The organism is Luteibacter sp. NPDC104163, from assembly GCF_055584245.1.
This window is the reverse complement of sequence record NZ_JBVJMK010000001.1, coordinates 275,351-330,378: the sequence shown is the minus strand read 5'-3', so window position 1 is coordinate 330,378 and position 55,028 is coordinate 275,351. Positions and strand designations below refer to the sequence as shown.

Sequence of the window (55,028 nt, the reverse complement as noted above, 5' to 3'; positions counted from 1 at the left end):
GCCCGCGCTGGCATGTCAGCGTGGCTTACAGGGAGAGGGCCAAAGAAAAAAGCCCGCTCGAAGAGCGGGCTTTGAATAATGGTGGCTCGGGACGGAATCGAACCGCCGACACGGGGATTTTCAATCCCCTGCTCTACCAACTGAGCTACCGAGCCACGAGTGCCTGCAATATCCGTTGCGGCGTGTGGAGCCGCGTATTAAATCGGCTACCGTGGCTGGCGTCAAGCCTTTTCGTCCGGCGGGACATAACCCGAGGGCTGTGCGACGTCGCCACCGAAGAAATACTTCTCCATTTCGCCCGATAGGAAACTGCGGGTTTTCGGGTCGAGCGGGGAAAGGCGCATCTCATTGATCAGCATGGTCTGGTGCGACAGCCACTGCGCCCAGGCTTCCTTGGAAACATGATCATAGATCCGCTTGCCCAGCTCGCCGGGCCAGGGCGCGAAGTCGAGCCCTTCGGCCTCGCGGCCGAGTTTTACGCATTGGACCAGGTGGGTCATGGGGTGATCTCCGGAAGGTTGTCGAGCAGCGTTCGTACGGGCGCCGGCAGGCCAAGCGCCGCGAGGTCGCCGGGGGCGCACCAGCGCCGCTCCGCGCCATCGGACGCCCGCTTGAGTGGGGTCGCATGGTCGAACAGGATGGGGGAAACGTCCAGCTTGTAATGGCTGAACACGTGGACGAAGGCGGGCAGGGGATCGGCGGCGTGCACTCGCGCGAGGGCAGCGGCCGCACCGGGGGCGCTGTCCGCATCCGCCGCTTCCGGCAGGCTCCACAGCCCGGACCACACGCCGACCGGCCCGCGCCGTTCCAGCAACACCCGGCCCTTCGCGTCACGTAGCAACAGCATGGCAACCGAGCGTGTCGGGATCTTCTTGCCGGGCTTCACCGTAGGCAATACCGCGGTGAGTCCATCACGATGCGCCACGCAGGTCGCGGCTTGCGGGCAGAGCAGGCACGCCGGCCGGCTTCGCACGCATACCGTCGCACCGAGATCCATGATTGCCTGCGTGTAATCGGCGGTCCTCACGGCAGGCGTGTGCTCATCGGCGTGCTGCCAAAGGCGCTTCTCGATCGCACTTTCGCCGGGGAAACCCGCGATGCCGTGATATCGGGTGAGCACGCGCTTGACGTTACCGTCGAGGATCGGGAAACGCAGGCCATGCGCCTGCGCCAGGATCGCGCCTGCGGTGGAGCGGCCAATGCCGGGCAGTGCCATCAGCGCATCGAGATCGCGCGGCAGTTCGCCGCCATGCTGTTCAACGCAGAGCTGCGCGGCACGGTGCAGGAAGCGCGCCCGCCGGTAGTAGCCCAGGCCGGACCACAAGGCGAGCACGGTGTCTTCATCGGCCGCGGCAAGATCGCGCAGCGTCGGCAAGCGCTCCACGAAACGCTGGAAGTAACCGATGACGGTCACGACCTGGGTCTGCTGCAGCATGATCTCGGACAGCCACACGCGGTACGCATCGCGCGGGTGCTGCCATGGCAGGTCCTTGCGCCCGTGGTGATCGAACCAGCGCAACAGTTCTTCGGCGAAGCGGTTCACGGCCTGGTGCCGCTGGTGCCGGTCGTCGACGCGGAGACGGGTACGTTCGGAGTGGCTCGAATTCGGAGGCCTTTCACCTGTACGCCTGCCGCATCCACTGCCTGTACATCGGCGCTGCCGAGCATGGGCGGAAGAGCAGGCGGGCCACCGGCCTGCATGCCAGTCCACCAGTCGGCCAGTGCGATGGGCGGCACGCGCAGATCGGCATGCCCGCTCTCGCCATCGACTTTCAGCGCGACGTACAGCGGGTCTTCCTGGTTCGCAGGCGTGACGTTCAACGCGACGGTGTACGGCGCGCCTTGTCCGCGCACGAGCCTTCCGGCCAGCGACGCGCCCACGTCGGCACCACCGCGCCAGGTCGCGGAACCTTTCAGGTTCGTCTCGAAGTTATTCGGCGATGCGATGTCGAGGGTCACGTCATCCAGCGAAAGCACCCCCGCACGCAGGATCGGCAACGTCGCCAGGACCAGCTGGTATGGGTGTCCGTCCGCGGTATCCGCGGCGAGCGAGAGGCTGAAGCGGCGGCCGCTGGCAAGCCGGCCCGCATCGGCTTCCACATCGGACAGCAGGAGGCGATTGCCGCGGAGCAGCGTGCCGCGGCTGATCCGGAAGCCGGCGTCGATCGTCGGCAGCGTGGCGCCCGCCGTGCTGGGCCGTTCGGGCAGGGTATCGAGGTAGGCGGCGACCGCATCGATATCGATCCGCGCGCCTTCCACTTCCAGCCGCGAGATGCTGGTGTCGCGGCCCATGAGGGTGCGCCAGGGCAGCACGAGCTTTCCGCGCGAGGCCACGATCAATGGCGTGCCGCCGTTCGGGCCGCGCACCGTCACGCCATCCAGTTCCAGCGCCGGCTTGGGCCAGAGCGTGGGCGTGGCAGGGCTCGAAAGGGTCAGCGCGAGGCCTACCGCCTTCGCGCGGGCCTGGAGCAGCGAGGTGAAACGGTCGGGCTGGAGCACCACGTAGGTGGCGATGATCGCGGCGATGATCAGCGCGGCCAGGAAACCGCCGGCCGCCAGCAGGAAGGTGCGCAGTCGATTCATCGTGCCGGCGGCCCCGTGCCCTCAGCCGCCGAGGGAGGCTGGCAGCAGGCCGTCGACGAAGGCTTCGGCGTCGAACACGCGCAGGTCGGTCGCGGTTTCGCCCAGGCCCACGTAGCGGATGGGCAGGCCGAATTCGCGCGCCAGCGCGAACATGACGCCGCCCTTGGCCGTGCCATCCAGCTTCGTGACCACCAGGCCGGTGACGCCGGCGGTGTCGCGGAACTGGCGCACCTGGCTGATCGCGTTCTGGCCCGTGGTGCCGTCGATGACCATCAGCACCTCGTGCGGGGCGGTGGCATCGAGTTTCTTCATCACGCGGCCGATCTTGCCCAGCTCGTCCATCAGCCCGCCCTGGGTGTGCAGGCGGCCCGCGGTGTCGGCGATGAGCACCTTCGTGCCGCGCGAACGCGCCGCCTGGAGGGCATCGAAGATGACGCTTGCCGCATCGGCATCCTGCCCCTGCGAGACCACGGGCACCTTGTTCCGCTCGCCCCAGGTCATCAGCTGCTGCACGGCGGCGGCGCGGAAGGTGTCGCCGGCGGCGAGCATCACGGCACGCCCCTCATCGCTGAACCGGCGGGCCAGCTTGCCGATGGTGGTGGTCTTGCCCACGCCGTTGATGCCGACGGTGAGGATCACGAACGGGGCGTGCGTCGCGACATCGAGCGGCTTCTCGACCGGCTTCAGCAGCGCGACGAGTTCATCGCGCAGCGCCTTGAGCAGGGCGGACGCATCCGCGAACTCACGTTTGTGCATGCGCTTGCGCAGCGTCTCCACCAGCCGGGTGCTGGCCTCGACGCCCACGTCGGCGGTGATCAGTGCCGTTTCCAGCTCGTCCAGCAGGTCATCGTCGAGTCGGGCATGGCGGACGAAAAGGGAGGTGAGGCTCTTCGCAAAGCCACTGCCCGCCAGACGCTCGCGCCAGCTCCGCTTCGCGGCGGGCTGCCCGGCATCGCTCCCGGCCTCAGCCAGCGCCTGGCTTGCCTCGGCGGCGATCGCGGTGTCCTCGGCTTCGGCTTCGACTTCCGGCGCCGCCGGCTCGGGTGCCACGGTTTCGGCAAGCGCCTCGGCCGTCGCCGGCATGCTGTCGAAAGCGACCGGGTCGGCTGCCGGGGCAGCGCGCTCCTCGGCGGGCTGTGCCGCGGGCGTCGCAGCGGGTTCGGCGGGCTTCTTCTTCCAGAACTTGAGCATTGCGCGAAAGATTCAAAGACAATGGCGGAATGCTAACACCCCCGCCCCCTCTGGCCGCTGAGCGATGAGCGCGACCGGCCGTATCCGCATCATTGGCGGCACCCTGCGCAATTCGCGCCTGGACGTGCCGGACCTGCCGGGTCTGCGCCCCACCACGGACCGTGTGCGCGAGACCCTTTTCAACTGGCTGCAGCCCGTGATCGAGGGCGCACGGTGCCTCGACCTTTTTGCGGGTACGGGGGCGCTTGGCATCGAGGCGCTGTCCCGCGGCGCCTCCGTGGCCACGTTCGTCGAGCGCGACGCGCGCCTGGCGTCGGCGCTGAAGGCAAACCTGGCCCGCCTGAAGGTCCAGGCGGCGGTGGTCGGCGATGATGCCGGGCGCTGGCTGAAGGCTGGCGGGAAGCCCTTCGACATCGTGTTCATGGATCCGCCGTTCGCCGGGGACCTCTGGGACCAGGCCGCGGCCGCCCTCGAAGGGCACGGCTGGCTGGCGCCTTCCGCATGGATCTATGTCGAGGCACCCAAGGGCAGCCATGTAGCCGTCCCTGAAACCTGGCAGGTGCACCGCTCGGGCCTGGCGGGGGAGGTGGCCTACACCCTCTATCGCCGCACCCCGGTCGATCCGCTAAGCTAGCCCGCGATTTCCCCGATCCGTCCGTCCATGACTCCTACGCTGGTCAATCCGCGCCTCGCCGTTTACCCGGGTACGTTCGACCCGGTAACCAACGGCCATGCCGATCTCGTGTCGCGCGCGGCGCCCCTGTTCGACCGTATCGTGGTCGCGGTGGCGGAAAGCCGTAACAAGGGGCCGGGTTTCAGCCTGGGTGAACGCATCGCACTGGCCCGGCTTGCCCTGGCCGACCTGCCCAACGTGGAAGTGCGTGGCTTCGATTGCCTGCTGGCCGATTTCGTCACGGAAATCGGCGCCGGCGTTATCCTGCGTGGCCTGCGTGCCGTGTCGGATTTTGAGTACGAATTCCAGCTGGCCAGCATGAACCGCCATCTCATCCCCGGGGTTGAGACGCTGTTCCTGACGCCGGCGGAGCAGTACAGCTTTATCTCTTCGTCGCTCGTGCGTGAAATCGGTCGCCTGGGTGGCGATATTTCCGGCTTCGTGCATCCGGCGGTGCAACAGGCCATGCGCCAGCGCTGGCGCAACTCTTGAAAACAAAGGTGATCATCATGCGTAAGTTCGTCCTCGCCGCGTCCGTGGCCCTGACCGCCGTCCTGGCCCTCTCGGCCTGCAACAAGTCGGAAGATACTGACCAGGCTGCCACGCAGCAGGAAGCCGCCGTCGCGAAGCCGACCGACCCGACCGATACCAAGGCCTGGAGCCAGTACTTCGGCCAGATCGTGCGGAAGAACATGCAGGGCATGACCGCCGACCGTCCGTTCCCGTACTTCGTGCCGGCGGGCGATGACCAGGCCGGCCAGGACGGTCGCCAGCGCCAGCTCGAGAACGTGCAGGGCACGGTCGCTCGCGGCGTCACCCCGGGCAACATGCTCGTGTTCGGTGGCCCGGACTCGGCCAAGACCGCCGACCTGATGGTCGAGGCGTTCAAGGGTGCCAACGCCGGCTCGTTCAAGAACGTGATCGTGCTGTTCATCGGCGAACCGGCCGACCAGCAGCGCGTGGGCGACGCCCTGACCCCGACGGGCGCCACCTACCGCTTCGTCGCGATGTAATACCCGCCCTCCGGGCTGGTACAGGAAAGGGCGCCCCCGGGGGGCGCCCTTTTTCTTGCTAAAATGCCGACATGTCCCTCCTGATCCTCGATACCTGCGTCAACTGCGACGTCTGCGAACCCGTATGCCCCAACAAGGCTATTTCGCTGGGCGAGCAGTACTACGTCATCGATCCCGACCTCTGCACCGAATGCGTCGGCCACTTCGATAACCCGCAGTGCGTGGAGGTGTGCCCGGTGGAGTGCATCCCGCACGATCCGGACCATGTCGAGACGCACGACCAGCTCATGCGCAAGTATGAGCACCTCATGGCGAAGGCGGCTTCGTAAGACCTCGGCGTCCCGATGCGGTAATCTCGCTGGTCGAGATATTCCCCGCTAAGTGAGGCCCCCATGGTCCATGCCCCGTCGTGGCGCGTGCTTGCCGCGAGCCTGTTCCTTGCCGCCGGCTCCGGCGCCGCCGTCGCCGATCAGCACCCCAAAACCGCCGCTCCCGCGCCGGCCGTTCGCGGCCCCGGCCATGCCGCCATCGCGAGCGCGAACTACCTGGCGACGAATGCCGGCCTCGAGATCCTCGCGAAGGGTGGCAACGCGTTCGATGCAGCCATCGCCGTCTCGTCGACCCTGGCCGTGGTGGAGCAGCAGAGCTCGGGCCTGGGCGGCGGCTTCATGGCCATGCTGCACGTAGCGAAGGACAACCGCGACATCTTCATCGACGCACGCGAAACCGCGCCCAGGGCCGTCGATATGAAGGTGTACCTCGGCAAGGATGGCAAGCCGAACCGTGACGTTTCCACGCACGGTCCGCTCTCCGCCGGTATTCCTGGCGAACCGGCCGGCCTGGCCTGGCTGGCCTCGCACTACGGCAAGCTGCCGCTCGCCCAATCGCTGGCGCCCGCGATCCGCGTGGCTACCGAGGGTTACCAGCCGGACAAGCGTTTCATCAGCACGATCGCCGAGAACGAGGACGTGCTGTCGCGTTACCCCTCGTCGGCCGCGATCCTGCTCCCCGGTGGCAAGCCGCCGGCGCAGGGCTGGACCCTGAAGCAGCCTGACCTGGCGAAGACCCTGCGGAACATGGCCGAGAAGGGCGCCGACGGGTTCTACAAGGGCGAAACGGGCACGTTGCTGGTCGACGCGTCGCGCAAGGCGGGTGGCAACTGGACGCAGGCCGATCTGGACGCCTATACGGTCAAGGAGCGTGAGCCGCTTCGCGTCGACTACAAGGGCTACCGCATCGTCACGGCACCGCCCCCGTCATCCGGCGGCGTGGCGATCGCCGAAATCCTGAACATCCTCGCCGGCTACGACCTGCCGAAGCTGGATGCCGCGCACGCCACCCACCTGACCATCGAAGCGATGCGCAGGGCATTCCGCGACCACAACGAATACCTCGGCGATCCGGATTTCGTGAAGATGCCGCTGGACATGCTGCTGTCGCCTTATTACGCCGACGGCCTGCGCGCGACGATCTCGCCGGACAAGGCCACGCCCTCCGACCTGCTGCCGACCGCCATGGCCAGCGAACCGGGCATGCACACCACGCATTTCTCAGTGATCGATGCCGACGGCAACATGGTGGCATCCACGCTCACGGTGAACCTCGAATTCGGTTCGGGCTTCGTCGCCGAGGGCACCGGCGTGTTCCTCAACGACGAGATGGACGACTTCGCGCTCGTGCCGGGCCAGCCCAACGCGTTCGGGCTGCGTGGTGCGGAAGCGAACAAGCCGGAACCCGGCAAGCGCATGCTGTCCTCGATGTCGCCCAGCTTCGTGTTCGGCGCGAACCGCACCGCCGTCATCGGTTCACCGGGCGGCTCCACCATCATCACCCAGGTGCTCGAGGGCATTCTCGCCTTCATCGATGGCAAGGGCGCCAGCGACATCACCGCGCAGAAGCGCTTCCACCACCAGTACCTGCCCGATCGCGTCGACGTCGAGGATGGTGTGTTCGACGCCGCGACGACGAAGGCGCTCACCGACATGGGCCATGTGCTACACCCGCGTTCGCCCTGGGGCTTCATGAACGTCGTGACCTGGGACCACCGCACGAACAAGCTGGAAGCCGCCAGCGATCCGCGCCGGCCGTCGGGGCTGGGCAAGGTGCAGTAAGGTAGGCCCATGGAACTCTGGTCACTTATCGGCAACTCGCAAAAACTGGATGGCGGCGCCATGTTCGGTAACGCACCGCGCGCCATGTGGTCGCGCTGGATCGCACCGGATGAAGAGAATCGCATCCCGCTCGCGTGCCGCTGCCTGCTCGTCCGCGACCTCGATGGTCGCAACGTCCTGTTCGAGACCGGTATCGGGGCCTTCTTCGATCCCGCCATGCGCGAGCGCTACGGCGTGGTCGAAGACCGGCACGTGCTCCTGGACTCGCTGGCCGCGGTCGGACTCGCGCACGAGGACATCGATGCGGTCGTGCTTTCCCACCTGCATTTCGACCATGCCGGCGGCCTGCTCGCGCCATGGGAAGAAGGCAAGCCGGCACGCCTGCTGTTTCCCAACGCGCGCTTCCTCGTGGGGCGGGCGCATTTCGAGCGCGCCGAGGATCCGCATCCGCGCGACCGGGCCTCGTTCGTCCCCGACATCATCCGCCTGCTGAAGGAAAGCGGGCGGCTGGAGCTGGTCGACGAAGGCAAGCCGAGCTCGCTGGGCGACGCGGTGCGCTTCGAGTTCTCCGAGGGCCACACGCCGGGGCTCATGCTGGCGGAGGTCGGCGGCGTGGTGTTCTGCGCGGACCTCATCCCGGGCCGCGCCTGGGTGCACCTGCCGGTCACCATGGGTTACGACCGCTGGCCGGAGAAACTGATCGACGAGAAGAAGGCGTTCCTCGACGACAAACTGGCGCGCGGCGTGCGCCTGTTCTTCACTCACGACCACGACTGCGCGATGGCATCGGTGGCCGTGGACGATAAAGGACGTTACCAGGCAGCCGATATCCATCCGGTACTGGCCGGTTGGGCAGGCTGACGCGCGGGCAGGCGCGGATGACAGGGGGCTAGATGAGATCGAAGAAGACATTCAATGGCACGGGCCTGGCATTCGGCGCGCGCGCCGCGGGCGCCGTGGTGCTGCTCTGCGCACTGGGGCTGATCGCCTGGAACGAGCGCCGGGTCATGGACTATGCGGCGGCGCTGGCGCGGCACGGTTCGCCCGTGCTCGACCTGGGCAGCGGCGGCCGTCCGGCGGCTGGCCAGTACGGTTCGACTACCCGGGTCAGCGGCACGCCGCAGATCGTCGATGCGCCGAGGGATGGCGAGTTCAACGTGCGCAGCGAATCGCCCGTGCTGATCCGCCACGTGGAGATGTTCCAGTGGCGCGAGATCACGGTCGGCGGCAATACCCACTACGAGATGGACTGGGTCGACCATCCCATCGATGCGACCGGCTTTGCCAAGCCGGCGGGTCATGTGAACCCGGGGGCTTTCCCCGTCCAGGGGCGGCAGTTCGAAGCAGGCGAGGTGCGGCTTGGGCATTTCCGCCTGGACACCGAGATCGTGCGTGATTTCCCGGGGCGGGTCGATGTGCCCATCGATGAAAAAGCCTTGCCCGCCAACCTCGCCGCGACGTTCACGGCGCACGACGGTGTGCTGGTCACCAGCAGCAAGCCCGAGCGCCCGCGGTTGGGCGACCTGCGCGTGAGCTGGGAGGCCGTGCCGCTCCAGGCGATGACCGTGCTGGCGCAGATCGAGGGCGACACCCTCGTTCCCGCGAAGTCCCATCGGCCCGGTGAGGCGGGTTTCGATGTGCAGGTGGGCGACCGGACCCTGCTCGATGTGTTGCCCGCATTGCCGGAGCCGCCGGGTGCGGTGATCCCCGTGCGCGGCGCGGCGTATCTGCTCGCGATCGCGGGCGCGTTGCTGCTGGCCTCAGGCGGCCGCTTCCGACGCGACATGCTGTTCGCGGTGGGTGTCGGTGTCGTCGTGGTCTCAGCGGTGGCGGGCGCCATGTGGCTGGCTGGCGACGCCATGGCGGCGAGCGTATGGTTGCTCTTTGCCGTGCTGGGCGCGGGCCTCGCCATCTGGCGTGTCCAGCAGCGCGGCCACCGTCCGGCCCACTGAGAAAGGAGTCTTCATGCGCATCACCGGCCTCTACGCCGCCTTGCTCGCCTTGCTGATGCTCGCCATGGCGGTGCGGGTGATGTTGCTGCGGCGGGATACCAGCATCGGCCTGGGCGACGGCGGTAACCGGAAGCTGGCCTGCGCCGTGCGTGCACACGGCAATGCGATGGAATACATCCCCATCGGCCTGATCCTGCTACTGGTGCTCGAACTCAACCAGACGCTACCCATGCTGTTGCACGTGTTCGGCATCGTCCTGGTGGTCGGGCGCGTGGCCCACGCTCTGGGCCTTTCTTCCACCCCAGGCATGTCCGCCGGCCGCGCCATCGGCGCGGCCCTCACGTTGCTGGTACTGCTGGCGATGGCGCTGATGCTGATCTGGCAATACGTGGTCATCCACGTAGTAACCGCGTCTATCAGGTAGCTACGCACTGTGGGAGCGTGCTTGCACGCGATGGGTGCTAGCGGCACCCCCCATCGCGCGCAAGCGCGCTCCCACAGTAACGAATGGCTCAGGCCGCGGCGCTGCCGTCCGCGAAGGCGTACACGTGGTCGGCCCAGGTGGTCGCCTCGACGTAGAGCGAAGCCATCTGGTGCACGTGCTGGTCGCGCAGCGCCGTGTCGCTTTCCAGCTCGCCCTGTTCCCAGTGGCGCACCTGGTCGAGGATGGAGGCGAACGGGCCGGTCCCCTCGAGCAGCGCTTCACGGATCTCGATAGCCAGCGGCAGGTGCTCGAGCACGTACGCCATCGAGACATTCATCAGCGCATCGAGCAGCGAGAACAGGCCGGCGGTGAAGGCCATTTCCTGCAGCTCCGGCTTGATGGCGCGGGCAAGCTTTTCACACATGTGGGCGCGGATCAGCGCCTGGCGAAGCAGTTCCGGCGGCCGCTCGTCCATGCCCGACACGGCCATGGTGAAGATCCAGTTGCGCATGCGGTTCACGCCGAAGAACACCGCGGCCTGTTCCACCGACTTCAGCTGGCGGGGCAGGGCGAAATAGGCGGAGTTCACGCAACCCAGCAGCTTGTAGCTGAGGATGGCGTCGTCGCGCACGATCTTGCCGAGTTCGACCGGGCCGTTCTCCGGGTCCTGCAGGGCGCCCATCAAGCGCAGCACGCCAAGCTTGCTGGGCGTGAGGCGCGGCATGTCCACGCGCTCCGGCCGCAGCAGGTACTTGCCCTGGAAACCGTCCACGTCCTGGTCGACGTAATCCGCGAAGCTTTCGTGCGTATCGATGCCGGTGACGATCACCTTCACCCCGAACGCGTGGACATAGTCCATGTGCGCGCGGGCGGCGACCGGGTGGCGGTGGTTCACCGCCACCTTGGCGAACTGCACGATCCGCAGCAGCGCATCCACGCCGGCACGGTGGGCCGGGTCGGCGGGGAGGTTGAAATCTTCCAGCATGAGCAGGCAGCCGTGGCCCTTGAGCTCACGCAGCTTTTCCAGCAACTGGTCGTCGTTGCCCAGCTCGGCGCTGATGCTGGCGCCGAGGCGCGCGTTGTGGCGCAGGATATCGGCGTGTTCGAGCAGCAGGTCGCGCGACATGTGCAGGAAGGCGCGGTTGTCACGCACCAGGCGCTTGAGGCTGCCATCGGCGATCGCGCTCAGCGTGGCCTGGGTGTGGGCGGTGGCGGCGGTATCGACATCGACGCCCGCCGGGCGCGGGAAAAGCAACTCGTACGCGAACAGTGCCTGCTTGCGGTCGAGGATGGGAACACGAACGATCGGGAGGATACCGTCGTCGTTCACCGCTGCCGCCTGGGGGTTCACTGCCATTGCTGTTCTTCTTGAGCCAAACGGTGGGCGGGAGGGTGTTTCGTCGGCGCTCAGGCCTGCGCGAGTATCCCGGAGCGCAAGCTCACGTGGGTGGTGCCTCGTGGCCCGTAGGTGGAGGCGGCACCACCCGTCGAATCACCGGAGATCAGCGCCAGGGCCTGGCGAACGTGGCCGATGCGCTGGCTGACGATGCGGCCATTGGTCTCGTTGATGGAGCGGCACTCGCGGATGCGCTCGAACGTGGGCGCCCAGCGCGCATCGCTGGCGCTATCGATGCCGCCGGCCGAGCTGAGCTGGCGGCGTTCGCTATCCAGGCGGTCGATGCGGTCGAGCAGGTGGCCCTTGCTGCGCGTCGCGTCCTGCAACGCGTCGCTGTTGGCCTGGTCGAGCGCCATGCGCTCGTCGATCAGGCAGGCGTGCAGCGCATCGACCTCGCGGGCGAGGTCGCCCATCACGGCGCTCAGCGCGGTGTCGAAGTCGCGGCTGCCGGCATTCATGCCTTGCCACCCATCTGGGTTTCCATGGCCAGGAACTTGCTGGCGATGGCCTGGGCGTCCGGCTTGTACGTGCCGTCGGCGATCTTCGAACGGATTTCGTCGACGCGCTTGGTGTCGATGGCGTCCGAGCGGCTGGCGGCGTCCAGCGCCTTGGCCGAATCGGTCAGCTTCACGCTGTCATCCGTGCTGCGCACGGACGCGGCGCCTTCCGCCCTGGCGGTGCCGCCGGCGGCCTGGCTCTGCGAGCGCAGCTGCACGGGCGGCTGCTGGGCCTGGATGCCTGGTTTGATCGTGGTCGTCATGGGTGTATCCCTCGGAACATGTGTCCTTCGAACCCTTTATCGGCCCTCGGGGCACAAACTTTAACTGGCGTTATCCGGCAAAGTGTGACCGGATTCGTAGTTTGTTCATGGCAGAATGGCGACAGACCCCGGTCCGCTGACGACCGCGTCCAGGATCTTCCCTGATGACGCATTGCGGACCTTGACCCTGGCGCCGGTATCCCCGGCGCCCATCGCCACGCCATCGGCGTGTATCACCACGCCATCCACGCTGGCCTCCATGCTCACGGCATCGCCCACGCGAACGGCCTGGCGGCCCGCGAGCATACCCGGTGTGAGCACCGTGCCGGCGTTCAGCGGACGCGCCAGGGCGCGGCCACCCACCTGGTCCAGTGCGGTCACGTAACCGTAGGCCAGGCTTGCTACATCCCGTTCCTCGGCGCGGACATCGCCTGCGCCAAGGCCGTCACCGCGCGCCAGCGGGCGCGTGGTGACCAGGACATCGGTAAACATGTGTACGCGCACCGGCACGCGGGCGGTCCAGCCACCGGGGGTGGGGCAGTGCACCACCACGCTGACCCGCGCGCTGACCGGCCGGTTGCCCGGCACGGACACCGCGAGGGGCGCCGGGCAATCCGCCAGGCGGAGGCGGCTGTCCAGCGGGTCGGCCTCGGCGACCATGCGGGCGCCGGGCAGGGTGCGGTTCTGGACCAGCCAGCTCACGGCGGCGTTGCGCATCGCTTCCAGCGACTGCTCGGCGGAGGCGACAAGCGGGCACGCCGCCAGGCAGGCGGCGGCGAGCGTGGTGGCGGCCAGGCGGCGCATCAGGCGGCGTGCACCGCCAGGGCGACGGAGAGTCCCTGGTTCACGTGGTCGAGTTCCTTGAGCAGGCCCGCGACCATGTGGCTGGCATCCGCGTGGCGGCCTTCACCCAGGGTGATCGCGTAGAGCGAGGCCTGCGCGCTGAAGCGTTCCGCCGCGGCCTGGGCCGCATCGGCGGAGCCATCGGCGCGACGGACGCGGAGTTGTTCGATGCAGCGCATGAGCGGGGTGGTATCCAGCCAGCGACGGTCCAGGCCGGCCGGATCGCGGGCGGCCAGTTCCACGGCGAAGCGCAGCCCCTGGCAGGCCTCGCGGATCATCTGGCTGAGCGTGGCCGCGTCGAGCGCGCCCTCGGTCTCCAGCTTGGCGAGGCCAAGGCGGTGGGCTAGCACCGTGGCGCGCGCGGCCGCATCGGACTGGCGGCGCACTTCGTTGGCGACCCGGCCCAGCGATGACTGGCCCGACTGCACGGTGGCGACCCGACCCTGCAGGGCACCGAGGCCCTGGCGGGCGGCATCGAGGCTGCCACGCGCACCGCGCACGGCATCGTCGATGCGGCCCATCGCGGTCTGCATGCCGGCTACGCCGGCCTGGGTCGTGTCGAGACGGCGCAGGCTGCTCTGCACCGCCTCGTCGAGGTGATGGGAGAACTCGCCGACGGCGTGGGTGACTTCGTCGATTTCCGCCGTGGCCTGGGTGGTCTTCTCGGCCAGTTGCTTGACCTCGTCGGCCACCACGGCGAAGCCGCGGCCGGCTTCGCCAGCGCGGGCCGCCTCGATCGCCGCGTTGAGCGCGACGAGGTTGGTCTGGTGCGCGATGTCCTGCACGGCGGCGGTCAGCTTGCGGATCGCCGTAAAGTATTCGGAGAACTGCGCGTGGTTCTTGCTCATGCCGGCAAGCGCGCTGCGCAGCAGGCGAAGCTGGCCGTCGAGGTCGCCCGCGGTGGCGACGCCCTGGGTGCCGACCTCGCCCATGGCGGCCACGCCGCTTTGCGCGCTGTCCACGGCCGTCGAGATTCCGGCGCTCGCTTCCGTCAAACGGCTGGCGGCGTCGCGGCCGGCGTCCACCGCCGTGCCCAGTTCCTGCAGCGTGGCGCCCAGCGCCTGGGCGCTGGTAAGTGCCATGCCCTGCTGCTCGATCGCCTGGATGGTGGTGGCGGCCGCGGTGCGCGGCTCGGCCTTGGGCGGGTTCAGCAGCGCCCCCAGCGCGCTGGCCGCCGCCGGGTACTGCGCCGACAGGGCGCGCACGCGCGCGGTGTCACCGCTGGCGGCAGCGTGGGCGAGGAGGCGGACGTGCTGGCTCCAGAGCAGGCTCATGTCGTACTTACGCTCATTGATTAGGGTCGCCCCACTACATCGGTCACAGGGGGCGGTACTTGAGCCAAGCAATCCGCGTGCCACCTTTGAACTGTGGGAATCTATAAAGAACCGCGTGGGCGGGCCGATACCTCCTGGACACCTTCAAAAGCAGCATGCGCACCATGGCCCGACCGCTCCTCGACACCGTGGACACCTTTACCCGCCTGGCGGGCCACAACCGCGTGGCCATGCTGCTGTTCCGGCTGGGTGACCGGCAGGCTTTCGGTATCAACGTCTTCAAGGTGCGCGAAGTGCTGCGCCGGCCGCGCCTGGAGCGGATGCCGAGCATGCACGAGCTGGTTTCCGGCAGTTTCGACTACCGGGGGCAGACCATCCCGGTGATCGACCTGGCCGCCGCCATGGGCTATCCGCCGCTCGCCGCCGTGGACACCGCCCACCTGATCGTCACCGAGTTCAGCCGTTCCGTGCAGGGCTTCCTCGTGTCCGACGTGGACCGCATCGTCCACGTCGATGGCGCGCAGATGGCCGCGCCGCCCTCGGCGCTGGGCTATGGCTCGCGCGTCAACGCAGTGACCCGGCTGGATGGCAACCTGCTCGCTATCGTTGACGTGGAGCAGGTGCTGGCGGCCGTGAACCCGCAGCAGGTGGAGATCTCCGACAAGGTCCAGCAGGCCGCCCACGGCCAGCGCGCCGGTAACCGCCGCGTGCTCGTCGTCGACGACTCCCTCGTGGCGCGCACCCAGCTCGCCGACCTGTTCCGCAAGCTGGACCTGGAATGCCTGCTCGCGAAGGACGGGGCGGAGGGCCTGGACATGCTGCGCAGCCTCGCCACCGGCCCGGCCAGCGAACAGGTGAACCTGGTGGTGTCGGATATCGAGATGCCCTCCATGGACGGCTACGCGCTTACCCGCGCCATCCGCGAGGACGCCCAGCTGCGTGGCCTCCGCGTCCTCCTGCACAGCTCCCTGAGCGGCGTCTTCAACGAGGCGATGGTGGCCCGCGTGGGCGCCGACCGCTTCATCGCCAAGTTCCAGCCCGAAGTCCTCGCCACCGCCGTACTGGACCTCCTCCCCGCCTGACAAAGCCGCCGGCCCCGCGGGTCCAGCCGGACCCACTGGACTCACTGGACTCACTGGCCCTGCCGGCCCTGCTGACCCTGCTCTTGTGGGAGTGAGCTCGCGAACGATGGGTGCTCGCGGTGAAGCGTCGATTCACCGTCACCCCAACGCGCCAGAAAACCGGCACCCACCCCGGCGCAAACCAGCCAAACCCCCATCAAACGGCGCCACGGCGCCGTTCCGCGTTCAAGCCCCGGCCGTGGCACGCCTCTTGCTGATCCCCATGGGCCAAGACCCAAGAGGGGGCCACGCCCATGATCGACAAACCGGATCCGCTGCTCGGCATGCACCCACAGGCGCTCAGCCTGTGGCAGCGCCGTGCGGAAATCATTTCGTCGAACCTTGCCAATGCGGACACCCCGGGCTTCCTCGCCCGCGATGTCGACTTCCGCAAGGCCCTCACCGCCGCCACCGGGGCGCTGGACGGCAACCAGCTGCCGATGGCCGCCACCGAATCCGGCCATATCGGCGGTAACCCCGCCTATGCCATGGCCGATGCCGACAAGCTCGCCTACCGCGCCGCCACGCAGCCGTCCATGGACGGCAACACCGTCGATACGCAGATCGAGCAGGCCCAGTTCGCCGGCAACGCCATCCATTACCAGGCGTCGCTGAGCTTCATTACCGCGCAGATCAAGATGATGCGCACCGCCATCACCGGAGGCAGCTCATGAGCCTGCTCAAGATCTTCGACGTCGCGGGCTCCGGCATGGCCGCGCAGTCGGCCCGTCTCAACACCACCGCCAGCAACATGGCCAACGCCGACAGCGTGGCCAGCAGCGAGGCGGGCGCCTACCGCGCGAAGCAGCCGATGTTTTCCTCGGTGCAGGCGATGGTCAACGGCCAGATGGAAAACGAAGGCGTCCGCGCGATGGGCATCACCGAAAGCCAGGCGCCGGTGCAGGCGCGCTACGAGCCTTCCAACCCCATGGCCGATGCCGACGGCAACGTCTGGCAGAGCAACGTCAACCCGGTCGACGAGCTGGTCAACATGATCTCCGCGTCGCGCTCCTACCAGAACAACGTCGAAGTCATGAACAGCGCTCGCCAGCTCATGCAGAAGACGCTCGACCTCGGCAAATAAGGGCCCGATCCATGACCACCGTCAACGGCACCAGCAACTCCAGCGGTTCCCAGCAATCGACCTCGTCGCAGCTCCAGCAGCAGACGCTGGACCAGTCGGACTTCCTGAAGCTCATGGTCACCCAGATGACCAACCAGGATCCCACCAAGCCGATGGACGCCAACGACATGGTGGCCCAGATGGCGCAGTTCTCCCAGGTGGCGGCCACCCAGCAGCTGCAGTCGTCGTTCGACTCGCTCTCCTCCAACCTGACCGGCGACCAGTTCGTCCGCGCGGCCGCACTGGTCGGCAGCGACGTCCTGATCCCGTCGAGCGCCGGCAAGCTCACCGACGGCAGCCTTTCGGGCGCCGTCAACGTGCCGACCTCGGGCACCTACGTGAGCGTCACGATCAAGGACAGCTCCGGCAAGGTCGTCCGCACGCTTCCGATGGGCCAGCCGGATGCCGGCCTGCAGCAGTTCACCTGGGATGGCAAATCCGACGACGGCACGCAGCTGCCCGACGGCGCCTACCAGATCTCCGCCACCTCCGGTACGACGGCCGCTGACACGTTCGTCAAAGGCAAGGTGGAAGGCGTCGGTGCTTCCGGCACCGATGGTACGTACGTGCAGGTGGCCGGTTACGGCGGTGCCCTGCTTAGCCAGATCGCCCAAATCCTGTAATCCCACCGAGGACATCCCTCCATGCCTTTCGATATCGCTCTCAGCGGCATCAATGCCGCTTCCACGGACCTGGAAGTCACCGCCAACAACATCGCCAACACCAGCACCGTGGGCTTCAAGGGCTCGCGCGCGGAGTTCTCGCAGGTGTATTCGGTGGCCGGCCAGAACCTCGCCGCCACTGCCGCGGGTAATGGCGTGCGCGTGACCAACATCGCCCAGCAGTTCAGCAACGGCAACATGTCGCAGACGGGCAACTCGTACGACATGGCCATCAGCGGCACGGGCTTCTTCACGCTGCGCGATGGTTCGGGCTATTCCTATTCGCGTGCCGGTAACTTCCACCCGGACGACAACAACTTCATCGTGAACGCGACCGGCCAGCACCTCCAGGTGTATCCGCCGACCGCGTCCGGCGGCTTCGACCAGAGCGCGCTGAAGGACCTGCAGCTGACCTCGGGTACCTCCGCCGCCAAGGCCAGCGCCAACATCGGCATCTCGGCCAACCTTTCGGCCAGCGCCGCGGCGCCCGCCAACGCCACGTTCGACCCGAAGGACGACACGTCGTACAACTCCATGTCGACGTTCCAGGCCTACGATTCGCTGGGCGCGGCGCATACCGTCAACGTCTATTACGCGAAGGACGCGGCTGGCTCCAACAGCTGGCAGGCCTACATGACGGTCGACGGCACCCAGGTCGGTACTCCGCAGGCCATGACCTTCAGCAGCGGCGGCGCCATCCTGACCCCGGCCAGCAACAAGCTGAACTTCGGCAACGTTTCGCCGAACCCGGGTGCCAACCCGATGAACCTGACCCTGGACATGAGCAAGGTCACCCAGTTCGGTGACGCGGCCTCGACCACGGCGACGACCAACGACGGCTACCCGGCCGGCAAGTTCTCGGCGATCGACGTGTCGTCCGAAGGCGTGGTGTCGGCGAAGTACACCAATGGTGACTCGGTGGCGCTCGGCCAGGTCGCCCTGGCGACGTTCGCCAACCCGCAGGGCCTGCGCCAGCTCAACGACACGAACTGGGCCGCCTCGGCCGATTCGGGCCAGCCGGTGCGTGGCTCGGCGGGCTCCGGTGACATGGGCGCCATCCAGTCCGGCCAGCTCGAGGCCTCGAACACGGCCGACCTGACCGCCCAGCTGGTCAACATGATCAAGGCGCAGCGCAACTACCAGGCCAACGCCCAGGTCATCTCGACCGATAACACGCTGACCCAGACGATCATCAACATCCGCAACTAAGCCCCGCTGGCGGGCGTGGCCGTGATGGCCGCGCCCGCCCCGGGCCGTCGCAGGGGAAACCGCCATGGACCGTTCCGTATATGTCGCGATGACCGGCGCCACGCAGACCATGCGTGCGCAGGCCGAGGTCGCACACAACCTGGCCAACGCCAACACCACCGGCTTCAAGGCCGAGCTGTCGGCGTTCCAGAGCCTGCCGGTCCAGGGCGATGGCTTGCAGACCCGCATCAACGGCGTGGCCCAGGGCATCGGTTTCGATACCACCCAGGGCAACCAGATGGCCACGGGCAACGACCTGGACATCGCCGTGCAGGGCAATGGCTGGATCGCGGTGCAGACGCCGGATGGCAACGAGGCCTACACCCGCGCCGGCAACCTGCGCATCGACGCCGACGGTCTTTTGACGGACATGCGTGGAAATGCCGTCATGGGCGGCGGTGGTGCCATCACCATCCCGCAGGCATCGAGCGTGAAGATCGGCAGCGACGGCATCATTTCCGTCGTCCCGCTCGGGCAGGCGCCGAATACGCTTACCACGACCGACCGCATCAAGCTGGTCAACCCGGGCGACGAGACGCTGCAGGCCGGCGCCGATGGCCTCATGCATACGCGTGACGGCAATCCGGCCGAGGCGGACGCCAATGTCCGCGTGGTCTCCGGCGAGCTGGAATCCAGCAACGTCAACCCTTCCGAAGTGCTCGTGAAGATGATTTCGCTCTCCCGCGAGTACGAAATGCAGGTCCGATCGATCAAGGCCGCCGACGAAAACGCCCAGTCGGCATCGAAATTGCTACAGGTGGGGTAACCACCGCCGCGCGACGCAAATCCGTCGCGGCATAGCAGGCGCCAAGCGCGCAGGAGTCAAAGATGTTCACGTCCCTCTGGATCGCCAAGACCGGCCTCGATGCGCAGCAGACGCGCATGGATGTCGTCTCGAACAACCTGGCCAACACGAACACCACCGGCTTCAAGCGCGCCCGTGCCGAGTTCGAAGACCTGGCTTACCAGAACCGTGGACAGGCCGGTGGCCAGACCACCGAACAGACGACCTCGCCGACCGGCTTCATGATCGGTACCGGTGTTCGCGTCGTCGGCACCCAGAAGATGTTCGAGCAGGGCGGTTCGCAGCAGACCGACAACCCGCTCGATGTGCGCATCGATGGCCGCGGCTTCCTTCAGGTCACCATGCCCGACGGCACCGTGGGCTACACGCGCGATGGTTCGCTCAAGCGCGACCAGGATGGCCAGATCGTCACCAACGACGGTTACCCGATCGAACCGGCCATCAACATCCCGGCGAACGCCACCGCCGTCACCATCGGCAACGACGGCACGGTCAGCGTTACGACCCAGGGCTCGTCGGTGTCGCAGACGGTGGGCCAGATCCAGCTCGCCGATTTCGTGAATCCCGCGGGCCTGGAGCCTCGCGGCGACAACCTTTACCTGGAGACCACCGCCAGCGGCACGCCGCAGACGGGCACGGCCGGCCTCAACGGCCTCGGCAACATCCAGCAAAACGCCCTCGAAGCGTCGAACGTCAACGTCGTCGAGGAAATGGTGAACATGATCGAAACCCAGCGCGCCTACGAGATGAACTCGAAGGCCGTGTCGGCGGCCGACCAGATGCTCCAGTTCATCACCCAGAAGACCTGATGACCCACGCCATGAATCGCCTCGCTCGCCTGATCCTCGCCGCGCTCCCGATCGCCACCCTTGCCGGTTGCGCCATCGTGCCGCCCACGCCGAAGCCCATGTACAGCGCCACGCTGCCGGAAGAGCCGTCCCGTTCGGCCATGCCGAGCGGTTCCATCTATGCCGACCAGCAGTCGATGGAACTGTTCGCCGACCCGCGCGCGCACCGCACCGGCGATATCCTCACGATCACCCTGGTGGAAAGCACGCAGGCCAGCAAGAAGGCCGCGACCAGCACCAGCAAGAAGAACAGCAACAACATCACCGCGCCCTCTATCCTCGGCCACGGCCTGAAGGTCGGCGGCAATGTCGCGGACAGCAGCCTCGCATCGAACAACGCGTTCGCGGGCGACGGCTCGTCCAGCCAGAGCAACACGCTGAACGGCGAAATCACCGTCACCGTCGCGCGTCGCCTCAGCAATGGCGCGCTGGTGGTGCAGGGCGAGAAGTGGCTCACCATCAACCAGGGTGAAGAGCTGGTCCGCATCTCCGGCATCGTGCGCCCGCAGGACATCGGCAACGACAACGTCGTGCTGTCGAGCCGCGTGGCCGATGCCAAGATCGAATACGTCGGCAAGGGCACCCTGGCCGATTCGAACACGCGTGGCTGGCTGTCGCGCTTCTTCGATTCGAAGTGGATGCCGTTCTGATGAAGACCATCCTCCGCACCGCAGCCGTCGTGCTGGCGCTGTTCGCGATCCTGCCGGCGCATGCCGACAAGATCCGCGACCTCGCGCAGGTCGGCGGCGTGCGCAGCAACCAGCTCGTCGGTTATGGCCTGGTCGTCGGCCTCGACGGCAGCGGCGACCAGACCAGCCAGGCCCCGTTCACCACGCAGAGCCTGGAGAACATGCTCCAGCAGTTCGGCGTGAACGTGCCGGCCAACGTGCGTCCGCAGCTGAAGAACGCCGCGGCCGTGACCATCACCGCCGAGATCCCGCCGTTCGCCAAGCCGGGCCAGAAGATCGATGTCACCGTGGCCTCCATCGGCAACGCCAAGAGCATCCGCGGCGGCGAGCTGCTGATGTCGCCGCTGAAGGGTGCGGATGGCCAGGTGTACGCCATCGCCCAGGGCAGCGTCATCGTCGGTGGCGTCAGCGCGCAGGGCAAGAGCGGTTCCAGCGTCCAGGTGAACATCTCCGCCAGCGGCCGCATCCCGGGCGGCGCGAGCATCGAGCGCAGCGTCGCCACGTCGTTCGACAAGGGCGGCGACATCATGCTCAACCTCAACACCGCCGACTTCATGACGGCGAACCGCGTGGCCCAGGCCGTGAACCAGAACTTCGGCGCCGGCACGGCCAACGCCATCGATTCCGGCACCATCGCCGTGCGCGCGCCGCTCGATCCGTCGCAGCGTGTCTCCTGGCTCGCGACGATCCAGTCGCTCGATGTCACCCCGGGCGACGCACCCGCGCGCGTCATCGTCAACTCGCGCACCGGCACCGTCGTCATCGGTTCCGACGTGAAGGTCGGCACGGCCGCCGTGGCGCACGGTTCCATCCAGGTCACGATCAGCGAGCAGCCGCAGGTCAGCCAGCCCGGCGCGTTCAGCCGCGGCCAGACCGCCGTGGTGCCGAGCAGCCAGGTCGCGGTCAGCGAGAACGGCGGGCACATGTTCAAGTTCGGCCCGGGCACCAGCCTCGATTCGATCGTGCGCGCGGTGAACCAGGTCGGCGCGTCGCCGAGCGACCTGATCTCCATCCTCCAGGCCCTGAAGGAATCCGGCGCGCTGCGCGCCGAGCTGGTGGTGATCTGACATGACTACCGCGGTCGACAACCAGCGCCTTGGCACCTACGCGGATATGTCCGCGTTCGCCGGCCTGCGTACGGCCGCGCAGAACGATTCGAAGTCGGCGCTGCCGGTCGTCGCCAAGCAGTTCGAATCCATCTTCACCCAGATGATGCTGAAGTCCATGCGCGACGCCAGCGCCGCCATGGGTGGCGATGACCTCATGGGCTCCAGCGCCGCGAACTCCTACCGCGACATGCTGGACCACCAGCTCTCGGTCACGCTTTCGCAGGGCAAGGGCATCGGCATCGCCGACATGCTCATCCGCCAGCTCGGCGGCAGTCCCTCGACCGCCGATGCCGGCAGCGACAACGGCCTGTTCGCCGGCGTCACCGGTTCCGCCTCGACGGCCGATGCCGTGTCCTCGAAGTCGGACCAGGACAGCGGCCTGATGAGCTCGCTCGAGCACATGCTCAGCGGTGCCGGCAAGGCCGTGGGGCAGGGCGCCAGTGCCGTAGCCAACGCCATCGGCTCGATCGACAGCCCGCAGGAGTTTGTCGAGAAGTTCGCCCCGCACGCGATCGAGGCCGCGAAGAAGCTCGGCGTCTCCGTGCGCGCCCTGCTCGCGCAGGCCGCGCTCGAGACCGGCTGGGGCAAGCACATGCCCGCGCAGGGCGGTAACAACAGTTTCAACATGTTCGGCATCAAGGCGGGCAGCAGCTGGGATGGCAAGCGCGTCAACGTGCCGACACTGGAATACGAAAACGGCGTGGCCGTGCGCAAGAAGGACAGCTTCCGCGCCTACGACTCGCCGTCGGAATCGTTCAAGGATTACGCCGACATGGTGGCCAGCAGCCCGCGTTACGCGAAGGCGGCCGGCCGCGGCGACGATATCGCGGGCTTTGCCCACGCGCTTACCCAGGGCGGTTACGCCACGGACCCGAGCTACGCGCAGAAGCTGACCGATATCGCCAATGGCCCAGTGATGAAGCAGGCGCTCGCCGCGCTGAAGCACATCGCGGCAGATCTGTAAAAGGAAAAGACGATGGCTGACCTGCTTTCCACCGGCGTTTCGGGCCTGCTTGCATCGCAAGTCGGCTTGTCGACCGTTGGCAACAACATCAGTAACGTGAACACCGTCGGCTATAGCCGGCAGGTGACGGGGTTCAATGCGCGTGCGCCGCAGTTCCAGGGTGGCTACTACGTCGGCCAGGGCGCCGATGCCGTCAGCGTGCAGCGCGCGTACAGCCAGTTCCTGACCCAGCAGGTGTGGTCGGCGAACTCGAGCCAGAGCCGCGCGGCGCAGTACGCCGGCCTCACCGCGTCGGTGAACAACGTGGTCAGCGGCTCGACCAACCTGCAGAGCTCGCTGGATAGCTTCTTCGGTGCGATCAGCGACGTGGCCAACGCGCCGGTGGATACCGCGAGCCGCCAGGCCCTCATCGGCCAGATGAGCTCGCTGGTCTCCACCTTCAAGTCACTCTCCACGCAGTTCCAGTCGCTGGATGCCCAGACCAACCAGCAGATCAGCAGCGCGGTCGACAACATCAACACGCTGGCCAAGAACATCGCGAACCTCAACGCGCAGATCCAGAAGGGTTACGCGAGCGGTGCCGAGCCCAGCGAACTGCTCGACCAGCGTGACCAGGCCGTTTCCGATCTCTCCAAGATCGTCGGCGTCAGCGTCACCCAGACCAGCGATCACATGTACACGGTCAGCGTGGGCAACGGCCTGCCGCTGGTCAACGGCACGAACTCCACGAAGCTCGCCACGGCCACGAACCAGTACGACTCGTCGCGGCTGGAAGTGGTCGATACGCAGGGCACGGTAATCTCTGGCCAGCTGGGCTCGGGCTCGCTCGGCGCGACGTTCGATTTTCGCACCAATGTGCTCGACCCGGCCCGCAACCAGCTCGGTCGCTCCGCCATCGCGCTGACCAGCGCGATGAACAAGCAGAGCGCGCAGGGCATCGACCTGAACGGCGACGCCGGCGGCAACATGTTCAACATCGCCGACCCGGCGGTGTTCAACAGCACGAAGAACACCGGCACCGGCTCGGTCTCCGCCGTGGTGTCCGACGTATCCAAGCTCGATAGCTCCGATTACATCCTGCGCTTCGACGGGGTGAAGTGGTCCGCCGCCACGACGGCGGGCGTGACCGTGCCCATGACCGGTACCGGTTCGGCCACCGATCCGTTCGTGGTCGGCGGCATGCAGATCACCGTGGCCGCGGGCGCGGCGGCGGGCGATTCCTTCCAGATCCAGCCGACCCGCAACGCCGCGTCGACGATCAGCGTGGCGATAAGCGACACCAACAAGATCGCAGCATCCGGCCCGCTCGCCGCCGGCAAGGCCTCGACCAACACCGGCAGCGGTGTGCTGGGCGGCCTGACGGTGACCGATACGGCCAACCCGAACTTCAAGACGCCGGTCAATATCGTCTTTACCTCGGCCAACACCTACAGCATCAACGGTGGGCCGGACCAGAACTACACCTCGGGCGACACGATCACCGGTAACGGCTGGTCGCTGAAGCTGACCGGCAAGCCCGCGCTCAACGACACGTTCACCGTGAAGCCGGCCGGCAGCTCGAGCGGCGACAACGGCAACGCGCTGGCCATGGCCAACGTCGCCAATGTCGGCGTGCTCGATAACGGCGTGACGACGGTCGGCAAGTCGTACAGCCAGCTGGTCGCCCAGGTTGGCACGGCTGGTGCATCCGCCAATACGGCGCTGAGTGCACAGCAAAGCATCCTCGACCAGGCCACGGCATCGCAGCAGAGCGTTGCGGGCGTGAACCTGGATGAGGAGGCCGCCAACCTCCTGAAGTTCCAGCAGGCGTATTCGGCGTCCGCCCAGGTGATCACCACGGCGAACTCCATCTTCCAGTCCCTCCTTTCCGCGGTGCAGAGCTGATCATGCGTATCTCCACGACCTGGCAGCAGCAACAGTCCGTCAACCAGATGCTCAACCGGCAGTACGACCTGTCGCAGACGCAGCTGGCCCTCGGCAACGGCAAGGCGATGCAGAGCCCGTCGGACAACCCCGCCGCCGCGGCGCGGGCGGTCGACGTCAATTCCGCCAGCGCGCAGAACGACCAGTACTCGCGCAACATCAACATGGCCACCACGCGCCTGTCGACGGAAGAGCAGTCGCTGTCGAACGCGTCGGATATCCTCGATCGCATCCGTACGCTCGCGCTCGAAGGCAGCAACGGCACGCAGACCGATGAGTCGCGCAAGTCGATCGCGACGGAACTTCGGCAGACGCTGCAGCAGCTCGTTGCGCTGGGCAATACGAAGGACGGGCAGGGTGAATTCATCTTCGCCGGCAATCGCACGTCGGCGCAGCCGTTTACGCAGTCGGGCCTCGGTGTTTCCTATAGCGGCGACCAGGGCCAGCGCATGGTCGCGGCCGGTGCCGGGCTGCAGGTGGCCACGGGCGATAGCGGTGACGACGTTTTCATGTCGATCAAGGGCGGCAACGGTACGTTCCAGACCGCTGCGGGCGCGACGAATACCGGTACCGGCGTCGTCGGTGCCACCACCGTGACTGATGCCTCGGCGTGGACGGGTGGCAGCTACACGATCACGTTCACCGATGCATCGAACTACGAAATCCATGACGCTGCGGATCCGACCGGTCCTGCGATCAGCACGGGTACGTACGCGGGTAACTCGGGCGTCATCAATTTCAACGGCGCGCAGATCAACCTGACCGGTGCGCCGGCCGCCGGCGATTCGTTCTCGGTCACGCCGTCGTCGTCGCAGGATGTGTTCTCCACGGTCGCAGGCCTCATCACGGCGTTCGAAACGCCGGGTGGCGGCGCGGCGATGAACAACGCGGTGAATGCGCAGCTGCAGAATCTCGACCAGGCCCAGGGCAGCTTCCTCAATACGCGTACCCAGATCGGCGCGCGGATGAACACGCTGGACCAGCAGACCAGCCTGGGCTCGGACATGAAGCTGCAGTACGACACGACGCTCTCGGGTCTGCAGGATCTCGACTACGCCAGCGCGGCGAGCAAGTTCTCGCAGCAGCAGAGCGCGCTCGATGCCGCCCAGCAGGCCTACGTGAAGATGCAGAACCTTTCGCTCTTTAATTACCTGAAGTAATTCAGGTACTGAATGGCAGAACGCGTAAGACGTTCACCATGGATGGCTTTGCCGGGCGGTTGCCACCACGCCTCGGTTTCTTGCGACACCTTGGGTTGACCTTTCCACCAACGGCACGGTTGCCGGCCCGGATCCCCCTGGCCGGATTTCCACACAGGAAGTGAAAAATGGCCCTAAACCCCGGCGCACCCGTGCCGATACCTCCCTCGACAGTGGCAGGGCAGGGCTACGTCCCAGGCCCCCGTCAAAAAATAACTGTTGACAGGTAGAAAAAGTTCTCAAGTTTCCTCCCGGCGTGCCGTAAACCTCTCTGAGGCGGAAGGCTTCCCTATCGGAACCCCGCCGGAATACGCCGACACCTACTCCGGCCATTCGGTTCCGCTACCAAAGGATCATTACGATGTCTCTGACCATCAACACCAACATCATGTCGCTGAATGCTCAGCGCAACCTGTCGACCTCGCAGACGAAGCTGTCCTCGGCTATCGAGCGCCTGTCCTCGGGTAACCGCATCAACAGCGCCAAGGACGACGCCGCCGGCCTCGCCATCTCGACCCGCATGACGACCCAGATCAACGGTCTGAACCGCGCGGTGCAGAACGCGAACGACGGTATCTCGCTCTCGCAGACCACCGAGTCGGCCCTGGACGAAGTCACGAACAACCTGCAGCGCATCCGCGAGCTGGCCGTTCAGTCGACCAACGCCTCCAACTCCAACTCCGACCGCGCGGCGCTCGACTCTGAAGTCCAGCAGCGCCTGTCGGAAGTCACCCGTATCGCCACGCAGACCAACTTCAACGGCATGAAGGTCCTCGACGGCTCGGCCAAGAACCTGAGCTTCCAGGTCGGCGCGAACGTCGGTGAAGTGATCAACGTTGGCCTCGATAAGGGCATGAAGGCCGACCAGGTCGGCTCCCTGGCCAGCACGACGGTGTCGGCCAGCTTCGCCACGGGCCTTAAGCTCGCCACGAACGACCTGACGGTCGACACGGGTGCGGGCGCCGTGAGCGTCGCTCCGGCTACCTACAAGAACGTCGACGACCTGGTCACGGCGATCAACACGGCTGCGGGCGGCACGGCCATTGCCAGCAAGGACGCCACCACCGGCGAGCTGAAGATCTCCAACAGCTCGACCACGGCAGGCATCACCTTCGGTGGTTCGGCTGCTGCGACCCTTGGCCTGAGCACGGTGGGTAAGGCTACCGCTGGCGGCGCCACGAGCACGCCGGGTACCGCCACGAACGACATGACCGGCAAGTTCGCTACGCCTCTCACGATCGCGGCGAATGCCCTCACCATTGGTGGCCAGAGCGTCGACGGCACCTTCAACAGCATCGCAGACCTGAAGGCCAAGATCGATGGCCTCGGCATCACGGGTCTCACCACCTCGGTCACCGGCGAATCGCTGACCCTCAGCAACTCGACCGGTGCCGACATCGCCATTGGCGGTGCTGACGCCACCACCCTGGGCTTCGGCGCCAAGGTTGATGCCGCGACCACCGGCACCGGCGCTGCGACCCCGGCTACCGCCACCAGCACGGCCAAGGCCGCCCTCGCTGCCAACCAGCCTGTGACGATCAAGGACGGCGACCTGAAGCTGCAGATCGGCAGCGGCGACGCCTTCAGCATCTCGGGCACGTTCAAGTCGACCCAGGACCTGGCTGACGCGATCAACAGCAAGTCGTCGGAAGGCGTCACCGCGTTCGTCGACAAGGATGGCAACCTGAACCTGTCGTCGTCGCAGGCGATCAAGGTGACGGTGGCCGCTAACAGCACGGCCGAGACGCTCGGCTTTGCGGACGCCAACGTCGCGGTCGATACGAGCCACACCCTGGCCGATTCCAGCGTCAAGACCGTGGATGATGCCAATGCCACGATCAACCGCATCGATGCCGCCCTGCAGTCGGTTTCCGACCTGCGCTCGACCCTCGGTGCGGTACAGAACCGCTTCGAGTCGACCATCTCCAACCTGCAGAACATCTCGCAGAACCTGACCTCGTCGAAGTCGGCCATCACCGACGCCGACTTCGCCCAGGAAACCGCGAACATGTCCTCGGCGCAGATCCTGCAGCAGGCCGGCGTCTCGGTGCTCGCCACCGCGAACCAGTCGCAGCAGATCGTGACCAAGCTCCTCGGCTAATCCGCCCGGAGCTCCGCCTCCCCGGGTTAGCTCCGGGGTTGGCAGGGTAATTGCTTAAGTTGCCACGGGTAGCCCTGCGCGCAGGGCTACCCGTCGGCAAATTGGCGCCCAGGGCAGTGAGGCGTCTTCAAGGAGAAGTCTCGTGTCCACCAATCCGATCACCCTGGGTTCCAGCTCCATCGACGTCGCGTCGATCGTGTCGAACCTTGTAGCCAACAAGCGCGCCGCGACGGATAAAAAGCTTTCCGACGCCAGTTCGGCCAACACCACCCAGATTTCCGCGGTCGGCAATTTCACTTCCTCGCTGACCAGCCTGCAGAACGCCATGAAGGCGCTGACCAGCGGTTCCGCGTTCACCACGCAGAAGACCTCGGTCGGCGACACCACGATCCTCACCGCCTCGGCTGATGACACAGCCGTCCCCGGTACGTTCAATATCGTGGTCGGCAAGCTCGCCACGGCCCAGAAGACCTCGTCCGGCGCGATCAGCAGCTCGACCGCTGCCGTCGGTACCGGCACGCTGACGATCGCCATCGGCGACAAGTCGATGAGCCTGGACATCGGCAGCACGGGTAATTCGCTGCAGGACATCCGCGACAAGATCAACAAGGCATCGGATAACCCCGGTGTGACTGCCAGCATCGTGACCGGCAAGGACGGCGCGCACCTGGTCCTTTCGTCGGTTTCCACGGGCGCTGCCAACGCGTTCTCGGTCACCGCCAGCGGCGGCGACGGCGGGCTATCCAAGCTCGCGTTCGACCCGACGACGGATACCCCGACGACCAAGGCTCAGGATGCCGAATTCACCATCGATGGAACCGCGGCGACCAGCGCGACGAATACCGTGGCCGATGCGATCGATGGCGTCACGCTGAACCTGGTGAAGGAAGGTCCTAGCAGCGTCAGCATCACGACCGATACGTCGGCCGTGACCACGGCGGTCCAGAGCCTGGTCACCGCCTACAACTCGTTTGTGTCCACGTACCAGACCCTGACCAAGTACGACGCGACCAATAACCAGGTCGGCGCCCTCATCGGCGACGCCACGGTCATGTCGATCAAGAGCCAGGTCTCCAGCCTTATCGGCTCGCACGTCGCGGCGGCCAACGGTGGCCCCACTTCGCTCAGCAGCCTGGGCGTGTCTTTCCAGGTCGATGGCACGCTGGCGTTCGATTCCAGCAAGCTCACCAAATACATGGCGTCTAACCCGAAGGAGACGCAGAGCCTGCTCAGCGGCGACAACGGCATCGCGCCGAAACTCGACAAGCTGATCACGAGCTGGACCTCCAGCTCCGGCATCCTGACCCAGCGCACCAATAACCTGAACCAGAAGACCAAGGATATTGCGCAGCAGCAGTCGGATTACGACCAGCAGATGCAGGACTACACCAAGCGGCTGACCACGCAATACACCGCGCTGGACACCATGATGACCAAGCTCAGCAGCACCAGCAGCTATCTCCAGCAGCAGTTCGACGCGCTGAGCAACTCAAACAAGTAACACGGTAGGAACGACTAGACATGGCACTGGGATACTCGCGCGGCGCAGGCGCCTACCAGCAAATCCGCACCGGCGGTGGCATTGAATCCGCCGACGCGCACGGCCTGGTCACCCTCCTGATGGAAGGTGCCCTCGAGCGCATCCGCCTGGCGGTGGCTTGCATCGCCACTGGCAACGTCGCCTCGCGTGGCGAAGCCATTTCCAAGGCCATCGAGATCATCGGCGGCCTGCAGGCCGGCCTGAACCACGAGGTGCAGCCCTCGCTGGTCGAGCGCCTGGATGCCCTGTACGACTACATGAGCCGCCGCCTCCTGTTCGCCAACCTGCACGCCGATACCCTGGCGCTGGACGAAGTGGCGACCCTGCTTGGCCAGATCCGCGACAGCTGGGTGGCTATCCCCGCTGAAGCTCGCCAGGTGGCAGGGGCCGGGGCATGAACATCACTTTCTGCGACATCGATCGCGTCCTGACCCTGACCGAGGCCATGCACGCCGCCGCTTCGGAAGGGCGCTGGGATGACCTGACCGGCCTGGAAGCGGAGCGCGACCCCGTGTTGCGTGCCGGCACGATGCGCCCGGCACCGGAAACGCTCGAGTCGCTCAAGTCGATCATGCTGATCGACAACCTGATCAAGGACCTCGTCTCGGCCGCCCGCGACGAGACCGCGCTGGCGCTCGGTTCCTCGAACCGGGTACGCAAGGCCGTGGCTGCGTATACTTCGTTCTGATTTCACCACGGTGGCAGGCCCATGAGTGACTCGACGTGGAAGGCCTTTTCGGAGCGGGTCACCTGGGACGCCCGGTTCCACGCCACCTGTGAGCCCGCCGAGCGCCCCGCGCCGGCCGCCCTGGCTTCGGTCAACGATCGCAACGCTAACGTCCTGGTCGCCGTAGCCGCCCTGATGGACCGCCGGGTCGATACCGGCGACGAGGACAACGCCCTCAGTCATGAGGTCGCCCGGCTGGATGCCAAGCTCAACGTCCTCATGGAGATCGTGAACCGCCTTCTCCTGCCGCAGTCGGCCCTGCCACCCCGCATTTCCCTGCGCTTCAACGCCCTTGGCGTGGTCCTCCCCTGGGACGGCCTGCCGCCCGTGGGCGAGTCGGTGCTGGTGAAGCTGCACTTCGATGTGGTCAGGGCGCTGCCCCTCGAACTGCCGGGCATCCGCCAGCCGGGGCCCATGGACGGCAAGGGTTTCGTGGCCTTCGATGGCCTTTCCGAACCGGTCCGCGACGAGATCGAGCGGCTGGTTTTCCGCCAGCACCGGCGCCAGGTCGCCGAGGCCCGGGCCCAGTCGGCCCAGGGGTGACCTTTTACGTCACGTGACGTAAGAACGTCGCGTGTCTTCCTGCGTCACATTCGTGACGCGTGTCGTCACGATTGACGCTGACGCTCACCGGGGCGTTTTCACACGTTGCCGAAAAGGTTTTCCCTACACGGCGACAGTCCGTTCCCTGACGCGGATTTCAGGCTTTTCCCGTCGGTTTTCCGACGTTGGCACGCTCCTTGATTGATACCTTGCAACGAAGGCGACGGGATTCCAGCACGGACCCGCCCAGGGGCCTTCGATCATTCTCTACGCGAGGTATATCCGGTGAAGTCGTCCAACTTTCTCGTTGTCGAATCCGACCCGTCCCGCGCCGATGCCGTGGGTTCGGCGCTTGCCTTCCTGGGTTACCGCCCGGTGCTGGCCAGCCGCATGCACACGGTGGAAGCGGGCGAGGCCTGGCGCGGTGCCTATGTAGGCACGGTGGACGACGAGGCCGAGCTGGAAGGCTACCTCGCACCGCTCGGCCGCCAGGCCCGCGAACTGCCCATGCTGGTCGCCGCCGATTCGCCGATCGCCACCGCGCTGATCGCCGACGACAACATCCAGAACGTCGAGCTGATCGACATGCCGCTGCGCTACGAGCGCCTGTCGGAAGCCCTGCGCAGCCTCCAGGCCCGCATGCAGCCGGCGGTCTCCAGCCTGCGCTTCGTCGGCCAGTCCGGCCCGATGCAGCGGGTGAACGCGCTGATCCGCCAGGTCGCCCCGTTCGATTCCAGCGTGCTCGTGCTGGGCGAATCCGGCAGCGGCAAGGAACTGGTCGCCCGCACCATCCACGATTGCTCGCCGCGCCGTGACAAGCCGTTCGTCGCGATCAACTGCGGCGCCATCCCGGCCGAGCTGCTCGAAAGCGAACTGTTCGGCCATGAGAAGGGCGCGTTCACCGGCGCGATCAGCTCGCGCAAGGGCCGCTTCGAACTGGCCGAGGGCGGCACGCTGTTCCTCGACGAAATCGGCGACATGAGCCTGCCGATGCAGGTGAAGCTGCTCCGCGTGCTGCAGGAGCGCGTGTTCGAGCGTGTCGGCGGCAACCGTGCGCAGCGCTGCGACGTGCGCATCATCGCCGCGACCCACCGCGATCTCGAGGGCGCCATCGAGCGTGGCACCTTCCGTGAAGACCTGTTCTACCGCCTGTCGGTATTCCCGCTGGAAATGCCGCCGCTGCGCCAGCGCCTGGAAGACCTGCCGGCGCTTATTGCCGAATTCAACCAGCGCCTGGTCACCCGTGGCCTGTCGTCGGTGCGTTTCACCCCGAGCGCCATGAACGCCCTGTGCGCCCATGCGTGGCCGGGCAACGTCCGCGAGCTGTCGAACCTGGTGGAGCGCATGGCCATCCTCATGCCCCAGGGCGATGTGCGCGCCGCCGACCTGCCGGAAAAGTACCGCGGTGCGACGCCGGTTGAGGAAGTATCGGGTGCGGCGCTCATCGCCATGATGGAAGCCGAACCGGACGTGACGGAAACCTTCCGTTACGGCGGTGAAGGCGATCCGTCGGTGCTGCCGCAGGGCGGCCTGGACCTCAAGGATCACCTCGCCGGCATCGAGATCGGCCTGATCCGCCAGGCGCTGGATTCCGCCAACGGCGTGGTCGCCCATGCGGCCAAGCTGCTCCGCGTGCAGCGTACGACTCTCGTGGAAAAGCTGCGCAAATACGGCCTTTCCGAAGCTGCGCAGGCAGGCTGATCGTTCTTCACGGTTGGCATGGGTCGTGCTTGAAGTGTCGGTAAGACGATTACGCGTTGGAAAACCGTCATGACCACGATCGACGTCAACAGCCTCCTGCTCCAGATGCGCCGCATCAGCGCGCAGACCGAAATGCCCGCCATCCGTGGCGTGGGCGAAGCCGCCCCCGTGCAGAAGGGCTCGTTCGGTGACCTGCTCAAGCAGTCCATCGATGGCGTCAACGAAACACAGCAGAAGGCCGGCCAGCTCTCCACGGCCTTCGAACGCGGCGACCCGGGCGTGGATCTCGCCCAGGTGATGATCCAGGGCCAGAAAGCCGACCTCGCGTTCCGCGGCATGACCGAAGTGCGCAACAAGATGGTCGATGCCTACAAAGAAATCATGAACATGTCGGTCTAACCGGCGTGCCACGTATCCCAGGACTGACTACTCCCCATGGCTGATAACGGCGTCGCTACCACGGACACCAGCAACGCATCGCGCATGCACTCGCTGAAGTCGCTCGCGCAGACGCCTGCCGCGCGCCAGCTGTTCATGCTGGCCGGTATCGCGGGTGCCGTCGCTATCGGCATCGCCGCGGTGATGTGGTCGCGTGCCCCGAACTACGGCCTGCTCTACGGTGGCCTGGAACAGAAAGACGCGGCGGCCGTGACCCAGGCGCTGCAGACCCAGAACGAGCCGTACACGCTCAGCACCGATGGCAGCTCGATCTTTGTACCGGTGGCCGACGTGGCCGCCGTGCGCCTCAAGCTCGCCGGCCAGGGCCTGCCGCAGGGCGCTGCTACCGCGCAGCCCGCTTCCGATTCCCCGTTCGGCATGAGCGACATGGCCGAACGTTCGCATTACCAGTCGGCGCTCGAAGCCGACCTCGGCAACACCATCGCCGGCCTGCAGTCGGTGCGCGCTGCCCGCGTGCACCTCGCGCTGCCCAAGCCCTCCGCCTTCATCCGCGATAACAAGCCGGCCAGTGCTTCGGTCGTCGTCACCCTGTACCCCGGGCGCCAGCTCGACCAGGGCCAGGTCGCCGCGATCGTCCACCTCGTCGCCGCGAGCGTGCCTGAACTCGATACGCGCAACGTCTCGGTCATCGACCAGGGCGGCAGCCTGCTGACCCAGAACGATCCGGATAGCGCCGCCGCCATCGGCGACAACCGCCTGCGCCTGTCCAACCGCATCGAAGCCACCTACACGCAGCGCGTCGAAGACCTGCTGGCGCCGCTGGTCGGCTCAGGCAAGGTGCGCGCGCAGGTGTTTGCCGATCTCGACTTCTCGTCGACCGAGAAGGCCAGCGAGACCTTCAACCACGATAATCCGGCCCTGCGCAGCGAGCAGACCAGCAGCGATACGCGCACCGATCCCGCCAGCAATGGTGGCGTACCGGGCGCGCTGAGCAACCAGCCGCCGAACGCGGGTGGCAACCCGACCGCTGCGAACCCCACGGCTGGCAAGCCGGCGGCACCGGGCCAGGCGGCGTCGACGCAGACCGCGCAGACACCGAGCCAGAAGACGGAAAGCGCGACCCGCAACTTCGAGCTCGACCGCACGGTCAGCCATGTCACCGATCCGGCGGGCAAGGTCGCACGACTGACGGTGGCCGTCGTCGTCGACAACAAGACCGTGCCTGATAAGGATGGCAAGACGAAGAGCGTTCCCTTCACGCCGGAAGAGCTGCAGCGCCTCACCGAGCTGACCAAGAACGCGGTGGGCTTCAGCGCCCAGCGTGGCGACAGCGTCAGCGTCATCAACGAGCCGTTCCACGGTGTCGCCGCCGAAGATGCACCGGAGGGCCCCGCGTTCTGGGAGCGCCCCGGCATGCTCGACCTGATCAAGCAGGGCCTGGGCGTGATGGTCGCGCTGATCGTCGGCTTCTTCGTGCTGCGCCCGATGCTGAAGGGCCTGCTCAAGCCCGCGCCGTCGATGGAGCAGGGCATGGCGCTCGCCGGCCCGATGCCCACCGTATCGGTCATGGTCGATGACGACGACATGGGCTCGGACCGTGCCCACGTTTCCTCCCAGGTCCAGCTTGGCGCACCGGCGCTGCTGGCATACGAACAGAAGGTCGGCCTCGCCAAGCGGATGGCGGCCGAGAATCCGAAGCAGGTAGCGCAGGTCGTGAAGAGCTGGGTGAATGACGATGGCGGCTGATAAAGAAGCCCTGACGGGCGCGCAAAAGGCCGCGATCCTGCTCCTTACCCTGGGTGAGGAAGACGCGGCCTCGATCCTCAAGCACCTCGGTGCGCGTGACGTGCAGGCGGTGGGTACCGCCATGGCACAGCTGAAGAACGTCTCCAAGGAGCAGGTCGAGGTCGTCCTCACCAAGCTGCAGGAAGACGTGGGCCAGCACACCGCCATCGGCGTCGGCACCGAAGACTACATCCGCCGCATCCTGGTCAACGCACTGGGTGAGAACAAGGCGGGCGGCCTTATCGATCGCATCCTCCTGGGCCGCAGCAGCAAGGGCCTGGAGTCGCTGAAGTGGATGGAAAGCCGGGCGATCGGTGAAATGATCAGCCAGGAGCATCCGCAGATCATCGCGCTGGTGCTCGCGCACCTCGAACCGGACCAGGCTGCCGAAGTCATCGGCTACCTGCCGGCGCGTACGCGCAGCGATGTCGTCATGCGCATCGCCACGCTCGACGGCGTGCAGCCGCATGCGCTGAACGAGCTCGACGAAATCATGGAGCGCCAGTTCTCCGGCAACTCCAACAAGCTGAAGTCGGCGACGGTCGGTGGCCTGAAGGCCGCGGCGGACATCCTCAACGCGATGGAAACCTCGCGCGAGGCCGAGCTGATGGGCGCCATCCGTGGCATCGATACCGGTCTCGGCGATCGCATCGAAGAACTCATGTTCGTCTTCGACGACCTCGCGGAGCTGGACGACCGCAGCATGCAGGTACTCCTGCGCGAAGTGCCGTCGGCCCGCCTCATCACCGCGCTGAAGGGTGCGGATGCGGCGATCCGCGAGAAGATCTTCGCCAACATGTCCAAGCGCGCCGCCGACATGCTGCGCGACGACCTGGAAGTGAAGGGCCCGGTGCGCCTGTCCGAAGTGGATGCGGCGCAGAAGGAAGTGCTCGCCACCGCGCGGCGCCTGGCTGATGCTGGCCAGATCAATCTCGCCGGCGGCGGGGAAGAGTTCGTCTGATGAGCCTTACCTCCATCCTTTCCCGCGAACGCGTCGATCAGTTCGAGCGTTGGGAGCTGCCGGTCGTCGGCGGCTCCGCCGTGCACCACGCGGACGAGGTCGAGGAAGACGATGGCCCGCACCGGCCGACCGTGGCGGAGATCGAGGCGATCGAGCGCCAGGCCCGCGAGGAAGGCTTCAATGCCGGCCTCAATGAAGGCCGGGCCATGGCGAAGCGCGAGCTCACGGCCCAGGTGGCGCGCCTCGACGCGCTGTTTGCCGCGGTCGAGCGTCCGTTCGCCGAACTCGATAACGATGTGGCGGGCGATCTCGCCGCATTGGCCACGCTGATCGCGGAGCGTGTGCTCGGTTACGAGATCGCCACGCGCCCGGGAAAGATCCTCGATGTCGTGCACCAGGCCGTGGACGTGCTGCCGGCCGGTTCGCGCCATCTGAAGATCCACCTGAATCCCGCCGACGCCACGCTGGTGCGCGAGCATCGCTCATCAGCAGACCACGAAGGCACCATCCTCGACGATGCCGCGCTCGAGCGCGGTGACGTGCGCCTGGAGAGCGAGCATTCGCGCCTCGATGCGCGCGTGCGCACGCGGCTGGCTGCGGTGATCGATAGCGTGCTGATGCCGGCGCCGGCCGCCGACCCGGAAGGCGACGAGGTCGCTGCCCCGTGAGCGCGGACGCCCACAAGGCGAACCGCACGGCGCACTGGCGTGACGCCCTCTCCGTGCAGAAGGCCAACGTCGAGCGCGTGCGCCCGCTGCAGGCGGAAGGCAAGCTGCGCCGCGTCGTCGGCTTGACCCTCGAGGCGGTCGGTTGCGAGGCCCCCGTGGGCTCGCGCTGCATGGTGGCGGGTGCGGACGGCAAACAACTTGAAACCGAGGTCGTCGGCTTTTCCGATGGCCGCCTGCTGCTGATGCCCACCGGCGAAATGCATGGCGTGCTGCCCAACGCGCGCGTCACCCCCGTGGCTTCCGTTTCCGGTATTCCCGTCGGCGATTCGCTGCTGGGCCGCGTGATCGGCCCGGATGGCGTGCCGCTCGATGGCATGGGCCCGCTGCTGGCGCGCGAGCGTGCGCCGCTGCGGCGCGACCCGATCAACCCGATGCTGCGCCAGCCGATCGACACGCCGCTCGATACCGGCGTGCGCGCCATCAATTCGTTGCTGACCGTTGGCCGCGGCCAGCGCATCGGCCTGTTCGCCGGCTCAGGCGTCGGTAAGTCGACCCTCATGGGCATGATGACCCGCTTCACCAACGCCGATGTCGTGGTGGTGGGGCTGATCGGTGAGCGCGGCCGCGAAGTGAAGGAATTCGTCGACCATACGCTGGGCGAGGAAGGCCGGCGCCGTGCCGTCGTGATCGCTGCACCGGCTGATGCACCGCCGCTCTCGCGCCTGCGTGGCGCGCAGGTGGCGACCGCCGTGGCCGAGCATTTCCGCGATGAAGGCAAGCGCGTCCTGCTGCTCATGGATTCGCTCACCCGTTACGCGCAGGCACAGCGCGAGATCGCCCTGGCGATCGGCGAACCGCCCGCCACCAAGGGCTACCCGCCGTCCGTGTTCGCGATGCTGCCCGCGCTCGTCGAGCGTGCCGGCAACGACGCGGAAGGGCGCGGCTCGATCACGGCGTTCTACACCGTGCTCACCGAGGGCGACGATTACCGCCACGATCCCATCGCTGACTCGGCGCGCGCGATCCTGGATGGCCACATCGTGCTTTCGCGTGACCTGGCCGAAGCCGGCCACTATCCGGCCATCGATATCGAGGCTTCGATCAGCCGCGTGATGCATTCGGTCGTGAGCAAGGACCACATGCGCGCCGCGCAGCGTTTCCGTCAAGTGTACTCGGCCTACCGCCAGCAGCGCGACCTGATCGCCGTGGGTGCCTACAAACAGGGTAGCGACCCGCGTACGGATGAGGCGATCGCCCTGTATCCGCAATTGTCGGCCTTCCTCCAGCAGGAGACCGATACCCCCGTCTATCTCGATGAGGCCGAAGCCGGCCTTGTTGACGCCGCGAAGGCCCGCTGATGCCGTCCCGCGCCGATCGCCTGCAACCCGTCGTCGACCTCGCCGCCGAAAAGGCGGAGGAGGCGACGCGCGCGCTCGCGGTGCAGCAGCGCGCGGTCGCCGACGCCGAGCAACAACTCGCGGACCTGCGCCGCTACCGCAACGAATACGCCGAAATACCCTCGGGGATTGGCGTCGCCGAGCTGCTCAACCGCCAGCAGTTCCTGCAGAAGATCGACATGGCCATCGTCCAGCAGATGGGCGAGGTGCAGCGCCGCGAGCGCGCCCTCGAACGCGCGCGGAACGACTGGAGCGAAGCGCGCGGCCGGGCGAAGGCGCTCGATTCCGTCACCGCGAAATACCGCGAGCAGGAGCGCAAATCGCAGGATCGCCGTGAACAGGAACAGGCTGACGAGCGCTCGCAATACCGCCGGAACCCCAGGTGAGGGGCCTGACGTGCATCACGCCAAGCCTCCCGCCGATCGACCCTATCGAGCCAAACGCATGAACAACACATCGCTTCTCCTCCATGCCGCCCGGCCCTCCGCGTCCGCCGCGACGCACGCTTCCGCGCCGGTAGCGTCCCCGTCGTCGCTGGGCACGACCTCGTCCACGGCCAGCGACGCGTCGGCGGCGCAGAAGCCGTTCAACCACGCGATGAATGCGGCGCGTGCGGACAACCACGCGCACAAGGCGGACGACAGCCAGCACGACACGACGGCGAAGTCGCAGGCCGGCAGCCCGGACGACAAGGCATCGGCCGCGGATTCGAAGAAGGACGATACGGCAGGGACGAAGGACGACGACACGACGAAAAAGGATGACGGGACCGCGGACGGCGATGGCACCTCGCTCGCCGCTTCCATGCTCGCCCTTATCGGCGTGCCCACGCAGGTGACCCAGGTGGCTGCGAAGGCACTCGGCGCGGCGAAGGATGTGATGGCAGGCCACGCCGGCGACGCGCTTGCCGCGCTCACCGGTGCGAAGGGCGATGCCACAGGTACGGCCGGTGCGGACGGCGCGCTCAATGCGCTGCCGGCCGCCGTCACGGAAGCCACGACCACCGCGCCGACGCCGCTTTCCGCGTTCGCCGCACTGCTTGGCGCCAAGGGTGCTGGGACGGACGATGCGAAGGACGAGACCCGGGGCCTGGACCCTGCCGCCGGCCCGATGCCGCTGGCGCACACGCAGGCACCTGGCCAGCTCAACGGCCCGATTCAGTTGCAGGCGACCCAGCCGGCGACCTCGCCGCAGTTCTCCCAGGAGCTCGGCGAACAGATCGCCTGGATGAGCTCGGCCGCCGGTGACGTGAAGGAAGCCCGGATCAAGCTGCACCCGGAAGAACTGGGCAGCATGGATGTCCGCGTGAACGTCGATGGCGGCAAGGTCAATGTCGCGATCATGGCCCAGCACCCGGCCGCCGTGCATGCCGTGCAGCAGACGCTTTCCAACCTGGACACGATGCTGGCCCACCACGGGCTTTCGCTCGGCCAGGCCGAGGTGAGCCAGGGCGGCGCGCAGCAGAATGGCGGCCAGCAGGGGAGCGGGCAGGGCGGTAGCGCTGATTCGGCTGACGCTTCTGGCGATGCCCTGGTGACGGCCGGCACGTCGCGCGTTTCGCGCGGCCTGGTGGACGAGGTCGCGTGACCCTGCGCGTGACGTAATGACGTCACGCGTCAATTTTCCGCCTTGCTGGTCATCCCGGCCCCCAGGCCGAAAAGCCCTTTAAAAAAGGGGTCTGCACCGGCGTTGCCCACTGTGCGTCATGGCACGCCGCTTGCAACAATACCCGCGGGGCCCCACGGGCCAGTCATCTACCGCATCCGCATCAACGAGGTTCCACCGGCATGGCCACGGCAAAGAAAGAAGGCGAAGAGGGCAAGAAGAAGGGCAAGGGCAAGCTGCTGCTGCTCGTCGCCGCGCTGGTCGTGCTGGCTGCCGGTGGCGGCGGCGCGTTCTTCATGCTGAAGGGTCGCCACCCGAAGAGCGCCGAACAGGCTGCCGCGGAATTGGCCAAGGCCAAGCCTGCCGTTTACCTGCAGCTGGATCCCGCCTTCGTGGTTAATTTCCAGGATGACACCGCGCTGCGCTTCCTGCAGGTGGGCGTCAACGTGATGTCGCACGACCCGGAAGCGATCACCGCGGCCAAGGAGGCCGACCCCGAGATTCGCAACGCCCTGCTCATGCTGTTCTCGGCGCAGGACGTGAAGGCCCTTTCGGATGTGAAGGGCAAGCAGAAGCTCCAGGCCGCCGCCCTGGCCGAGGTGCAGCGCGTGCTCAAGGAAAAGATCGGCCGTCCGGGCGTCGACGCCCTGTACTTCACCAGCTTCATCATGCAGTGACGGGAGCCGTCCGGCCATGAGCGACATCCTTACCCAGGAAGAAATCGATGCGCTGCTGGCCGGCGTGGAAGGCGGCTCCGTGGAGACGGAGCTGGAGCCGCCACCGCCGCCCGGTTCCATCCTCGATTACGACTTCACCCAGCAGGACCGCATCGTCCGCGGCCGCCTGCCGACCCTGGAAATGGTCAACGACCGTTTCGCCCGGTATTTCCGCGCCAACCTGTTCAACGTGCTGCGGAAGTCCTGCGAGGTGTCGGTGCTTGGCGTGAAGATGACCAAGTTCAACGAGTACGTCCATTCGCTGGCCGTGCCGAGCAATCTCAACCTGGTCCGGATCAAGCCCCTGCGCGGCACCGCGCTCATGGTGTTCGAGCCGCGCCTGGTCTTCACCGTCATCGATAACTTCTTTGGTGGCGATGGCCGTTTCCATGCCCGTATCGAAGGCCGGGATTTCACCCCGACCGAGAACCGGGTGATCCAGATCGTCCTGGCGGAGGCGTTCGGCGCCATGGCCGAGGCCTGGGCGCCGGTGCTGAAGATGCAGTTCGAGTTCCTGAACTCGGAGATCAACCCGCAGTTCGCCAATATCGTGAGCCCCACGGAAACCGTGGTGGTATCCCGCTTCCACGTGGAGCTGGATGGCGGCGGCGGCGAGATCCACCTGACGCTCCCGTACTCCATGGTCGAGCCGATCCGCGAGCTGCTGGATGCGGGCGTGCAGAGCGACCGTGCCGAGCGGGACGAGCGCTGGATCCAGAACCTCCACGAGGAGATCCTGGATGCCGAGGTGGAAGTCACCTCTATGCTGGCCGAGGCGCGCCTGACCATCGGCGACTTCCTGCACCTGCGCAAGGGCGACATCATCCCGATCAGCCTGCCCGACCTGGCCACCGTCTTCGCCGAAGACGTGCCGATTTTCCGCGGCCGCATGGCCAACGCGGCAGGCAACAAGGCGGTGCAGTTCGAATCGCACATGCGCCGCCCGGCGGTAAAGGCCAGCCTGCCGACGCCAGCACCGGCGCCGACGCCCGAGCCGGCCTGACCGGCTTCCCGTAGGAGCCCACCCTGTGGGCGACATCTTTCGCGAAAGCGCTGCAGACCCTGTGGCGTTCGTGCGAAAGGCGTCGCCCACAGGGTGGGCTCCTACGCGATGGGCCTGGGCCTTGCCGCAAGCCCCATCGCGCGCAAGCGCGCTCCCACATGCGTTTTGTCCCGGTGCTACGTTTTCGGCAAGGGAAAACGTGACGTCAAATGACCGTCATGGTGACTAACTGCCGTCGAGCGTCAGGTTTCCGGCGAGCACCGCCATGGGGTCGGGGAGGGGGTGGGGCAGCCCCCGCACAACCACCTGAAATCGCACGAAAAAACGTTGATCCGCCGCGCGCCAAAAGCATGGCACGCCGTTTGCTTTCTCATATCCGTCATCCCAGCAACGCATCGGATCTACGGACATGAACGAACCCACCATCCTCGAACCCGTCGACGGCGCCGCCGATCTCACCAAGAACCTCGGCCTGGGCAGCGACGTCAATCTCGACGTCATCCTCGATGTGCCGGTCACCATGGCCATGGAAGTCGGCCGTACCAAGATCAGCATCCGCAACCTGCTCCAGCTCAACCAGGGCTCGGTGGTCGAACTCGACCGCGCAGCCGGTGAGCCGCTCGATGTCTTCGTGAACGGCACGCTCGTCGCCCATGGCGAGGTGGTGGTGATCAACGAGAAGTTCGGCATCCGCCTGACCGACGTGATCAGCCCGGCCGAACGCGTCCGCAAGCTCCGCTGAGGACCCCCTCCATGCGTCGCATCGTCGCTGCCCTTGCGGGCGGTTTCCTCCCTTGCGCCCTCATGGCGGCCCCGGTGGCTTCGGCCCCGGCGGTGGATTCGGGTGCGGAGATGGTCCGCGTCCTGATCAGCCTGCTGGGCGTCGTGGCGCTCATCTTCTTCGTCGGCTGGCTCGGCCGCCGCGCGCAGGCGCGCGTGCGCCCCGGTGGCCGGAAGATCCGCGTCATCGAGAGCATGCCGGTGGGCATGAAGGAAAAAGTCATGCTGCTGGAAGTCGGCGGCACGCAGCTGCTCGTGGGCGCCTCGCCGACCGGGGGCCTGCGCACCCTTCATGTGCTGGAAACCCCCGTCCAGGACGCCGCCGCACCGTCGGATACCCCGGCGATCCGCGGTTTCCGCGACATCCTCTCCCAGTGGAAGCGTCCATGAAGTACGTGAAGTGGGGGCTGTTCCTGGCCCTGATGCTCACCCCGTTCGCGGCCTTCGCCGCCGAGCCGCAGGGTATCCCGCTGGCGACGGTGCAGCCGGGCGCCAACGGTAGCCAGGTCTGGTCGCTGTCGATCCAGACCCTGGCGCTGATGACCGCGCTGACGGTCCTCCCGGCGATCCTGCTGATGATGACCTCGTTCACCCGGATCATCATCGTGCTGGGCTTCCTGCGCCAGGCGCTGGGCACCAACAGCACGCCGCCGAACCAGGTCATCCTGGGTCTGTCGCTGTTCCTCACGCTGTTCGTCATGAGCCCGGTGCTGAACAAGGCTTACGACGCGGGCCTCAAGCCGTACATGGATGGCCAGATGAGCGTGCAGGACGCGCTCCCGGCCGCCGCCGCGCCGTTCAAGCACTTCATGCTCGAGCAGACCCGCGAGCCCGACCTCCAGCTGTTCACCAAGCTGGCCGATGAGCAGCCGTACGCCGACAAGGAAGCCGTGCCTTACCGCGTGGCGCTGCCGGCCTTCGTCACCAGCGAGCTGAAGACCGCCTTCCAGATGGGCTTCCTCCTGTTCATCCCGTTCCTGATCATCGACCTGGTCGTCGCCTCCGTCCTCATGTCGATGGGCATGATGATGGTCTCGCCGATCATCATCTCTCTGCCGTTCAAGATCATGCTGTTCGTGCTGGTCGACGGCTGGACCTTGCTGCTTGGCACCCTGGCGGGGAGCTTCTACCAGTGACGCCGGAATCCGTTATCAACTTCGGCCAGCAGGCCCTGCACATCGCCATGCTGGTCGGTGCGCCGCTGCTGCTCACCGCGCTGGCGGTGGGCCTCATCGTGGGCATGATCCAGGCGGCCACGCAGATCAACGAGCAGACCCTCAGCTTCATCCCGAAGCTGATCTGCATGGCGCTGGTCGGCATCATCACCGGCCCGTGGATGCTGCGCACGATGGTCGATTTCACCCGCACCCTCATCGAAAGCCTGCCCCAGGCGGTCCGTTGATGCCACTGGACCTCGGCCAGCTCGAGGGTTGGGTCGGCAGCGCCTGCTGGGCGCTGGCGCGCATCACCGGCCTGATGCTCGTGGCGCCCGTCTTCAGCGCCACGACGATCCCGGTGCGCATCCGCCTGGGCATCACCCTGTTGCTGACGATGGTGCTGGCGCCCCTGGCACCGCTGGATATCCGCCCGCTGTCGGCGGCCGGCGTGGCCACGCTGGCCCAGCAGATCCTGATCGGCGCAGCCCTGGGCTTCGTCCTCAAGCTGGTGTTCGAGGCCGTGTCCTATGCCGGCCAGTACGTTTCGCAGGCCATGAGCCTTGGCTTCGCCGAGGTGGTGAACCCGGGCCTCGGCGGCACCACCCCGGTGCTGAGCCAGATGTACAGCATGCTCGTCACCCTGCTGTTCCTGGTCATGAACGGCCACCTGCAGCTGATCGACCTGTTGGCGGAAAGCTTCCGCAGCATGCCGGTCGGGGAGGGCGGCATTGGCGTCAACGGCCTGTGGGGCGTGCTCACCTTTACCTCGCACCTGTTCAGCGGCGCGGTCCGCGTGGCGCTGCCGGCGCTCACCGCGCTGCTGGTCGTCAACCTCGGCTTCGGCGCGATCAGCCGTTCGGCGCCGTCCATGAACCTGTTCGCCGTCGGGTTCCCGATCACGATCTGCCTGGGCATGGTCGCCCTGTGGCTCTCCCTGCGCGGCTTGCCCAGCGCCTGGGATTCACTCACCACCAGCGCATGGGAAGCCATGCGCCAGCTCATCGGGAGGTAGGCCGTGAGCGAGGGTGCAGACAAGGAAGACAAAACCGAAGCCCCTAGTGAAAAACGGCTTCGTGAATCCCGTGAAAAGGGCGAACTGCCGCGATCGCGCGAGCTTTCCACCGCGATCGTCGTGTTCGCAGGCGTCGCCATGCTCATCGCCACCCATGGGCAGATGGCGACGCATGCCGCCAACATCATGCATGTGGGCCTGAACTACGGCCGCGAGGACCTGTTCGCCGCCAACGGCCTGCAGCGCGCGCTGATGACGGCGCTGCTGGAGGCCCTGCGCATGCTGGGCCCCCTGTTCGCCGTGACCGCGGCCGCCTCAGTGGCCGCCCCGGCGCTCATGGGCGGCCTGAACTTTTCGTTCCAGGCGCTGGCGCCCAAGTTCGATCGCCTGAACCCGATCCAGGGCTTCTCCCGCCTGGTCTCGAAGAACGGGCTGGTCGAGCTGGGCAAGTCCGTGCTGAAGCTGCTCTTCATCGGCGGCGCGCTGGCCTGGTACCTGCGCAAGAGCACCATCGAGATGTACGCGGTCGGCTCCGGCTCGGTGGAGGAGGGCATCTCGCACGCCTTCGGCATGTTCGGCAGCGCCTCGCTGGTCTTCGCGGTAGCCCTGGGCGCCATCGGCCTGATCGATGCGCCGTGGCAGAAGTACAGCTTCATGTCGAAGATGAAGATGACCAAGCAGGAAGTGAAGGACGAGCACAAGGAAAACGAAGGCTCGCCGGAGCTGAAGTCAAAAATCCGCCAGATGCAGCACCAGATGGCCCGCCGCCGCATGATGGAAGACGTGCCCACGGCCGACGTCATCATCGCCAACCCGACGCACTTCTCGGTGGCCCTCAAGTACGACGAAAACCGCATGGGAGCGCCGCGCGTGGTGGCGAAGGGCATGGATGTGATCGCCCTGCAGATCCGGCAACTGGGTACCGATTCGAAGGTTCCGGTCGTCGAGGCGGCCCCGTTGGCACGAGCCTTGTATCACACGACGGAAATCGGACGCGAAATCCCCTCGGCCCTGTACGTGGCCGTGGCCCAGATCCTGGCCTACGTGTTCCGTTTGAAGCAGGCGATCGCCGTTGGCGACCTCCCGCCCGACATGCCCCAGCAGGAGATCGATCCGGAGCTGATGGGCCCTTACCGCATGGATAAGTGAGACAGATGGCAGCCTCCCAGAACCTGATGGGCACCTTCCGGCAGATCGGCCGCCGTGGCGTGGCCGCGCCCATCGCCATGCTGATCATGCTCGGCATGATGATGCTGCCGTTGCCGCCCTTCATGCTGGACCTGCTGTTCACGTTCAACATCGCGCTGTCGCTGGTGATCCTGCTGGCCACCATGTACGTGATGCGCCCCCTGGAGCTGGCCTCGTTCCCGACCGTGGTGCTGTTCGCGACCCTGCTGCGCCTGGCGCTGAACATCGCCTCGACCCGCGTGGTGCTGCTGCACGGCCACAACGGCCCCGGCGCGGCCGGCAAGGTGATCGAGGCGTTCGCCGAGTTCGTCATCGGCGGCAACTTCGCCGTCGGCTTCGTCGTCTTCGCCATCCTCACCATCATCAACTTCGTGGTCGTGACCAAGGGCGCCACCCGCGTCTCCGAAGTGACCGCCCGCTTCACCCTCGATGCCATGCCCGGCAAGCAGATGGCGATCGACGCCGACCTCAACGCCGGCCTGCTCACCCAGGAACAGGCGCGTGAGCGCCGCCAGGAAGTGCGCGAGGAAGCGGACTTCTACGGCTCGATGGACGGTGCGTCCAAGTTCGTCCGCGGCGATGCCACGGCCGGTATCCTCATCCTCGTCATCAACATGCTCGGTGGTTTCTTCATCGGCATGTTCCAGCACGGCCTCTCGGCCGGCGAAGCCGCGCGCACCTACACCCTGCTGACCATCGGTGACGGCCTGGTCGCCCAGGTGCCGGGCCTGATGCTCTCGATCGCCACGGCGGTCATCGTCACCCGCGTGTCCAAGTCGCAGGAAATGGGAAAGCAGGTGTTCGGCCAGCTCTTCAGCCAGCCGAAGGCGCTGGCCGTCGCCGCCGCCGTGCTCGGCACCATGGGTCTCATCCCGGGCATGCCGAATATCCCGTTCCTGCTGCTCGCCGGTATCGCGGGCTTCGGCGCGTGGAAGCTGCAGCAGCGCAAGCTGATGCCGGCCGGCGCCGCCGCGGGCACCCCGGGCGCGCCGGGCACCGAACTGGCCGCGCTCGAAACCGCGCCGCCGGCCGAACGCCTCGAGCTCTCGTGGGAAGACGTGGCCCAGGTCGACACCGTGGGCCTCGAAGTCGGTTACCGGCTCATCCCTCTGGTCGACAAGGCGCAGGGCGGTGAACTCATGGCGCGCATCAAGTCGGTGCGCCGCAAGCTCTCGCAGGAACTGGGTTTCCTGGTGCCGTCCGTGCACATCCGCGACAACCTGGACCTGGCGCCGCACGGTTACCGCATCTCGCTGATGGGCGTGCCCATGGGCGAGGCCGAGATCCACACCGAGCGCATGCTTGCGATCGATCCGGGCCGCGTGCACGGCACGATCAACGGCATCGCCACGCGCGACCCGGCCTTCGGCCTCGATGCCGTGTGGATCGAGCCGGGCCTGCGTGAACACGCGCAGACGCTGGGCTACACCGTGGTCGATCCGGCCACCGTCATCGCGACCCATCTTTCCCACATCCTGCAGAACCACGCGCACGAGCTCATCGGCCACCAGGACGTCCAGCAGCTGCTCGACCGCCTGGCCCAGCAGACCCCGAAGCTGGTGGAAGACCTGGTGCCGAAGCGCCTGTCGCTGGGCGCAGTGGTGAAGGTGCTGCAGAACCTGCTCGCCGAGCGCGTGCCCATCCGCAACTTCCGCGGCATCGTCGAATCGCTGGCGGAGAACGCGGGGCAGAGCCAGGACCCGGGCGTGCTCGCCGCCGCCGTGCGTGTCGGCCTGGGTCGCCAGATCGTCCAGGAAATCGCCGGCCTCGGCACCGAGGTGCCCGTCATTACTTTGGCACCGGAACTCGAACAGATCCTGCTCCAGTCGCTCCAGGGCGGTGGTCCCGCCGGCGCGGCGGTCGAGCCGGGCCTGGCAGATCGTCTGCAGAAGAACGTCGCGGACGCCGCTCGCCGCCAGGAAGCGGCGGGCGAACCGGCCGTGTTGCTGGTCTCGCCGGCACTTCGTCCATGGCTTTCGCGTTTCACGCGGCATGTGGCCCAAAACCTGCATGTACTTGCGTACAACGAGGTTCCGGACAACCGCCGCGTCAAGCTGGTGACGGCCCTGGGACGATAGGAATGAGACACCGCGCGGGGATTTGCCCCGGCGGACGTGACAGAACAAGGTGGCGCCGCAGGCAAGCGGGGCGCCGATCGACGAAGACAGGATCGAACGCATGAAAATCAAACGATTCGTTGCTCCCGACATGCGCCAGGCCATGCGCCAGGTGCGTGATGAGCAGGGTCCGGACGCCGTGATCCTGTCCACGCGTCGGCTGGATGACGGCATCGAGATCATCGCCGCGCTCGACTACGACGAAGCGCTGGTGCGCGAAGCCGGCTTTGCGTTCGAGCCGCCGGCGGAAGAGAAGGCCGAGACGATCCGTGCCACCCGCGATAACCGCGAAGCCGAGCGCATGGCGCGCGTCGACCAGGCCCGTGCGGCGACGGCCGCCGCCGTCGAACGCGCCGCCCGTTCGGCTCCGGCCGCACCGAATGCGCCGCAGCGCCAGTCCTCCGCCGCGCTGGCCGCCAGCGTCGCCGACGTCGTACGCGCCGCCACGGTGACCGCGCCGCAGAACGACACCGCGGTGAACGGCATGCGCGCCGAGATCAACAACCTGCGCGAGATGCTGGAAGTGCAGCTCTCCGCGCTGGCCTGGAACCAGAAGGATCGCCAGCAGCCGCTGCACGCCCGCGTGCTCCGCGAGATGACCCGCCTGGGTATCGACGGCGACGTCGCCCGCGCCCTGTGCGCCGAGCTGCCCGAGAACATGACGGCCGAGCAGGCGCGTTACCTGCCGCTGGGCATTCTTTCGCGCAACATCCGCACCAGCGGCCGCAACTTTGACACCGTCGGCGGCGGCATCACCGCCTTCGTCGGCACCACCGGCGTCGGCAAGACCACGAGCATTGCCAAGCTGGCGGCGCGCGCGGTCCTGCGCCATGGCGCTTCCAACGTGGCGCTGATCAGTGCCGACCAGTACCGCATCGGCGCCGGTGCGCAGCTGGAACATTACGGCCGCCTGCTCGGCGTGCGCGTGTACAACGCGCACGATGCGCAGAGCCTGCGCAACGTGTTGCTGCAGCTGCGCGGCAAGCACACGGTGCTGATCGATACCGCCGGCCTCGCCGGCAACGATCCGAAGCTGCAGCAGCAGTTCGAAACGCTGCGCGCCATGGCCGATGTGCGCGTGTGCCTGGTCGTCGCCGCGAATGCGCAGGCCCAGGCCATCGACAACGCCATGCGCGCTTACGCTCCGCTGAAGCCGCAGAGCGCCATCCTTACCAAACTCGACGAGACGCCGCTGCTCGGCGGCGCGCTCTCGGCCCTTATCCGGCACGGAATGCCGCTGGACTACACCACGGATGGACAGCGCGTGCCCGAGGACATCGCCTCCGCCGACGCGCGCAAACTGGTCTGCCTGGCAGCCCAGATGCTCAAGCAGCGCAACGACGAGCCGGATGACGCCATACTTGCCGATCGCTTCGGCTTCGCGTCGTCCACCCCGGCCATGGCCTGATCGCACATTCTGACGAACGTGACTTTGGCAACCGCATCCGCAACTTCTTCACCGGCAGTGAATTCCTTCATGACCACACACGTCGACAACTCGCAGGCCGCCGGACTCAACTGGCTCGCCGACCGCCGGCCCACGCGCAGCATCGCGATCGCGGGCGGCAAGGGCGGCGTCGGCAAGACCACGGTGGCCGTGAACCTCGGCATGGCCCTCGCCATGGGCGGCCGTGACGTCCTCCTGCTCGATGCCGACCTTGGCATGGCCAACATCGACGTGCTGCTGGGCCTCCAGCCGACCCGCCACCTCGGGCACATGCTCGAAGGCGCGTGCGCCATCGAGGACCTGATCCTCGAGGCGGCGCATGGCCTGAAGGTGATTCCCGCCACGTCGGGCACCCGGCGCATGGCGCAGCTGCCCAACATCGAGCACGCCGCGGTCATCCGCGCGTTCGACGAATACCCGCTGGCCCCCGAATACCTGATCGTCGATACCGCCGCCGGCATTTCCGACAGCGTGTCGATGTTCGCCGCCGCCTCGGACGAAGTGGTGGTCGTGGTCTGCGACGAGCCGGCCTCGCTGACGGACGCCTACGCGCTGATCAAGGTCCTGTCGCGCGAGTTCGCGGTGAACCGCTTCCGCATCGTGGCCAACATGGTCCGCCATGCGCAGGAAGGGCGCCAGCTGTTCGAAAAGCTTTCGCGGGTGACCAACCGGTTCCTGGATGTCTCCCTCGATTTCATGGGCATGGTCCCCCACGACGAGTACCTGCGCCAGGCGATCCGTCGCCAGTCGGCGGTGGTCGATGCGTGGCCGAGCAGCCGCTCGGCGGTGGGATTCAAGAATTTGGCCAGGTCGGTCGATACATGGGGTGAACCCGAACCCCGTGGTCAGGGTCGCATCGGCTTTTTTGCCGGGCGTGAACACGTGGGGGGAGGGCTGCCGTTGTGAGCGTCGCGAGCGAATACCTTGAAATTACTAAGGTTCCGGCCGATCAACTGGTGAAAACGCACGCGCCGCTGGTGCGCCGGATCGCCTATCACCTGATGGGCCGCCTGCCACCCAGCGTCGATGCGAACGACCTCATGCAAGCCGGGATGATCGGCTTGCTCGAGGCGGCAAGGAATTATTCGCCGACTCGCGCGGCCAGCTTCGAAACCTATGCGGGCATCCGCATTCGTGGCGCCATGCTGGATGAACTGCGCAAGACGGACTGGACCCCGCGCAGCGTCCACAGGAAATTGCGCGAGGTGGCGGAAGTTACAAGGCAGATCGAGAACGAAACGGGTGGCGACGCCGACGACGTGGAAGTGATGAAGCGTCTTGGCATCGACGCCATGGAATACAACCAGATCCTGGCCGACGCGGCGAGCGCGCGGTTGCTGAGCCTCACGGCGCCCGAAGGCGACGAAGGCTCCGCGATCGACGTGGCCGACCCGGACGCCACGGGCCCGGATGGCCTGTTCGAGCAGGACGGCATGCGCCATGCGCTGGCCGAATCGATCGACGGGCTGCCCGAGCGCGAAAAGCTGGTGATGTCGCTGTACTACGATGAAGAACTCAACCTGAAGGAAATCGGTGCGGTGTTGGGAGTAAGCGAATCACGTGTCTGCCAGATCCATGGCCAGGCGCTGATCCGTCTCCGGGCACGCATGTCGGGTTGGAAAGACAAACACTAAGAAATACGCGGCAGTAAGGCGGAGAACGCTTTGGACAAGAACATGAAAATCCTCGTGGTGGACGATTTCTCCACCATGCGGCGCATCGTCCGTAACCTCCTGGTGGAGTTGGGCTTTACCAACACGCTGATCCAGGAAGCGGAAGACGGCAACGCGGCGCTGGCGCTCCTGCGCTCGCAGCCGATCGACCTGGTGGTCACCGACTGGAACATGCCGAACATGACCGGCATCGACCTGCTCCGTGCCATCCGTGCGGATGCCAACCTGAAATCCCTGCCGGTGCTCATGGTCACCGCCGAGAACAACCGCGACCAGATCATCGCGGCCGCGCAGAGCGGCGTGAATGGTTACGTCGTGAAGCCGTTCACCGCGGTGACGCTGAAGGAAAAGCTCGACAAGATCTTCGAACGACTCGCCGCGGCAGCGGGCTAAGGGACTGACATGAATACGATGATTTCCGCGGGCCAGGACGTGGCACCCGAACTGCGCGAGCTGCTCGACGCCGATGACAGCGTGGCTTTCGAGCAGGCGCTGGACAAGCTGATCCGCAGCCGCGAGCAGCACCTGTTCCTGGCGCTGGGCCACCTCGCCCGTGACCTGCACGAATCGGCGCGCCGCCTTGCCTCGGATATCTCGGGCGATGGCGTGCCCGGCACCATGAGCGATGCGCGCAAGCACCTGCGCGATGTGCTCGAGATGAGCTCGCAGGCCGCGCACCGCACGCTGGATTTCAGCGAAAAGCTGCGCCCGCAGGCACAGTCGCTGGCGAAGCAGGCCGACGAGCTGCTGGTGCTCGACCAGGCCGATCCCGCCTTCACCGCCAACGCCACGTCGCTCGCCGTTCGCGTCGGCGATTTCGCGCAGAGCTGCGATATCGGGCTCGGCGAGATGGTCGAGGCACAGTCCTGGCAGGATCTCTCCGGCCAGCGCGTCGCCCAGGTGGAGTCGTTCATGGCCAAGGTGGAATCGTCGCTCGTGGAACTGGTGCGCCTCACCGGTTCGCTCGCGGGCGCCCATACGCCGGCCGCCGACAAGGTCAGCCAGGACGAAGTGGATCGCCTCCTCAGCGAATTTGGCTTCTGAGTCCGCCATGAGCGTGGAGCTGGACAACGAGCTGCTCAACGTCTTCCTGATCGAGGCGCGCGAACTGCTCGAGACCCTGGGCGAACAGCTCGTGGATCTCGAAGCCTCTCCGGAAGACAGCGAGCTCCTGAACGCGGTGTTCCGCGCGTTCCATACCGTAAAGGGCGGTGCGGGCTTCCTTGGCCTCAACGCCATGGTGGAACTCTGCCACCGCGCGGAAGATCTCCTGAACGAAGCGCGCAATGGCGCGATCGTGCTCAACGCGGGCCTGATGGACGCGTTGCTGGAGTCGCTCGACCTGCTCAACGACATGATGCGTGCGGCGGATGCCGGCGTGCAGGCCGAGCCTGCGCCGCGTTCGCTGCTCGATCGCCTGGTCATCCCGGGCCGCGCCGCATCGGCGGCGCCCGTCGCGCTCGCCGTGCCGGTCACTGCGCCGAAGGCGGCACCCGCCGTCGCGGCGCCGCCCGCCAAACCGTACGACCCGATCGAAGATGAGTTCGAAGCGCTGCTCGACGCCGCGCGCACCGAGCGCGCGCCGGCTCCGGCCACCTCGGGCACCATCTCCGACGACGAATTCGAAGCCCTGCTGGATTCGCTCTACGGCACCGGCGCCCCCGGCGCTGAAGGCGCCGAAGGTGCGGCTGAAACGCCGGTAGCCGTCGTCGTTGAAGCGACGGAACCCGTTGCCGCGCCCGAAAGCAACACCATCAGCGACGATGAGTTCGAAGCGCTGCTCGACCAGCTCTACGGCACCGGCGCCCCCAGCGGAACGGCAGCGGATACCACGTTAGCCGCGCCGCCCGTTGCGGTCGTGGGAGCGGGCTCGCCCGCGCTCCCCGAAGCCGAACCCGCGCAAGCGACGGCACCGCAGCAGGTTGCCCCGGCGAAGCCAAAGCCGGCGGCTTCAACCGAAAAACGCCAGCCCACCGCCGCCGCCGACACCACCGTCCGCGTCGATACCCACCGCCTCGACAGCCTCGTCGATGCCGCGGGCGAACTGGTGCTGGTCCGCAACCGCCTGACCAACCTCGCGCCGCGCGGCACGAATGACCCGATGGAACGCGCCATCGGCGAACTCGAACGCGTCGCCGAAGACCTGCAGAACGCCGTGCTGCGCATGCGCATGCAGCCGGTCGGCAAGCTGTTCTCGCGGTTCCCGCGCATCGTGCGCGATCTCGCGCGGCAGCTCGGCAAGGAAATCGAACTCGTCACCGAGGGCGAAGAAACCGATATCGACCGCACGGTGGTGGAGGCCCTGGCCGACCCGCTGGTGCACCTGCTGCGCAATTCCGTCGACCACGGCATTGAGATGCCCGAGGTGCGCGAAGCCGCGGGCAAGCCGCGCCTGGGCACCGTGCGCCTCGCCGCCGGCCAGTATGGCGACCGCATCGTCATCACGGTTACTGATGACGGCAAGGGCATGGATCCCGAGGTCCTGCGCCGCAAGGCCGTCGAGAAGGGCCTGATGGATGAAGAGCAGGCCGCCCGCCTCGACGAGCGTGAATGCTACGAAATCGTGTTCCGCCCGGGCTTCTCCACGGCGAGCCAGGTCTCGGATATTTCCGGCCGCGGCGTCGGCATGGACGTGGTCAAGACCAAGATCGTCGAACTTGGCGGTACCCTGTCGATCGATTCGCGGGTCGGCCACGGCAGCACGGTGCGCCTTTCGGTGCCGTTGACGCTCGCGATCCTGCGCGTGCTCATGGTGCGCGTGGGCAACCGCCTGCTGAGCCTGCCGATGTCGAATGTCGCGGAAGTCTTTGAACTGGCCGAGGGCCAGGTGCAGGAGCTGGACGGTCGCGTCGTCGCCGCCCATCGCCAGCGCGCGCTGCCGCTCGCTGACCTGGGTAACTGGGCTGGCGCGCAGGGCAGGGGTGGTCACGTGGTGGTCGTGCAGATCGGCCACCAGACGCTCGGCTGCCTGGTGGATGAAGTGCTCGGCCGCGAAGATGTCATGGCCAAGCCCCTGGGTCCGTTCCTCAAGGACGTGCCCGGCGTCGCGGGTGCGACGATCACGGGCGATGGCCGCATCTCGCTCGTCCTGGATCTCGCGGGCCTGGCCGATGACAGCGGCCAGGTGCTGCCCAGCCTGAGGATGGCTGTCTGATATGGATATCGTGAGCGTCGTCGGCACGATCCTGGCCTTCCTGGTCATCATCGTGGGAACCATCCTCAAGGGCTCGAGCATCGATGCCCTGTGGAATCCGGCCGCGTTCGTCATCGTCTTCCTCGGCACCTTCGCCGCGCTGCTCGTCCAGACGCCGGGCCCCGTGCTCAAGCGCGCGTGGGCCATGCTGCCGTGGGTGTACCGGCCGCCGGATATCGAATCGGAAAACCTCGTCAGCCGCATCGTCGGTTGGAGCGAGATCTCCCGCCGCACGGGCCTGCTTGGCCTGGAGCCGGCCATCGAGCGCGAACAGGACCCCTTCATCAAGAAGGGGCTTCAGCTTTTGGTCGACGGCACCGAGCCCGACGCGATGCGCTCAGTGCTCGAGGTGGAAGTCTTCACCCGCGAACATATCGACATCGAAGCCGCCAAGGTCTTCGAGAACGCGGGCGCATATTCACCGACCATGGGCATCATCGGTGCTGTCATGGGCCTCATGGCCGTCATGCAGAACCTCGCGGAACCGAGCAAGCTGGGCCACGGCATCGCGGCGGCTTTCGTCGCGACCATCTATGGCATCGGCCTCGCCAACCTCCTCGCCTTGCCCATGGCGGCCCGGCTCAAGGGCCTGGCCCGCCAGCGCTCGCAGATGCGCGAGATCCTCGTTGAAGGCCTCGTCTCGATCGCGCAGGGCGATAACCCGCGCCACATCGAGAGCAAGCTGCAAGGGTTCCTGCAGTGAAGCGCCGCCACCACGAAGAACACATCAACCACGAGCGTTGGGCCATCCCCTATGGTGACCTGATCACGTTGTTGCTTGCCCTGTTCGTGGTCATGTATGCGGTTTCCGCAGTCAACGAAACCAAGTTCCGGGTGATGGCCGCCTCCATCAACGAAGCCTTCAACGGTACCGGCAAGGTGATCGAGCCGATCCGCGACAACGCGCCCGCCACGCAGGTGCCGTTGCCGAACGACAGGCGCTCGCCGACGGCCAGCCCGATCGCCAAGATCGATGTGCCGTTGCCGCCGCGCAACCTGCCGTTGCCCGGCCACGAGGGCGCGGCGGCCGAGCCGCAGCCGGGCGAGAAACGCCAGACCGCGCCGGCCGATAACAGCACGGTCGGCAAGACCGAGGAAGCCAGCCTCAGCCAGATCGCCGATGAAGTGAAGCGTGCGATGAAGCCGCTGATCGACAAGAGCCTGGTGAGCGTGCGGCAGACCCAGGACTGGCTCGAGATCGAAGTGCGCACCGATATCCTTTTCCCCGTGGGCGTTGCGAAGCTGCAGCCCGCGGCGGAAGACGTCATCCGCAAGCTCGCCGGCATCCTCGCGCCGTTTCCGAACGGCATGCGCGTCGAGGGCTACACCGATAACACGCCGATCGCGACCGCGACGTTCCCTTCGAACTGGGAGCTGTCGGCGGCGCGTGCGGCCACGGTCGCG

Annotated in this window: 59 protein-coding genes and 1 tRNA gene (1 of these 60 cut by a window edge); 50 read left to right on the top strand and 10 right to left on the bottom strand. The window is 66.6% G+C overall.

Features of this window, described 5'->3' with window-relative positions; translation table 11 throughout:
- Positions 1-79 precede the first annotated feature (79 nt).
- The 5 genes from ACZ6YI_RS01450 to ftsY all read right to left on the bottom strand — a co-directional run bounded on the left by ACZ6YI_RS01450 (position 80) and on the right by ftsY (position 3,774).
- Positions 80-155 (bottom strand) — tRNA-Phe (locus ACZ6YI_RS01450).
- A 66-nt stretch (positions 156-221) separates the two neighbouring features.
- On the bottom strand, positions 222-500 hold the full coding sequence (locus ACZ6YI_RS01445; protein WP_465777111.1) for an oxidative damage protection protein: 279 nt from the start codon (positions 498-500) through the stop codon (positions 222-224).
- The gene (mutY, locus tag ACZ6YI_RS01440; protein ID WP_465777110.1) at positions 497-1,543 is read right to left on the bottom strand and encodes an A/G-specific adenine glycosylase; all 1,047 of its coding nucleotides are present in this window, start codon (positions 1,541-1,543) and stop codon (positions 497-499) included. Before mutY ends, ACZ6YI_RS01445 begins: the two co-directional genes overlap by 4 nt.
- On the bottom strand, positions 1,540-2,583 hold the full coding sequence (locus tag ACZ6YI_RS01435; RefSeq protein WP_465777109.1) for an AsmA family protein: 1,044 nt from the start codon (positions 2,581-2,583) through the stop codon (positions 1,540-1,542). Before ACZ6YI_RS01435 ends, mutY begins: the two co-directional genes overlap by 4 nt.
- Positions 2,584-2,604: 21 nt before the next feature.
- The gene (gene ftsY / locus ACZ6YI_RS01430) at positions 2,605-3,774 is read right to left on the bottom strand and encodes a signal recognition particle-docking protein FtsY (protein ID WP_465777108.1); all 1,170 of its coding nucleotides are present in this window, start codon (positions 3,772-3,774) and stop codon (positions 2,605-2,607) included.
- A 64-nt stretch (positions 3,775-3,838) separates the two neighbouring features.
- Between ftsY and rsmD the strand changes: the two genes are divergently transcribed.
- From rsmD to ACZ6YI_RS01390, 8 genes are all read left to right on the top strand, one after another.
- Positions 3,839-4,408 (top strand): 16S rRNA (guanine(966)-N(2))-methyltransferase RsmD, encoded by a 570-nt coding sequence (gene rsmD / locus ACZ6YI_RS01425; RefSeq protein ID WP_465777107.1) that lies wholly within the window; start codon positions 3,839-3,841, stop codon positions 4,406-4,408.
- 27 nt (positions 4,409-4,435) lie between these two features.
- Entirely contained in the window at positions 4,436-4,939 is a 504-nt protein-coding gene (gene coaD, locus ACZ6YI_RS01420; RefSeq protein WP_465777106.1) for a pantetheine-phosphate adenylyltransferase, read from the top strand.
- A gap of 17 nt (positions 4,940-4,956) precedes the next feature.
- Positions 4,957-5,460, top strand: a complete 504-nt coding sequence (locus tag ACZ6YI_RS01415) for a hypothetical protein (RefSeq protein ID WP_440325136.1) — start codon at positions 4,957-4,959, stop codon at positions 5,458-5,460.
- Positions 5,461-5,531: 71 nt separating this feature from the next.
- Complete coding sequence (locus ACZ6YI_RS01410; protein ID WP_440325138.1) at positions 5,532-5,789, top strand: YfhL family 4Fe-4S dicluster ferredoxin; 258 nt, start codon at positions 5,532-5,534, stop codon at positions 5,787-5,789.
- A 63-nt stretch (positions 5,790-5,852) separates the two neighbouring features.
- The gene (gene ggt / locus ACZ6YI_RS01405) at positions 5,853-7,571 is read left to right on the top strand and encodes a gamma-glutamyltransferase (protein ID WP_465777105.1); all 1,719 of its coding nucleotides are present in this window, start codon (positions 5,853-5,855) and stop codon (positions 7,569-7,571) included.
- 9 nt (positions 7,572-7,580) lie between these two features.
- On the top strand, positions 7,581-8,432 hold the full coding sequence (locus ACZ6YI_RS01400) for an MBL fold metallo-hydrolase (protein WP_440325141.1): 852 nt from the start codon (positions 7,581-7,583) through the stop codon (positions 8,430-8,432).
- 32 nt (positions 8,433-8,464) lie between these two features.
- A complete protein-coding gene (locus ACZ6YI_RS01395) occupies positions 8,465-9,523 on the top strand; it encodes a TMEM43 family protein (RefSeq protein ID WP_465777104.1) in 1,059 nt (352 codons plus the stop codon).
- 13 nt (positions 9,524-9,536) lie between these two features.
- Positions 9,537-9,947, top strand: coding sequence for an MAPEG family protein (locus tag ACZ6YI_RS01390; RefSeq protein WP_465777103.1), 411 nt, complete (start codon positions 9,537-9,539; stop codon positions 9,945-9,947).
- 88 nt (positions 9,948-10,035) lie between these two features.
- On the opposite strand, the gene ACZ6YI_RS01385 is transcribed toward ACZ6YI_RS01390, so the two are convergent.
- The 5 genes from ACZ6YI_RS01385 to ACZ6YI_RS01365 form a co-directional block, all read right to left on the bottom strand.
- A complete protein-coding gene (locus tag ACZ6YI_RS01385; RefSeq protein ID WP_465777102.1) occupies positions 10,036-11,304 on the bottom strand; it encodes an EAL and HDOD domain-containing protein in 1,269 nt (422 codons plus the stop codon).
- Between the two features lie 50 nt (positions 11,305-11,354).
- The gene (locus tag ACZ6YI_RS01380; protein WP_440325148.1) at positions 11,355-11,801 is read right to left on the bottom strand and encodes a flagella synthesis protein FlgN; all 447 of its coding nucleotides are present in this window, start codon (positions 11,799-11,801) and stop codon (positions 11,355-11,357) included.
- Complete coding sequence (flgM, locus tag ACZ6YI_RS01375) at positions 11,798-12,103, bottom strand: flagellar biosynthesis anti-sigma factor FlgM (protein WP_440325150.1); 306 nt, start codon at positions 12,101-12,103, stop codon at positions 11,798-11,800. The genes ACZ6YI_RS01380 and flgM overlap by 4 nt, the downstream gene beginning before the upstream one ends.
- Positions 12,104-12,208: 105 nt before the next feature.
- Positions 12,209-12,907 carry a flagellar basal body P-ring formation chaperone FlgA gene (gene flgA, locus ACZ6YI_RS01370; protein WP_465777101.1) on the bottom strand — a complete coding sequence of 233 codons (699 nt, stop codon included), beginning with the start codon at positions 12,905-12,907 and terminating at the stop codon, positions 12,209-12,211.
- Positions 12,907-14,220, bottom strand: coding sequence for a methyl-accepting chemotaxis protein (locus ACZ6YI_RS01365; protein WP_465777100.1), 1,314 nt, complete (start codon positions 14,218-14,220; stop codon positions 12,907-12,909). Before ACZ6YI_RS01365 ends, flgA begins: the two co-directional genes overlap by 1 nt.
- Positions 14,221-14,384: 164 nt before the next feature.
- Between ACZ6YI_RS01365 and ACZ6YI_RS01360 the strand changes: the two genes are divergently transcribed.
- From ACZ6YI_RS01360 to motD, 42 genes are all read left to right on the top strand, one after another.
- The gene (locus tag ACZ6YI_RS01360; RefSeq protein WP_465777099.1) at positions 14,385-15,302 is read left to right on the top strand and encodes a chemotaxis protein; all 918 of its coding nucleotides are present in this window, start codon (positions 14,385-14,387) and stop codon (positions 15,300-15,302) included.
- 293 nt (positions 15,303-15,595) lie between these two features.
- Complete coding sequence (gene flgB, locus ACZ6YI_RS01355; protein WP_331640262.1) at positions 15,596-16,015, top strand: flagellar basal body rod protein FlgB; 420 nt, start codon at positions 15,596-15,598, stop codon at positions 16,013-16,015.
- Positions 16,012-16,425, top strand: coding sequence for a flagellar basal body rod protein FlgC (gene flgC, locus ACZ6YI_RS01350; RefSeq protein ID WP_247328420.1), 414 nt, complete (start codon positions 16,012-16,014; stop codon positions 16,423-16,425). Before flgB ends, flgC begins: the two co-directional genes overlap by 4 nt.
- Before the next feature lie 11 nt (positions 16,426-16,436).
- Complete coding sequence (locus tag ACZ6YI_RS01345) at positions 16,437-17,087, top strand: flagellar hook assembly protein FlgD (RefSeq protein ID WP_465777098.1); 651 nt, start codon at positions 16,437-16,439, stop codon at positions 17,085-17,087.
- A gap of 21 nt (positions 17,088-17,108) precedes the next feature.
- Positions 17,109-18,335 carry a flagellar hook protein FlgE gene (gene flgE / locus ACZ6YI_RS01340; protein WP_465777097.1) on the top strand — a complete coding sequence of 409 codons (1,227 nt, stop codon included), beginning with the start codon at positions 17,109-17,111 and terminating at the stop codon, positions 18,333-18,335.
- A gap of 64 nt (positions 18,336-18,399) precedes the next feature.
- Positions 18,400-19,140, top strand: coding sequence for a flagellar basal-body rod protein FlgF (gene flgF, locus ACZ6YI_RS01335; RefSeq protein WP_465777096.1), 741 nt, complete (start codon positions 18,400-18,402; stop codon positions 19,138-19,140).
- A 62-nt stretch (positions 19,141-19,202) separates the two neighbouring features.
- On the top strand, positions 19,203-19,988 hold the full coding sequence (gene flgG, locus ACZ6YI_RS01330; RefSeq protein WP_247328410.1) for a flagellar basal-body rod protein FlgG: 786 nt from the start codon (positions 19,203-19,205) through the stop codon (positions 19,986-19,988).
- Positions 19,988-20,677 (top strand): flagellar basal body L-ring protein FlgH, encoded by a 690-nt coding sequence (gene flgH, locus ACZ6YI_RS01325; protein WP_440324066.1) that lies wholly within the window; start codon positions 19,988-19,990, stop codon positions 20,675-20,677. The genes flgG and flgH overlap by 1 nt, the downstream gene beginning before the upstream one ends.
- On the top strand, positions 20,677-21,783 hold the full coding sequence (locus ACZ6YI_RS01320; protein WP_465777095.1) for a flagellar basal body P-ring protein FlgI: 1,107 nt from the start codon (positions 20,677-20,679) through the stop codon (positions 21,781-21,783). The genes flgH and ACZ6YI_RS01320 overlap by 1 nt, the downstream gene beginning before the upstream one ends.
- A 1-nt stretch (position 21,784) precedes the next feature.
- The gene (flgJ, locus tag ACZ6YI_RS01315) at positions 21,785-22,789 is read left to right on the top strand and encodes a flagellar assembly peptidoglycan hydrolase FlgJ (RefSeq protein WP_465777094.1); all 1,005 of its coding nucleotides are present in this window, start codon (positions 21,785-21,787) and stop codon (positions 22,787-22,789) included.
- A 12-nt stretch (positions 22,790-22,801) separates the two neighbouring features.
- Complete coding sequence (gene flgK / locus ACZ6YI_RS01310) at positions 22,802-24,673, top strand: flagellar hook-associated protein FlgK (protein ID WP_465777093.1); 1,872 nt, start codon at positions 22,802-22,804, stop codon at positions 24,671-24,673.
- A gap of 2 nt (positions 24,674-24,675) precedes the next feature.
- Positions 24,676-25,872, top strand: a complete 1,197-nt coding sequence (gene flgL / locus ACZ6YI_RS01305) for a flagellar hook-associated protein FlgL (protein WP_465777092.1) — start codon at positions 24,676-24,678, stop codon at positions 25,870-25,872.
- Between the two features lie 400 nt (positions 25,873-26,272).
- Entirely contained in the window at positions 26,273-28,012 is a 1,740-nt protein-coding gene (locus ACZ6YI_RS01300) for a flagellin N-terminal helical domain-containing protein (protein WP_465777091.1), read from the top strand.
- Between the two features lie 142 nt (positions 28,013-28,154).
- The gene (gene fliD / locus ACZ6YI_RS01295; protein WP_465777090.1) at positions 28,155-29,513 is read left to right on the top strand and encodes a flagellar filament capping protein FliD; all 1,359 of its coding nucleotides are present in this window, start codon (positions 28,155-28,157) and stop codon (positions 29,511-29,513) included.
- Positions 29,514-29,533: 20 nt separating this feature from the next.
- Positions 29,534-29,950: a flagellar export chaperone FliS gene (gene fliS, locus ACZ6YI_RS01290; RefSeq protein ID WP_465777089.1), complete on the top strand. Its 417-nt coding sequence runs from the start codon at positions 29,534-29,536 to the stop codon at positions 29,948-29,950.
- Positions 29,947-30,240 (top strand): flagellar protein FliT, encoded by a 294-nt coding sequence (locus ACZ6YI_RS01285; protein WP_440324050.1) that lies wholly within the window; start codon positions 29,947-29,949, stop codon positions 30,238-30,240. The genes fliS and ACZ6YI_RS01285 overlap by 4 nt, the downstream gene beginning before the upstream one ends.
- Positions 30,241-30,261: 21 nt before the next feature.
- Entirely contained in the window at positions 30,262-30,822 is a 561-nt protein-coding gene (locus ACZ6YI_RS01280) for a PilZ domain-containing protein (protein WP_465777088.1), read from the top strand.
- A 285-nt stretch (positions 30,823-31,107) separates the two neighbouring features.
- Positions 31,108-32,523, top strand: a complete 1,416-nt coding sequence (locus tag ACZ6YI_RS01275) for a sigma-54 dependent transcriptional regulator (protein WP_465777087.1) — start codon at positions 31,108-31,110, stop codon at positions 32,521-32,523.
- A gap of 69 nt (positions 32,524-32,592) precedes the next feature.
- Positions 32,593-32,922, top strand: a complete 330-nt coding sequence (gene fliE / locus ACZ6YI_RS01270; protein ID WP_465777086.1) for a flagellar hook-basal body complex protein FliE — start codon at positions 32,593-32,595, stop codon at positions 32,920-32,922.
- A 36-nt stretch (positions 32,923-32,958) separates the two neighbouring features.
- Positions 32,959-34,668, top strand: a complete 1,710-nt coding sequence (fliF, locus tag ACZ6YI_RS01265) for a flagellar basal-body MS-ring/collar protein FliF (protein WP_465777085.1) — start codon at positions 32,959-32,961, stop codon at positions 34,666-34,668.
- A gap of 10 nt (positions 34,669-34,678) precedes the next feature.
- Entirely contained in the window at positions 34,679-35,668 is a 990-nt protein-coding gene (gene fliG, locus ACZ6YI_RS01260; protein ID WP_440327484.1) for a flagellar motor switch protein FliG, read from the top strand.
- Positions 35,668-36,336, top strand: a complete 669-nt coding sequence (locus ACZ6YI_RS01255; RefSeq protein ID WP_465777084.1) for a FliH/SctL family protein — start codon at positions 35,668-35,670, stop codon at positions 36,334-36,336. The genes fliG and ACZ6YI_RS01255 overlap by 1 nt, the downstream gene beginning before the upstream one ends.
- Positions 36,333-37,694: a flagellar protein export ATPase FliI gene (gene fliI, locus ACZ6YI_RS01250; RefSeq protein ID WP_440327479.1), complete on the top strand. Its 1,362-nt coding sequence runs from the start codon at positions 36,333-36,335 to the stop codon at positions 37,692-37,694. Before ACZ6YI_RS01255 ends, fliI begins: the two co-directional genes overlap by 4 nt.
- Positions 37,694-38,119 carry a flagellar export protein FliJ gene (gene fliJ / locus ACZ6YI_RS01245; protein WP_440327480.1) on the top strand — a complete coding sequence of 142 codons (426 nt, stop codon included), beginning with the start codon at positions 37,694-37,696 and terminating at the stop codon, positions 38,117-38,119. The genes fliI and fliJ overlap by 1 nt, the downstream gene beginning before the upstream one ends.
- Positions 38,120-38,177: 58 nt before the next feature.
- A complete protein-coding gene (locus ACZ6YI_RS01240; RefSeq protein ID WP_465777083.1) occupies positions 38,178-39,320 on the top strand; it encodes a flagellar hook-length control protein FliK in 1,143 nt (380 codons plus the stop codon).
- A 200-nt stretch (positions 39,321-39,520) separates the two neighbouring features.
- Positions 39,521-40,015, top strand: coding sequence for a flagellar basal body-associated FliL family protein (locus ACZ6YI_RS01235; RefSeq protein WP_465777082.1), 495 nt, complete (start codon positions 39,521-39,523; stop codon positions 40,013-40,015).
- 16 nt (positions 40,016-40,031) lie between these two features.
- Entirely contained in the window at positions 40,032-41,057 is a 1,026-nt protein-coding gene (fliM, locus tag ACZ6YI_RS01230) for a flagellar motor switch protein FliM (protein WP_465777081.1), read from the top strand.
- A 409-nt stretch (positions 41,058-41,466) separates the two neighbouring features.
- Complete coding sequence (gene fliN, locus ACZ6YI_RS01225; protein ID WP_331644467.1) at positions 41,467-41,799, top strand: flagellar motor switch protein FliN; 333 nt, start codon at positions 41,467-41,469, stop codon at positions 41,797-41,799.
- 11 nt (positions 41,800-41,810) lie between these two features.
- The gene (fliO, locus tag ACZ6YI_RS01220; RefSeq protein ID WP_465777080.1) at positions 41,811-42,227 is read left to right on the top strand and encodes a flagellar biosynthetic protein FliO; all 417 of its coding nucleotides are present in this window, start codon (positions 41,811-41,813) and stop codon (positions 42,225-42,227) included.
- On the top strand, positions 42,224-42,973 hold the full coding sequence (fliP, locus tag ACZ6YI_RS01215; protein WP_465777079.1) for a flagellar type III secretion system pore protein FliP: 750 nt from the start codon (positions 42,224-42,226) through the stop codon (positions 42,971-42,973). The genes fliO and fliP overlap by 4 nt, the downstream gene beginning before the upstream one ends.
- Positions 42,970-43,239 (top strand): flagellar biosynthesis protein FliQ, encoded by a 270-nt coding sequence (gene fliQ / locus ACZ6YI_RS01210; protein WP_331644473.1) that lies wholly within the window; start codon positions 42,970-42,972, stop codon positions 43,237-43,239. The genes fliP and fliQ overlap by 4 nt, the downstream gene beginning before the upstream one ends.
- On the top strand, positions 43,239-44,006 hold the full coding sequence (fliR, locus tag ACZ6YI_RS01205; protein WP_440327775.1) for a flagellar biosynthetic protein FliR: 768 nt from the start codon (positions 43,239-43,241) through the stop codon (positions 44,004-44,006). Before fliQ ends, fliR begins: the two co-directional genes overlap by 1 nt.
- Before the next feature lie 3 nt (positions 44,007-44,009).
- Positions 44,010-45,155 (top strand): flagellar biosynthesis protein FlhB, encoded by a 1,146-nt coding sequence (gene flhB / locus ACZ6YI_RS01200; RefSeq protein ID WP_465777078.1) that lies wholly within the window; start codon positions 44,010-44,012, stop codon positions 45,153-45,155.
- 5 nt (positions 45,156-45,160) lie between these two features.
- Positions 45,161-47,272: a flagellar biosynthesis protein FlhA gene (flhA, locus tag ACZ6YI_RS01195; protein WP_465777077.1), complete on the top strand. Its 2,112-nt coding sequence runs from the start codon at positions 45,161-45,163 to the stop codon at positions 47,270-47,272.
- Between the two features lie 100 nt (positions 47,273-47,372).
- Positions 47,373-48,719: a flagellar biosynthesis protein FlhF gene (gene flhF / locus ACZ6YI_RS01190; protein WP_465777076.1), complete on the top strand. Its 1,347-nt coding sequence runs from the start codon at positions 47,373-47,375 to the stop codon at positions 48,717-48,719.
- A gap of 69 nt (positions 48,720-48,788) precedes the next feature.
- A complete protein-coding gene (locus tag ACZ6YI_RS01185) occupies positions 48,789-49,664 on the top strand; it encodes a MinD/ParA family protein (protein ID WP_465777075.1) in 876 nt (291 codons plus the stop codon).
- Positions 49,661-50,392, top strand: coding sequence for an RNA polymerase sigma factor FliA (locus tag ACZ6YI_RS01180; RefSeq protein ID WP_440327780.1), 732 nt, complete (start codon positions 49,661-49,663; stop codon positions 50,390-50,392). Before ACZ6YI_RS01185 ends, ACZ6YI_RS01180 begins: the two co-directional genes overlap by 4 nt.
- Before the next feature lie 30 nt (positions 50,393-50,422).
- A complete protein-coding gene (gene cheY / locus ACZ6YI_RS01175; RefSeq protein ID WP_247428824.1) occupies positions 50,423-50,824 on the top strand; it encodes a chemotaxis response regulator CheY in 402 nt (133 codons plus the stop codon).
- 9 nt (positions 50,825-50,833) lie between these two features.
- A complete protein-coding gene (locus ACZ6YI_RS01170) occupies positions 50,834-51,475 on the top strand; it encodes a protein phosphatase CheZ (RefSeq protein WP_465777074.1) in 642 nt (213 codons plus the stop codon).
- A gap of 7 nt (positions 51,476-51,482) precedes the next feature.
- On the top strand, positions 51,483-53,585 hold the full coding sequence (locus tag ACZ6YI_RS01165) for a chemotaxis protein CheA (protein WP_465777073.1): 2,103 nt from the start codon (positions 51,483-51,485) through the stop codon (positions 53,583-53,585).
- A 1-nt stretch (position 53,586) separates the two neighbouring features.
- Positions 53,587-54,327, top strand: coding sequence for a flagellar motor protein (locus tag ACZ6YI_RS01160; RefSeq protein ID WP_465777072.1), 741 nt, complete (start codon positions 53,587-53,589; stop codon positions 54,325-54,327).
- Positions 54,324-55,028 carry the 5' portion of a flagellar motor protein MotD gene (gene motD, locus ACZ6YI_RS01155; RefSeq protein WP_465777071.1) on the top strand. 183 nt of this gene lie beyond the right edge of the window, so 705 of the gene's 888 nt are visible here — the first part of the coding sequence; its start codon is at positions 54,324-54,326; its stop codon lies off the right edge, out of view. The genes ACZ6YI_RS01160 and motD overlap by 4 nt, the downstream gene beginning before the upstream one ends.

What these genes read in the sequence shown, in the direction of transcription:
- ACZ6YI_RS01445 (WP_465777111.1), bottom strand. Translation starts at nt 500, where the DNA reads ATGACCCACCTGGTCCAATGCGTAAAACTCGGCCGCGAGGCCGAAGGG.
- ftsY (WP_465777108.1), bottom strand. Translation starts at nt 3,774, where the DNA reads ATGCTCAAGTTCTGGAAGAAGAAGCCCGCCGAACCCGCTGCGACGCCC.
- flgL (WP_465777092.1), top strand. Translation starts at nt 24,676, where the DNA reads ATGCGTATCTCCACGACCTGGCAGCAGCAACAGTCCGTCAACCAGATG.
- fliF (WP_465777085.1), top strand. Translation starts at nt 32,959, where the DNA reads ATGGCTGATAACGGCGTCGCTACCACGGACACCAGCAACGCATCGCGC.
- fliS (WP_465777089.1), top strand. Translation starts at nt 29,534, where the DNA reads ATGGCACTGGGATACTCGCGCGGCGCAGGCGCCTACCAGCAAATCCGC.
- ACZ6YI_RS01240 (WP_465777083.1), top strand. Translation starts at nt 38,178, where the DNA reads ATGAACAACACATCGCTTCTCCTCCATGCCGCCCGGCCCTCCGCGTCC.
- flgC (WP_247328420.1), top strand. Translation starts at nt 16,012, where the DNA reads ATGAGCCTGCTCAAGATCTTCGACGTCGCGGGCTCCGGCATGGCCGCG.
- flgJ (WP_465777094.1), top strand. Translation starts at nt 21,785, where the DNA reads ATGACTACCGCGGTCGACAACCAGCGCCTTGGCACCTACGCGGATATG.
- fliP (WP_465777079.1), top strand. Translation starts at nt 42,224, where the DNA reads ATGAAGTACGTGAAGTGGGGGCTGTTCCTGGCCCTGATGCTCACCCCG.
- coaD (WP_465777106.1), top strand. Translation starts at nt 4,436, where the DNA reads ATGACTCCTACGCTGGTCAATCCGCGCCTCGCCGTTTACCCGGGTACG.
- fliN (WP_331644467.1), top strand. Translation starts at nt 41,467, where the DNA reads ATGAACGAACCCACCATCCTCGAACCCGTCGACGGCGCCGCCGATCTC.
- flgA (WP_465777101.1), bottom strand. Translation starts at nt 12,907, where the DNA reads ATGCGCCGCCTGGCCGCCACCACGCTCGCCGCCGCCTGCCTGGCGGCG.
- ACZ6YI_RS01280 (WP_465777088.1), top strand. Translation starts at nt 30,262, where the DNA reads ATGAGTGACTCGACGTGGAAGGCCTTTTCGGAGCGGGTCACCTGGGAC.
- ACZ6YI_RS01415 (WP_440325136.1), top strand. Translation starts at nt 4,957, where the DNA reads ATGCGTAAGTTCGTCCTCGCCGCGTCCGTGGCCCTGACCGCCGTCCTG.
- ACZ6YI_RS01410 (WP_440325138.1), top strand. Translation starts at nt 5,532, where the DNA reads ATGTCCCTCCTGATCCTCGATACCTGCGTCAACTGCGACGTCTGCGAA.
- ACZ6YI_RS01365 (WP_465777100.1), bottom strand. Translation starts at nt 14,220, where the DNA reads ATGAGCCTGCTCTGGAGCCAGCACGTCCGCCTCCTCGCCCACGCTGCC.
- flgB (WP_331640262.1), top strand. Translation starts at nt 15,596, where the DNA reads ATGATCGACAAACCGGATCCGCTGCTCGGCATGCACCCACAGGCGCTC.
- flgF (WP_465777096.1), top strand. Translation starts at nt 18,400, where the DNA reads ATGGACCGTTCCGTATATGTCGCGATGACCGGCGCCACGCAGACCATG.
- ACZ6YI_RS01170 (WP_465777074.1), top strand. Translation starts at nt 50,834, where the DNA reads ATGAATACGATGATTTCCGCGGGCCAGGACGTGGCACCCGAACTGCGC.
- flgE (WP_465777097.1), top strand. Translation starts at nt 17,109, where the DNA reads ATGCCTTTCGATATCGCTCTCAGCGGCATCAATGCCGCTTCCACGGAC.
- fliR (WP_440327775.1), top strand. Translation starts at nt 43,239, where the DNA reads ATGCCACTGGACCTCGGCCAGCTCGAGGGTTGGGTCGGCAGCGCCTGC.
- flhA (WP_465777077.1), top strand. Translation starts at nt 45,161, where the DNA reads ATGGCAGCCTCCCAGAACCTGATGGGCACCTTCCGGCAGATCGGCCGC.
- ACZ6YI_RS01160 (WP_465777072.1), top strand. Translation starts at nt 53,587, where the DNA reads ATGGATATCGTGAGCGTCGTCGGCACGATCCTGGCCTTCCTGGTCATC.
- ggt (WP_465777105.1), top strand. Translation starts at nt 5,853, where the DNA reads ATGGTCCATGCCCCGTCGTGGCGCGTGCTTGCCGCGAGCCTGTTCCTT.
- flgK (WP_465777093.1), top strand. Translation starts at nt 22,802, where the DNA reads ATGGCTGACCTGCTTTCCACCGGCGTTTCGGGCCTGCTTGCATCGCAA.
- ACZ6YI_RS01300 (WP_465777091.1), top strand. Translation starts at nt 26,273, where the DNA reads ATGTCTCTGACCATCAACACCAACATCATGTCGCTGAATGCTCAGCGC.
- fliE (WP_465777086.1), top strand. Translation starts at nt 32,593, where the DNA reads ATGACCACGATCGACGTCAACAGCCTCCTGCTCCAGATGCGCCGCATC.
- ACZ6YI_RS01185 (WP_465777075.1), top strand. Translation starts at nt 48,789, where the DNA reads ATGACCACACACGTCGACAACTCGCAGGCCGCCGGACTCAACTGGCTC.
- ACZ6YI_RS01320 (WP_465777095.1), top strand. Translation starts at nt 20,677, where the DNA reads ATGAAGACCATCCTCCGCACCGCAGCCGTCGTGCTGGCGCTGTTCGCG.
- ACZ6YI_RS01285 (WP_440324050.1), top strand. Translation starts at nt 29,947, where the DNA reads ATGAACATCACTTTCTGCGACATCGATCGCGTCCTGACCCTGACCGAG.
- ACZ6YI_RS01380 (WP_440325148.1), bottom strand. Translation starts at nt 11,801, where the DNA reads ATGAATGCCGGCAGCCGCGACTTCGACACCGCGCTGAGCGCCGTGATG.
- rsmD (WP_465777107.1), top strand. Translation starts at nt 3,839, where the DNA reads ATGAGCGCGACCGGCCGTATCCGCATCATTGGCGGCACCCTGCGCAAT.
- ACZ6YI_RS01395 (WP_465777104.1), top strand. Translation starts at nt 8,465, where the DNA reads ATGAGATCGAAGAAGACATTCAATGGCACGGGCCTGGCATTCGGCGCG.
- ACZ6YI_RS01385 (WP_465777102.1), bottom strand. Translation starts at nt 11,304, where the DNA reads ATGGCAGTGAACCCCCAGGCGGCAGCGGTGAACGACGACGGTATCCTC.
- ACZ6YI_RS01390 (WP_465777103.1), top strand. Translation starts at nt 9,537, where the DNA reads ATGCGCATCACCGGCCTCTACGCCGCCTTGCTCGCCTTGCTGATGCTC.
- ACZ6YI_RS01400 (WP_440325141.1), top strand. Translation starts at nt 7,581, where the DNA reads ATGGAACTCTGGTCACTTATCGGCAACTCGCAAAAACTGGATGGCGGC.
- ACZ6YI_RS01165 (WP_465777073.1), top strand. Translation starts at nt 51,483, where the DNA reads ATGAGCGTGGAGCTGGACAACGAGCTGCTCAACGTCTTCCTGATCGAG.
- flgG (WP_247328410.1), top strand. Translation starts at nt 19,203, where the DNA reads ATGTTCACGTCCCTCTGGATCGCCAAGACCGGCCTCGATGCGCAGCAG.
- flhF (WP_465777076.1), top strand. Translation starts at nt 47,373, where the DNA reads ATGAAAATCAAACGATTCGTTGCTCCCGACATGCGCCAGGCCATGCGC.
- fliJ (WP_440327480.1), top strand. Translation starts at nt 37,694, where the DNA reads ATGCCGTCCCGCGCCGATCGCCTGCAACCCGTCGTCGACCTCGCCGCC.
- ACZ6YI_RS01435 (WP_465777109.1), bottom strand. Translation starts at nt 2,583, where the DNA reads ATGAATCGACTGCGCACCTTCCTGCTGGCGGCCGGCGGTTTCCTGGCC.
- ACZ6YI_RS01345 (WP_465777098.1), top strand. Translation starts at nt 16,437, where the DNA reads ATGACCACCGTCAACGGCACCAGCAACTCCAGCGGTTCCCAGCAATCG.
- flgM (WP_440325150.1), bottom strand. Translation starts at nt 12,103, where the DNA reads ATGACGACCACGATCAAACCAGGCATCCAGGCCCAGCAGCCGCCCGTG.
- fliO (WP_465777080.1), top strand. Translation starts at nt 41,811, where the DNA reads ATGCGTCGCATCGTCGCTGCCCTTGCGGGCGGTTTCCTCCCTTGCGCC.
- fliM (WP_465777081.1), top strand. Translation starts at nt 40,032, where the DNA reads ATGAGCGACATCCTTACCCAGGAAGAAATCGATGCGCTGCTGGCCGGC.
- ACZ6YI_RS01235 (WP_465777082.1), top strand. Translation starts at nt 39,521, where the DNA reads ATGGCCACGGCAAAGAAAGAAGGCGAAGAGGGCAAGAAGAAGGGCAAG.
- flgH (WP_440324066.1), top strand. Translation starts at nt 19,988, where the DNA reads ATGACCCACGCCATGAATCGCCTCGCTCGCCTGATCCTCGCCGCGCTC.
- ACZ6YI_RS01255 (WP_465777084.1), top strand. Translation starts at nt 35,668, where the DNA reads ATGAGCCTTACCTCCATCCTTTCCCGCGAACGCGTCGATCAGTTCGAG.
- ACZ6YI_RS01360 (WP_465777099.1), top strand. Translation starts at nt 14,385, where the DNA reads ATGGCCCGACCGCTCCTCGACACCGTGGACACCTTTACCCGCCTGGCG.